Origin of the sequence: Vibrio sp. 2096 (assembly GCF_033339595.1) — a bacterium.
GTDB lineage: Bacteria > Pseudomonadota > Gammaproteobacteria > Enterobacterales > Vibrionaceae > Vibrio > Vibrio alginolyticus.
This window is the reverse complement of record NZ_JAWOUX010000004.1, coordinates 57,672-115,342: the sequence shown is the minus strand read 5'-3', so window position 1 is coordinate 115,342 and position 57,671 is coordinate 57,672. Positions and strand designations below refer to the sequence as shown.

The window sequence follows — 57,671 nt, the reverse complement described above, 5'->3', positions numbered from 1 at the left end:
GCTCCGCACTTTGACTCATTGGTTGTAATAAACCCCAATAAATAATACCGATAACGGCAATAGCGCCACATCCCATGACCAAACGCTGCTCACGCTGCGAGATGCTGCTCCACCAAACCTGAGCTTGAGAAATTAAATTTTTCATCATCACCTCACAAACGCTTCAAAACAAAGCTGCCAACCACAACGTTATCGCTACGGTTCAACTGACCTTGCTCAACATTAAACTTCTCTGCCAATTTCACACGAGCCTGCTCAAAAGGTTGGAAGTCTGAACTACGAGCCTGAATACGTACTTCGCCACGTTGTCCGTCGTATTTAAAGCTAGTGATCTCCAAGTCGCTGACCTGACCAAGCGTCGCGGGTAATGCCGCCAACCATGACAACATTGCCTGCTGACCACCTCCACCAGATAAGCGGCGCTCTTCATCATCCATTTGTCGTTTGAGGTAACTAACGGTAGGAATGCGTCTTTTATTTGGGAACACTTGGCGGAAAATACGCTCACTCTCCTCACGATACGCTTGAGCTTGTGCTTCGTACTTGTGGACCACGAGCAACTGCTGCGCAACCATGACAACGATAAGCACCCCCGCAGCAATGGTGGCTTTTTGCCAGAGCTTCCAGTATTTACCCCAAGAAGATTTCGGCTTGAAGATCCCAGTCAGCAAATTGACTTTGCTTTCTGTCACCCCCTTCGCCAGTAAAGCCATCGTCATTTCTTCTGGTTGCGGCTCCCATATTTCAGGTAACGCAGATTCCGGGACCGAGCTATAGCAATCGAGCTTCCAACCTTCATGATTTTGTAGATAAGAAGAGAGGTAAAGGTCTAACCAAGAAGCGTCGACAACCGCGCCCTCTGTCGCAGAGTGACGAATTAGCCATTGCTCGCCAATCATTGCAGCACTGCTGTGATCTCCACGAACCGGTAACGCAAGCACATCGGGTAAAATGCGTTTAATGGCGATACCTTGGCTTGAGAAACGTTGCAGTACAGTCTGAATCCAAGCACGTTCAACTGCGCAAATCTGCGCTTTATCCGCTTGTTTACCCAACACGCTAAAGTGCAGGCCATCAACGTCCTGAGCAACTTCGTCTTCCACTAAGTACGGTAACATCGCCTCGAATTGGCGTGTTGCACCAGGTGGTATATCCACTTGCGTCAGGACCACATCATTACTCGCCAACAGCGCCACAACTTGGCGCTGACCAGCATATGAGACCAATTCATCTAAGTGTTCCCACCCGGCGATTTCACCGCTAGCAATCACTTCCTGTTGATCTGTCGACCACACCACCCAAGGAATGGTACTTTGTTGTTCGCTACTCAGCCGAACGGTCAGAAACTCGCTCACTGATCCCTCCAAAACGACGGCGAACTACGGTCACCGTTTCTCTATTTGTACTTTGCAAAAGGCTTCGGATACGTACACGTGATTCATCCACCAACACTTGTGCATCCAATTCAAAAAAGGCGCTATCCACACCCAAATAGCCTTTGGCGTTTTTCTTTACATCTTCACTTAAGCCAGCCATTTCTGACTCTGCTAAAAATTCATCAATGCTATCCCACCCATCAAATGGGCGTTTTTCAATTAGCTGAATCGCATCACTACTGCTTAAGTTTGGTGAGAACATTGCCACCAAAATCGGAGTTTGCTCAACATCAATCGTATTCACGTTTAAACGCCAGTCATCACTTGGCAATGCACAGACCAACGGCTCCAATTTTTGGAAAATTTCACCACTCACCTGATAGACAGCCCGTAACTCGGAAGCATCTGCCATCCAACCATTTGATGCCAAATAGGAAGGTTTCATCGCTTCATATGTGCTGTCTTCAACCCCAGTAGTCGAACGGACAGAGTCATCAGCATCAATGTATTCCCAAGTAGAGTCTGCAATGATTTCTGCTTGATATGGCTCGACATCCAACTCTTCTAACAGGCGCTGCAATACATTCACTAAATATGGTCTTGTAATTTGCTGACCCGTTGGTTGCACACGACTCAATACATTTAGATTAAAGCACGCTTGCTTGTCTCTAATTCGTCCCGCCGCTTGACCATAATCTAACGGATAGACTTGCTCTTTTATCGCCCACGGTTGACTCATATTAATCGTGTCGGTGTCTTTATAACTTTGTTCGATACCCACTTTTGCTAGCGCCTCGACGCCAAGGCTGTACCAGTACGCTTGCTGGTAATTGATTTGATTAGCGCCTCGCTGAAACTGCAAGAACAAACGTTCCGACATGCTGGCGGCAACCGTCGCCATAATCGCCAGCAACATCAACACTATAATCAAAGCAACACCGCGCTGACGGTTAACCATTATTGCTGTCTCCTGAACTTTCCTCTTTCTGACTCAATGTGCCATCAGGAGTGAGATAAGTGCGGGCAATTTCTCCATAGTCTTTGAGAGTGAGAACAACAGAAACCGCTTTCGGCAGCGCTTTTTCTTCAGCCCACTCTTTTTTCCATTGCTTACCATCATAGAAACGCATATCAAATGACTCGACCTGCGTTAGCAATGGAGTAACAGTACCTTGTTGCCCAACCGGCGTATCAGGATAGCGCCACCATACTCGCTGCAGTGTTTCTTCTTTTAAGCGATAGCCAACCTTGGTTACTTCTCCACGAGGGAACTGCTGCTGAGGGTTGTGCCAACCTAAACGGGCAAACATCAGCCCTTTAGTATCGGAGTCCAACAGGTAATCGGACCAAAAAATTAGCCGGCTAGCAGGCTCTTCACCATTAGTACGTGTTTGACGCATCGCCATTTGACGAAAATCGTTATCCATCATCACCATGGCACGCTGAATTTCGTTTAAGCGTTGGGTTCGTTCTTGTGATAGCGCATTGCTACGCTGTACTTGCGATACCACTTGGTACGCAGCGACACTTAAACTGGCAAAGATGGCAATCGATACCAACACTTCAATAAGTGTAAAACCTTTTACCCTTTGGCGCGTGTTTGCGCGGGGATGATTATTGCGCCACATAGCTTCGTACCGTTACTACAGGGCTCGCGCTTTTCTCTACCGAGACGCTCACATCAAATGCTTTCAGCAATGGCTGCGTCGTGGCGACTGGCGTGACTTTCCAGAACCAAGTGCGTCCTGCCAGCTCTTCTGTGCCGTTTTTCGCTTTGAGTTCTCCGGTATTCAACATCACATTTGCCATCTGATTATCCACAACCATGGCTGCAAACATTTTTTCTTCTAAATAACTGATTGTATTAATATGCTGGCTCACGGAGCGAATGACACTGATGGCAGCGGTGGCGAAAATTGCCAGTGCGACCAATACTTCCAGTAAGGTCATGCCTCTCGTCCGGCGATGACTCAAATTTGGGCGAGCTTGCTTAAAATTGCGCATTCTCATCCTCTTTCACTTCTTCGCCCGGAGCTAATAACAAAATTTGTCCACTTTCTTTGCCAATGACTCGCCAACCGTCATTAAAGGCATCACCATTTTGCGGAAAAAAAGACAGGGTAAATGGCGTGACTTCGGCGCTGGAAAATATAAACACTTGCGGTGGCTCAATTTTCTTTTCGTCCTCTTCTTCTGCGAACATGTCTTCATCAAAAAGAGAACCTGGTTTGAATAAGCGCTCATCATTATCCCAAGCACCACCTCCGAGCTCGAGTTGTAGCGTAATATCTTCTTCTAGCTTGGTTTTGCTCGGAATCTGCTTTAATTTCAGAGGCTGCCAACCTTCTGAGGTTAAACTCAGTAGAGCGTAGGTCGATTTGGCATCATCCACTCGAACGCCAAAATCTTTACCGCTCAGCACCGCTTCTTCATTGAGCAGCTGTAAACGCTGAAAAAAGCTTTGAGCATACTGTTTGGAAAGATCTTTTTGGCTAGTCGGTAACGTCGAGATCACGGCCACAGCCGTAAGAGATAGCAAAACCAGCACCAATAGAATTTCTATCAATGTAAAACCGTTATGTTTTCGCATTTGTTTCATTAGTGCTGGCTTAGGCTCAATTATTGGAAGTCTTGCATGTTCCAGTTGCCAATATCTGCAGCTGGACCTTCTCCACCCTCTTGGCCATCTGCGCCTAGAGTGAAGATATCGATTGTACCGTTATCACCTGGGCTTAAGTATTGGTACTGGTTGCCCCAAGGGTCATTAGGAAGACGTTTGATGTAACCACCATCACGGTAGTTGCGTGGCTCTGGGTTAGATGGCTTGCTAACCAATGCTTCTAGACCTTGGTCCGTTGTTGGGTAAACGCTATTGTCCAACTTGTACATATCTAAGGCATTTTCCAACGCGACAATGTCCGTAATCGCTTTTTGTTGGTCTGCCTTCTCTTTGTTACCCAATAGGTTTGGAACAACAAAACTTGCCAAAATACCCAGGATAACGACAACAACCATCACTTCTAAAAGTGTAAAACCCTGTTGTTTACTACGCTTAAACTTCATTTTTTTCTCCGAAAGTTAGATTAAAGCCATGCCGTTAGTAGACACGTCTTAATTCGAAATTATCCGCTCATCAAGTTATTCATTTCTAGCATTGGCATCAAGGTCGCCATCACAATGAACAACACTAATCCAGCCATTAATGCAATCAGCGCAGGAGTAAACACACCCAGAGCAATATTGACTGTTGATTCAAAGTTTTGATCTTGGTTATCGGCTGCCCGCGTCAACATGCTCTCTAATTCACCACTTTGCTCACCACTGGCGATCATGTGTAGCATCATTGGTGGAAACAAGCGAGTTTGGTCCAACGCCTTACGCAAACTAGCGCCCTCTCGGACGTTATCCGCTGCAAGCAAGACTTGCTGCTTCACATAACGGTTAGACATAACATCTACCGCAACGCGCATACCCTCGAGAATTGGAATAGCACTGGAAGTACAGATCGAAAGTGTTCGTGCGAATCGTGCGGTATTCAAACCTCGAGAGATCTTACCTATTAGCGGTAAGCTCAAGATTTTTCTGTCCCAAGCTAAGCGAAAGTCTGGCTTTTGCAACGCCAGTTTGAGGCCATAGAAAAGCGCCACCAGCACAACGAAAATAATCAGCCCCCAATCTTGCACAAACTCACTGGCTGCCAGTAAAAATTGCGTCGATTGAGGTAACTCTTGGCCCATCTGAATGATGGGTTCAATGATTTTAGGAACCACTGTCGCCAATAAGAACGAAACGATGACAACCGCGAATACCACCAAAACTACAGGATAAATCATGGCTTGAAGCAATTTAGATCGCATCTTTTGGCGGTTTTCGACATAGTCTGCCAAACGCTCTAATACGGTATCGAGGTGACCTGATTTTTCGCCCGCCGCAACCATAGAGCGGTACAGTTCATCAAACACGTGTGGGTAATCAGCAAAACTGTCGGCGAGCGGATAACCCTCGGTTACTTTCGAGCGAACCGCAGCCAGCATAGAACGAATTCTCGGCTTTTCAGCCTGCTCAGAGACCGCGCGCAAACATTCTTCCAGAGGCATGCCTGATTGGACTAACGTGGACAATTGACGTGTGATGAGTGCCAGCTCAGATGTTGAGATGCCGCGCTTAAAGCTGACTGAGCCTGAAGACTTAGCCGATTTAGCTTTCGTCTCAACCACTTCAATCGGGATCATCCCTTGCTCTTTGAGTCGCTGGCGCACTTGTCGGGCGTTGTCCCCTTCTATCGTGCCTTTTTTATGCTTGCCTTTTGCATCTAGCGCTTTGTACTCAAATGCCGCCATTAGGTTTCCTTCGTCACTCGCATCACTTCTTCAAGTGACGTAATACCACGACGTACTTTGCTTAGACCATCACTGCGAATACTTGGCGTATGGGCGCGAACGGCTCTCTCAATTTCTTGCTCACCAGACTCTCGGTGAATCAATTCTTGCACTTGCTCATCGACCATAATGAGCTCGTGGATACCTGTTCGACCTCGGTAACCTTTTTGGTTACACGCTTCGCAGCCTTTAGCACGGTGTAGCTCTAGTGGTTCATGCGCTTCCATACCAAACAGTTTCTTCTGTTCAGCATCGGCTTCATACGGCTCTTTACAGCTTGGACAAAGCGTTCGAACTAAGCGCTGCGCTAGCACCCCTAATAACGAAGAAGAAATAAGGAATGGCTCAATACCCATATCACGTAGACGCGTAATCGCACCCACTGCGGTGTTGGTGTGGAGAGTAGACATTACCAAGTGACCCGTTAAGGACGCTTGCACTGCAATTTGTGCGGTTTCTAAGTCACGGATCTCACCGACCATCACCACATCCGGGTCCTGACGCAGAATGGCACGCAAACCACGCGCAAAAGTCATGTCGACCTTTGGGTTCACCTGAGTTTGACCGATGCCATCAATATCAAATTCGATCGGGTCTTCAACCGTTAGAATGTTGCGCTCGTTGCTATTGATCTCTTGCAAGCCAGCATACAAGGTGGTGGATTTACCAGAACCTGTCGGGCCCGTCACCAAGATGATACCGTGAGGGCGGCCAATCAAGTGACGGAAGTTGTCATGCACTGAAGGTGTCATGCCCAAACTATGTAAATCAAGACGAGTCGCGTTTTTATCCAACAAACGCATTACCACGCGCTCACCATGTGAGGACGGCATCGTAGATACACGCACGTCCACCGCACGACCACCGATACGCAACGAAATACGGCCATCTTGAGGCACACGCTTTTCTGCGATATCTAGTTTAGCCATAACCTTCACACGAGAAACTAGCAAAGGCGCTAGCTTACGGCTTGGAGTCAGGACTTCACGCAATACGCCATCGACACGGAAACGAATCGAAAGGGTTTTCTCGAACGTCTCAATATGAATATCCGAAGCACCTTCTTTGATCGCTTCGCCCAACATGGCGTTGATCAATTTGATGATTGGCGCATCGTCTTCCGATTCTAATAAGTCTTCATCGTGCGGCAGTTCTTCAGCCAAAGAGAAGAAATCATCGCTATCAGCACCAATATCTTCCATCAACTGACGCGCTTCAGACGAGTCACGTTGATATGCTTCGGTCAGCTTTTTATCAAAGGCTTCTTTATCGATAGGTTGTGGTACGAAGCTTTTCTTTAATACACGACGGACTTCAACCAGAGCCGCAGGGTTAAGCGGCTCGACATAGTAAAGAATAGGTGGACGCTCAGGATGCTCTGTCTCCAGCACCAGTTTAAAGCGGTTGGCAAAACTGAATGGCAGACGACGCATACTTGGCGCTGTGTCTAACATATCAACCATTAGTTGTTTTCCATTTGATCAATAAACGCTTGAATCTCTGTTGGGTGCTGACGCTCCTGGCCAAAGGCAGGCATAACCGGGATCTTCTCGTCAGCCATCAACTTCAACCCTTGATCCGCTTTGTAAAGCTGTTCTGCGCGAATAAAGTTGTATTTACGCTGCGTAATACCGTCGGCCGTCACACCATCGCGAATAATCGTCGGCTTGATGAACACCATCAAGTTACGTTTTTCTGTTTGCGTGCTAGTTGACTTGAACAGATGGCCAAGTACCGGAATGTCACCCAATAGCGGCACTTTGGACTCACTTTCAAGTGCGCGTTCATCGACCAAACCACCAAGAACCAACATCTGACCATCTTGGATCATGACAGAGGTGTTTAACTGTCGTTTAGCAAAGCGAACGTCAACCGCACCGTTTGCGCCTAATACGTTGGAAACTTCTTGTTCAATGTTTAACTGTACAGAGTCACCTTCGTTAATTTGTGGCACTACTTTGAGTTTGATACCGACTTCTTTACGGTCAACCGTTTGGAATGGATTGTCGTTGTTTGAGCCAGCCGTAGAGCCCGTAATAACCGGAACCTCTTCACCCACAATAAATGATGCTTCGCCATTATCCATTACGGTAATACTCGGCGAAGATAGAATGTTTGAGTTGGAGTCAGAAGCAACAGCACTAATTAGCGCTGTCCAGTCACCCATGACAATACTCATTGCCGCACCATTTACTCCGCTAAGTGCTGACGCTAGCGTAGAGTAGTCACCTGATTCAGTAACATCATATGGCGTTCGTTCGCCATTAGAGTTGGTATAGTATTCAGTTCGGGTTTGATCTTTTGCTTCTTCTAGACCAACCATCACCTGACCAATCGGGGCTCCTGAGTTACCGTACTGAATTACAGCACCCGTTTCTAATGAACCCCACTGAACACCTAGGTTAATACCATCACCTTCAGACATTTCGACAATTAACGCTTCAATAAGAACCTGAGCACGACGAATATCGAGTTGAGAAATGACGTCTTGTAATGCCATCATAATATCTGGTGGCGCTGTTAAAACTAACGAGTTAGTTGCAGCGTGAGCAGCAATGACGACCTCACCACGCGATGCACCTGATGTTTTCTGACCGGCTTGCTTTTCAGCTTGCAGGTTATCGGAAACACCTTTCAATACATCCACCAAGTCTTCAGCTTTCGCATTTTTCAGGTACACGACTCGGTTGTTACCTTTTGTCGCCATTTCAACATCAAGTTGACGAATTAAACGTTTCAAGCGGGCTCTTACTTTTGGATCACCAGAAATTAAAATCGCGTTAGTACGTTCATCGGCCACAATTTTAGGTTCAAGGAACTCTGGCGTGCTTTTCTGATTCGCACTTTTATTCAGTGCTTCGACAATGCGTACCATTTCAGCAGCAGATGCATTACGCAGCTCCACCAATTCAATTTCTTTATCACCGGCTTGGTCAACACGCTTGATGATCTCTGCTAAGCGATTCACTACTGCCGCACGACCAGTGATCAAGATAATATTCGCTGGATCATAATGAACCACGTTACCGGCACCGGCGTTATCAATCAGCTGACGAAGTAGAGGAGACAACTCTCGAACCGACACATTACGCACCGCGACAACTCGAGTGATAACACTATCGCCTTGCGCGCTGCCATCACCTAACACAGGGATTGCTGAGGTTTTTGAGTCTTTTGCTTTGATAACCTTAAGTACCCCATTGTCCATTTCTACGACTGCGTAACCGTATACTTCAAGGACATTAAGGAAAAAGCTGTAGTATTGCTCTTCGTTAAGAACGTCATAGCTGCGGACATCGATTTTACCGCGTACTGAAGGATCAACAATGATGGTCTTTTCGAGGTTACGACCCACTATGTTGATGAATTCTTGAATATCAGTGCCTTTAAAGCTCGCACTAAATTCGTTTGCCATTGCACCTGGTACGCAGAGTAAACTTCCTGCTAGTAGCCAAGCACTTTTGCTGAACCAATGTTTCACGTATGTCTCCCTGAACTTACGCCGGTTGCCTAAGTCTTACAATTGGATATAGATATCGTACTGTTGGCCGTCTCGCTCAACAGTTAAATTTAATTCTTGCGGATCGCTCATCACTTGCATCAGTTGTACTGAAGAAGACGGGTCACTTAAATCGATCCCGTTCAGTTGAACCGCAATATCGCCAGGTTGTAGCCCTACATCATTAAATAATGCGGCATCACGACCAGGTGATACTCGATAACCAACAATGTCTCCGTCTTTTTTGACGGGTGAAATGGTGATGTATTTAAAAACGCTTTGTGGATCTTTCGCAATTTCCTCGCGGATTTGCTCTAATTTCTCTCCAACGTCAGACGTCGCTGCTTCTGCTCGCTGAGCTTGCGCCCTAGCTACCTGCGGCGATTCAGATAGCTTCTTATATTCTATACCTTCCATCATTAAGGTCTCGTCTCGACCTTGGTTATCAATGATGACGCGATCCACCAATACCGCTTTTAGTGTCGCACGTGTCCCTTCGATTTCTTCACCCAAACCGTACGTAGCTTGCTTACCTCGGTTAGCAATAACAGCAAGGCTGGTGTTGGCATCACTACTTGCAACCGCACCGACCAGCGTAAGGTTAAGGCGCGTCTTAGGGGCGTCTTTAACAATAGGCTGTTCTACAACCGCCGCTTTTTGCTCAGTGTATTTACCGAATAGGTTGGCATTCTGAAGGGCATTAAAATCTATCGCGTCGCCTTTATTGCTCGCAGCAACGCTACTCGCCGATGGACGCCATTGCGGCACTTCCGACGATTGAGGTATGGCTAACCACACAATTTTGCCAAGTATCCATCCGGTTATCGCAATAAACAGACAGGTAAGCAACAAGCTAAGTTTGGCTTGAATGGTATAATGATTGGACTTGATCTGAGCCAGTAGCGGTCTGCTTGATAATCCTGCACTTAGCTCTAAACGTTTCACTGAATGGATTCCTTTATTCTAACGTCCGTCATTTAAGCTATAACGATAGCTATCGACTTTAAATTGCTAAATTTGCAATAAAATTATTACTCAACAAAGAGCAGTGAACTATATCACAAGTTGTCTTTCATACCTTTTTCTTATGCAGTTTTTGCCAACTCCCTTGAAAAAAATACGCCTTGACTCCATCTGTAGGTGAATAATCCATCACTCATTGCCGTATTCGGGCAGTGATTAGATAGCGTAGTGTTCTATGAGTTCCCTAAATGAAGCCGTTAGGCTAGATAAATGGCTATGGGCCGCAAGATTTTACAAAACCCGCTCCATCGCGCGTAACATGGTCGATGGCGGTAAAGTCCACTATAATGGCCAACGAAGCAAGCCGAGTAAAATCGTTGAAGTGGGCGCTGAAGTCAGACTTCGTCAAGGCAACGAAGAAAAAATCGTGATAATCGAACAAATCTCAGATCAACGCCGAGGCGCTCCCATCGCACAAACCTTATATCGCGAAACCAATGAGAGTATCGCGAAACGTGAGGAACACGCGACTCAACGTAAGCTTAATGCCCACAACCCAAGTCCGGAACGCCGCCCAGATAAAAAGCAGCGCAGAGACATCATTAAGTTCAAACACCAATAAAAGCCGGAATTACCAACGAGGAAAGCACTCCATGGCAAATAATGTTTTAAACCGCTACCTATTCGAAGATCTTTCAGTACGTGGCGAGTTGGTACAATTGGATGAAGCGTACCAACGTGTTATCTCCAGCAAGGAATATCCGGCAGCAATAGAGAAACTGCTGGGTGAGCTACTCGTTTCAACTACTCTTTTAACTGCCACTCTTAAGTTCGAAGGTTCGATCACCATCCAGCTACAAGGCGACGGTCCTGTGTCTCTTGCCGTTATCAACGGTGACCATAACCAACGTGTTCGTGGCGTAGCTCGCTGGGAAGGCGATATTGCCGATGACGCAAACATTCACGATCTAATGGGTAAGGGCTACCTTGTGATCACCATCGAACCGAAAAACGGCGAGCGTTACCAAGGCGTCGTTGGATTAGAAGGTGACACTTTAGCAGAAGTGCTAGAAGGCTACTTTGCAAACTCAGAGCAGTTAAAAACGCGCCTATGGATCCGCACTGGTGAGCATGAAGGCAAAGCACACGCAGCAGGTATGTTGATTCAAGTGATCCCTGACGGCACTGGCTCTCCAGATGATTTCGAACATCTAGAGCAGCTCACTGACACAGTAAAAGATGAAGAATTGTTTGGTTTAGAAGCGAACGAGTTATTGTATCGACTATATAACCAAGACAAAGTACGTCTGTACGAGCCGCAACCTGTCGAGTTCCATTGTGGCTGTTCTCGTGAGCGTAGCGGTGCAGCAATCATCACCGTTGAGAAAGCTGAAATTTATGACATTTTGGCAGAAGTTGGATCAGTTTCTTTACATTGTGATTACTGTGGCACAACTTATACGTTCGACGAATCTGAAGTCACTGAACTGTATGCACAAGCTTCTACAGACAAGAAAACCCTGCATTAATTTACATAGCTTATCAAGCACGTAATTTACCCTACAAAAGGCCAGCTTAATGCTGGCCTTTTTGTGATCAACCCCTCGTAATAACTAGCCTCAAGCGTAATAAAACAACTGCTTAATTTTAAACAATTAATAATGATTTTGCCCTAGCGCAAAGGATTGCGTGCACGATAGACTATTCCCACCAATATGTGACGGGTTACCTAAAACCTTATTGAAATCATGGGTAAATTTTGAGCTATCTCCCTGTTTTCTCCCCGCCCCGTTGCTAGCATGGTGAGCAGATTAAAATTAAAACATTCTTACAAAATCCCTACAAAATCCTTATAAGGAGCACCTATGACCGTTATGGAACATACTAAGGCTGCAACACTTGATCTAACCAAGCACGGACTGCATAACGTAAAAGAGGTTATTCGCAACCCAAGCTACGAAATGTTGTTTGAGGAAGAAACGCGTGAAGACCTAACCGGTTATGAGCGCGGCGTGGTTACTGAACTAGGTGCGGTTGCCGTTGACACTGGCATCTTTACTGGTCGCTCACCAAAAGATAAATATATCGTCAAAGACGCTACGACAGAAGAACATATGTGGTGGACGTCTGATCAAGTGAAAAATGATAACAAACCAATCACTCCTGAAGTGTGGGACGAGCTAAAAGAACTGGTCACAAACCAGCTTTCTAACAAACGCTTGTTTGTTGTTGACGGTTACTGTGGTGCAAACCCAGATACACGTTTGAGCATTCGTGTTATCACAGAAGTCGCATGGCAAGCGCACTTCGTTAAAAACATGTTTATTCGCCCGACGGAAGAAGAGTTAGCGATATTTGAACCAGACTTCGTAGTAATGAATGGCGCAAAATGCACTAATCCAAAATGGGAAGAGCAAGGCCTGAACTCAGAAAACTTCACCGTATTTAACCTAACCGAGCGCATGCAACTTATCGGTGGTACTTGGTACGGCGGTGAAATGAAGAAAGGTATGTTCGCCATGATGAACTACTTCCTTCCACTAAAAGACATCGCATCAATGCACTGTAGCGCTAACATGGGCAAAGATGGCGATGTAGCGGTATTCTTCGGTCTATCTGGTACGGGTAAAACGACCCTGTCGACTGATCCTAAACGCGCGCTAATTGGTGATGATGAGCACGGCTGGGATGATGACGGTGTCTTCAACTTCGAAGGTGGTTGTTACGCAAAAACCATCAAACTTTCGAAAGAAGCAGAGCCGGACATCTACAATGCAATTCGTCGTGATGCACTGCTAGAAAACGTAACAGTACGTGGCGATGGTTCTATCGACTTTGATGATGGTTCGAAAACAGAAAACACACGTGTTTCTTACCCTATCTACCATATCGATAATATCGTTAAGCCAGTATCAAAAGGCGGTCACGCGAATAAAGTGATCTTCCTATCAGCCGATGCATTTGGCGTACTGCCTCCAGTATCTAAATTGACACCCGAGCAAACTAAGTACCACTTCCTGTCTGGCTTTACCGCCAAACTAGCGGGAACAGAGCGCGGTATTACTGAGCCAACACCAACTTTCTCTGCTTGTTTCGGCGCGGCGTTCCTAACGCTTCACCCAACTAAATACGCAGAAGTACTGGTTAAACGCATGGAAGCAGCAGGCGCTGAGGCTTACCTAGTGAATACTGGTTGGAACGGCACTGGCAAACGTATCTCTATTCAAGATACACGCGGAATTATTGATGCCATTCTTGATGGTTCGATTGAAGAAGCACCAACTAAGCACATTCCAATCTTCAACCTTGAAGTACCAACGTCACTACCAGGTGTGGATCCTAGCATTCTAGACCCTCGCGACACGTACGTTGACCCACTTCAGTGGGAAAGCAAAGCGAAAGATTTAGCAGCGCGCTTTATCAATAACTTTGATAAGTACACAGACAACGCTGAAGGTAAATCCCTGGTTGCGGCTGGTCCTCAGATTGATTAAATCGAGTAACAGCGACGTCGCGTAAACGCAGTGAAAAGTTGGCATTAACTTATCACCTTTACGTAGGCCAAGTTACAAAAATTGCTTCAAGCCCCTCTTTTGAGGGGCTTTTTATTGAATACCACAGAATATTGATACAAGCTAAAGCCTATCTAGTTTTATTTCATAACACACGTAGGTTCTAGCAAAGATGAAAACAGCGCGTCGAGTTCTACTTCTGTTACTGGTTATCTTAGTTGCCATTCCAGCCGCTACGATTGCGCTGCTAACAACATCTTACGCGGACGCAACCTGGCGCTTGCTGTCAAACACCTTTTCTCTTCCCTTCCGGGCCGGAAGCGTGCGTTATGGCTTTCCCTATCACCTAACTTTACAACGCGTGAACACCAGCGGAGACGATGCGTCTTACATCGAGCAAGTCGATTTATGGATGAATCCCGATGTTTATCGCGATGGTAAATGGATCGTTGATAGTTTATTGATTGATGGTATGAGCTTGCAGTATGGCGCACCAAAGCTCCCACCTTTAGACAACGTTTTATTCCATCAAATCGCGCTCAAAAATATTGATTACGCCGACGAGCAGTTCTCTGCCAATGGCATTGACCTTCAAATTCAATCACCACAATGGAATGGTCATTTAATACCATATGGCGAAGTTCAACTTGCAGCTGACCAACTCTATTGGAATGGCGAAGCCTTTAATCAAGTCTTAGTCGATATAGACTACAAACCGCAAGACAGTACGCTTTATGGCACCTCTTTTAACTGGCGTAACAGTCAAATATCTGGGCAAGGGGAGCAGTATCCTCAAGGCTGGTCTTTAGTAAATGTGACCATCAACAAGCTGAAACTGAGTAATACGCAGCGCCAATCACTGCTTGCAAAACCTTGGCACGATCTACCATTTAGCATTAATCATATTAATAGCTTAGATTTGCTTAACGCCGATATTGAATGGGGCGACTGGCACTGGCAGAACTTGGATCTTTCTGTGGAAAACGCCACGCTGCCACTGTCTCTCTGGAAGACAAAAGCTCAAGTGTCATTGCAGGCGGATAGCGTTCGATTCCAGCAGCAAACCGCAATAGAGCCACGTTTGAGTGCCGCTATCGAGCCAGGAGTAATCCAGCTCAACGAGCTCAGCTTAGATTGGCAGCAAGGTCGAGTGCAAGTTTCTGGATTGTTCACGCCAACACAATGGAAGCTCAAAGAAGCCTCTATTCAAGGCCTCAAGTGGGCAACACAGCCAGAAGACAACCTAAATTGGTGGCACGCCGCCACCAGCGAGTTAGAGCATGTTGCAATCGAACGACTCGACATTGAGCGCAGCCAAATTATCCAGCTATCTCACGAACCTTATTGGCAACTTTCCGGTTTAAATATCGAAGGGCAACAGCTTGATATTAAACAGTCTGCTCAACGTTGGGGCCTTTGGCAAGGCGAATTGGAAGTCAGCGTTGTCAACGCCAGCTATGACCAAATACTCACGTCTCACGCAGCACTTGCCATGCAAAGCAAAGATGGCTTTTGGCAATTGACTCGCCTTTTTGCGCCACTCGAGCAAGGCTACGTAGAAGGCATCGGACAAATAGATTTGAGTACCCCGAGCCAACCTTGGGCGCTCAACGTCAATGCTGATGGTATTCCCTTATCGCTCTTCCACGATTATTTTTTACCCGACACACTGGCTATTGATGGTTTTTCCGATCTCAGCCTCGATCTACAAGGGTTATCAGGTGATCGCAACATGCTGGCCTACAGCTTATCGGGTGAAGTGGAAGCCAATCTCCGAGATACCCGCTTGAAGTCCCAAGCGGATCATTCGCTCAAAGCCATTACCTTAAGTCCACTGCGTTTAAGCGCGCAACGAGGGGAAGTTGCCATAACGCCGGTCACCATCTCAGGAAAAGCCATAAGTGGTAAGGTTTGGGGAACATTTGATATGGCCAACAACCCGCTAAGTGGCATTACTTATCAATTGGAAGAGTCGTGCGGAAACATTGAAGGCGATCTACTAAGTGGCGAAACCCACTGTAATGAGTGCGTGAACGCATCAAAACTGGCCGAGCCTACTGATATTGAGACTCCACAGAAAAATGAACCTTCCATCGAGCAGCCAATCGTAATTGATAACATCAATTTGGAGACTCAAGAGGAAGAGCTTTACGAAGAAGTTATCGAAGAAGATGAAGTACCCGACACGAATTCCGCAGCAGAACAAACCCTCTCACCGACAGAGCAAGAAGGTGAAACAGATAAGCGCCCAGCAGATCAGTCGGCGCTTACCCCATCAGCAACTGAGTAACTGCGAGTAGTTCGGTATCAGCATATAGGTACCGACAAAATCAACAGCTGGCGTGTCACCACTATAAATCACTACGTGAATAACGATGCGTGCTTTGCGTCCCGACTCCAATCGGTCTAGGTCACCACTGATCCCATCCAACGAAGTACTCGCCACGGGGTTTTGTTCGACTGGTTGACGATAGCGAATCGAGCTGTCGGCCAACACAATATCACCGTGCAGCCCACGCTCTTTAAGCAGCAGCCACGTCATCCCCCACCCTGTCAGGGTTGCTAAGGTAAAAGCTGACCCAGCGAACATGGTGTTATGCGGATTAAGGTTAGGATTAAGCTGCGCACAGCATTCAAACTGGTAACCCGTGTACTGGTTAATCTTGATCCCCATTTTGTCGCTAATTGGGATTTGTTGCTCCCAGCGCTGTTGAAGCTCAGTACACCATTCAGGGCGACGTAACACATTGGCCATCGGATCCAGTTGCTTCACCATTTGCTGATGGCGCACAGGGCCACGCTCATCGGTCAGCTCACCTCGACGCTCAAAGCCATTTTTTTCATAAAAGGCGATGGCATCTTCACGGGCATTACACACCAAGCGTTTCGCTCCTTCCTGGCGTGCTAACGACTCTAGTGCAACCAAAACCAGCGAACCCATCCCTTTGCTACGGCGATTATTTTTAACCGCCATATAGCGGATCTGGCCATCATTGTCCGGCGTAATGTATAAACGGCCAATCGCCATAGGACGACCTCGACCATCAACAATCATGCGGTGATGGCTCATTTCGTCGTATTCATCGCGTTCAGAGCCGATCGGCATACGCCATGGCTCACGAAGCAGTTGCCAGCGAAACTGATAATACTTGTTTATCTGATTATCGGTTTTGGGAGTAATGAGTTTGAACATATCAATCCTTTGAAAGCACAACACTAATCAGTGTCGGAAAAATTACTCCAAGCCAATTCCATGAGCTTGGAGTTAAAGCTTAGACTATGGCGCCTGTGTTACCAGATTAGACCTGCAACCAAAACGTCACTGGACCGTCATTCACCAAGGACACTTTCATATCGGCAGCGAAGCGGCCACGCTGTGTGGGTAAGACTTCTTCACACAAGTCAGAAAAGTAATCATACAAGCGCTCTGCATCAACAGGATGCGCACCGCGAGAAAAGCCAGCTCGCGTGCCTTTTTTTGTATCCGCAGGCAGCGTAAATTGAGAAACCACCAGCACTTTACCTTCCACCTGTTTAACGTTCAGGTTCATCTTGCCTTCGTCATCTTCGAACACACGGTAGGTTGTAACACGCTCCATTAAACGCTTTGCTTTAGCTTCATCGTCGTCCTTCTCTACGCCCAATAAGACCAGCAGACCACGATCAATTTCTCCTACGACTTCACCATCCACGCGGACGGCTGCTTCACTGACTCGTTGAATTAGCGCTATCACTACTCTCGCTTCCTTCATCTGTTAACTGAGATTCAGCGGTCGAGTGTATCATGTCTAAATCTTCACTCCAGTGCTCTCGCTCACCAAGCGCAGCCGTAACTTCCGCCCCCAATAACACGATCATCCAGCATAAATACACCCAAACAAATAAGATAGGAATCGCCGCTAACGCGCCGTAGATGAGCTGATAAGACGGAAACTGAGTGATGTAAAGCGCAAAGCCTTTTTTACTCAACTCGAACAGTATCGCGGCGACTGCTGCCCCCATGGCACCATGAGCGAGGTGTACTTTTTTATTCGGCACTAGAATATACAAGCCAAGAAAAGCAAAAAAGGACAGCAACAACGGTAGCCAACGCAGAAATAAATTAAACGCACCAGATAATGTCTCGTTCTCTAAAATTTGCAGCGAAGTCACGTACGACGTCGCCGCAATACTCGCACCGACCATGATCGGCCCTAACGTGAGTACCATCCAATACATAGAGAATGAAAAGACTAAACGGCGCTTGTCTTTAACTCGCCAAATGTAGTTTAAGTTCTTATCAATGTTGGAAATCAGCATGACCGCTGCGATGAATAAAAACCCACCGCCAACCGCGCTCATTTTGCCCGTATTCGCCACAAATTCCTGTAATGCCGTATGTACAGCTTCTCCAGAAGCTGGCACAAAATTCTCAATAATGTAGCCTTGCAGCACCTCACCAACGTTCGCAAAGACGGGAAATTTCGACAATATTGATAACAATACCGTCAGCATTGGCACGATGGATAACAAGGTAATGTAGGCAAGATAGCCCGCGTTCACATTCACACGGTCATGCGTTAATCGCTTAAGAAGATACTTAAAAAACGCGACGCAACTTGGCAGTAGATTGATTAATCTCGCCTTGTAACTCTCTGATAACTGGTTCATAGTTCATCCCATAATTAGCGCCGAGGACATAAGAATGCCTTATTTATTAGCAATTGTACTATCAATTTTCACTTTAACAGGGTGTCAATCTGCTTATTACTCAGCAATGGAGCAGGTTGGGTATCATAAACGAGATATTATGGTCGACCGCGTCGAAGATGCCAAAGAATCTCAACAAGATGCACAAGAAGAATTCACCAGTGCACTTGAAGCCTTGTCTGCGATCACCAACTTTGATGGTGGTGAGCTAGAAAATGTCTACAACAACATCAATGACAAATACGAAGATAGCGAAAAAGCGGCTCAAGACGTACGTGACCGTATTGCTGCGATTGAAGACGTATCCGGCGCACTGTTTGATGAGTGGCAAGATGAGCTAGAGCTGTACTCGAGTGCGAAACTGCGTCGTTCAAGCGAGCAAAAACTACGTGAAACCAAAGCCTCGTACAAAACCATGCTTAGCGCTATGAAGCGTGCAGAGAAAAAGATGACACCGGTACTGGATACGCTACGTGACAACACGTTGTACTTAAAACACAACCTTAACGCCAGTGCGATTGGTTCTTTGCAAGGTGAGTTCTCTAGCTTAGAGAAAGACATTCAGTTTGCGATCAAACAAATGAACGAAGCGATTGCAGAGTCCGATAAATTCCTACAAAAGCTCAATCAAAAGTAAATGATTTAGACCTCCTCCAAGTGAGGAGGTTTTAGTCGGCGACCTCACCGAGTAAACCGATGACTCTTCGAACAAAGCCTACCCTCTCTGGTACAGTTCCCCATGGCACTTCTACCACTTCATAACCCAACTCAGTATAGACACTCACTAACGACTGATGAATCTCCAATGCTTCTTCAAAGCTGTGCGGACGCACTTCATCTTGTACGTAAATGGATGCTTCAGGTCGACAAGTAAACACCTGACTATGATACCCAACACTTTCGGTTAAGAAAGCTTGATCAACCTTACAGCCGCCCACTTGCAGGTATGCAATGATGTCGGGGATGGCGCGATCAACAAACGCAACATCATGACAACGCGCATCATTCTTTTGCTTGTCCATCAACCCAAGGCATAACTTGGCAAACTCAGGTAAATTCGTCCACGGCAAAACACCATTTTCTAACTGGCTTTGCTGCTCAATCAAGTCGCGAGACTCTTCAGGAAACGTGGCGTAACCATACGCGTCTAGCGCATTCAGCAGTGTTGTTTTTCCCGCACCAGGCCCACCGGTGATAATAATCGGGTTCATATTCAACTCCAGAAAACAAAAAGCCCCGAGCATAACTCGAGGCTTCTTCTTAATTGAATCGCTTAACGAAAATTATTTCGCGCCACGAGAAGCACGCTTACGGTCGCTTTCCGTTAGGAACTTCTTACGGATACGGATGCTTTCAGGCGTTACTTCTACTAGCTCGTCGTCATCGATGAATTCTAGTGCTTGCTCAAGAGTCATCTTGATAGGCGGAGTAAGAACCTGTGCGTCATCTGTACCAGATGCACGAACGTTGGTTAGCTGCTTACCTTTCAGTGCGTTTACCGTTAGGTCGTTGTCACGGCTGTGAATACCGATAACCATACCTTCGTAAACTTCAACACCGTGACCGATAAATAGACGACCACGCTCTTGAAGGTTGAACAGTGCGTTAGTTAGCGCTTTACCCATCGCGTTCGCGATTAGTACACCGTTTACACGTTGACCGATGTTACCGCCTTTGTGAGGGCCGTAGTGATCAAACGTATGGTAAAGAAGACCTGAACCTGAAGTCAGTGTCATGAATTCCGTTTGGAAACCGATCAGACCACGTGATGGCATAACGAAGTCCATACGCACACGACCTTTACCGTCTGGAGACATGTCTTTCAGCTCACCTTTACGTAGGCCGATGTTCTCCATGATGCCGCCTTGGTGCTCTTCCATTACGTCGATAGTTACCGTTTCGAACGGTTCCATCAACTGACCATCTTCTTCTTTGATGATTACTTCTGGACGAGATACTGCTAGCTCGAAGCCTTCACGACGCATGTTTTCGATCAGGATAGAAAGGTGAAGTTCACCACGACCTGATACGCGGAATTTATCTGGATCGTCTGTTTGCTCAACGCGTAGTGCAACGTTGTGTACCAATTCCTTCTCAAGACGCTCAAGGATGTTACGTGACGTTACGAACTTACCTTCTTTACCCGCGAATGGAGACGTGTTTACTTGGAACGTCATTGTTACTGTTGGTTCATCAACAGACAATGGTGGTAATGCTTCTACTGCGTTTTGTGCACAGATAGTGTCAGAAATTTTCAGCTCGCCAAGACCAGTGATTGCGATGATATCACCCGCGTTAGCTTGTTCCACTTCGTGACGCTCTAGGCCAAGGTAGCCCATTACTGTACCCACTTTACCGTTGCGAGTTTTACCGTCAGCACCAATAATGGTTACCTGCTGGTTTGGTTTAACGCTACCACGAGTTACGCGAGCCACGCCGATAACACCAACGTAAGAGCTGTAGTCTAGCTGAGAAACTTGCATCTGTAGTGGACCATCAAGGTCAACATTTGGCGCGTCAACAACATCAACGATAGTTTGGAATAGTGGTTCCATGTTCTCGCCAGTTTCGCCTTCTTCTAGAGAAGCCCAACCGTTAAGTGCAGATGCGTAAACTACTTTAAAGTCTAGCTGGTCATCAGTTGCACCTAGGTTGTCAAATAGATCGAACACTTGGTCCATAACCCAATCAGGACGTGCACCAGGGCGGTCAATCTTGTTGATTACAACGATTGGTTTTAAACCGTGAGCAAATGCTTTTTGTGTTACGAAACGCGTTTGAGGCATTGGACCATCAACTGCGTCAACGATAAGTAGTACAGAGTCTACCATCGACATGATACGCTCAACTTCACCACCGAAGTCCGCGTGTCCCGGAGTATCTACGATGTTGATACGGTAATCGTTCCAGTCGATTGCTGTGTTTTTAGCAAGAATGGTAATACCGCGCTCTTTCTCGATGTCGTTCGAGTCCATGACTCGCTCTTCAGCTTCACCGCGAGACTCAAGCGTGCCTGATTGTTGTAGCAGCTTGTCAACCAACGTGGTTTTACCGTGGTCAACGTGCGCGATGATCGCGATATTTCTTAATTTATCAATCTGTGGAGTAGCCATGGATATTGATTCACTTAGATAGATGAAATGCCCCCACGCTGAGAACGGGTGCTCTCTGGCGACATTTGCTGATTAAAAAAACGGCCATAATGTACCAGATTTTAGCAAAAAGCCTAGAAATATGTGATCTACTCCCGAGCATTTCTGCGATTTTTACGCTTAATGCCCATTTTCTTCCTCAGAACGAATTGATTAAACGCAACTTTATTCTAATCGATGCATAATTCAAATTGACTCTTGCTCAAAAACTGGGCTGAATACGCAATGTACCTGTCACATTATGGTGCAACAATGATTTTTGGCACCATAATAGTGCAAACAAAGATCATTTTGGTGCAAGCAAGTGCACCAAACTAGCATTCAAAAACACAATTGCTTGAAATTAATGGAATATTTTTTTTGGCACGGTTTTGGCTTTAGTTAAAACAGCATCGATTAATGAAAAGTCAAATTGATTAATCAATGCCAGGTTTCATGAATAATTCATAAATCGAGCTTTTACCGCTTATTAACACTGGAGGTTATCCAAGATGTCAGTAGAAAACGTTCTATCGCTGATCCAAGAAAACGAAGTTAAGTTTGTTGACCTACGCTTCACTGATACAAAAGGTAAAGAGCAGCACATTTCGATCCCTGCTCACCAAATCGACGCAGACTTCTTCGAAGAAGGTAAAATGTTCGATGGTTCATCAGTTGCTGGCTGGAAAGGTATCAACGAATCAGACATGGTAATGATGCCTGACGCATCTTCTGCTGTGCTTGACCCATTCACGGAAGACGCAACACTAAATATCCGTTGTGACATCTTAGAGCCTGCAACAATGCAAGGCTACGACCGTGACCCACGCTCTATCGCAAAACGCGCTGAAGACTTCATGCGTTCTACAGGTGTTGCAGATACTGTACTTATCGGTCCTGAGCCAGAATTCTTCCTATTTGATGACGTGAAGTTCTCGACAGACATGTCAGGCTCTTTCTTCAAAATCGACGACGTAGAAGCGGCATGGAACACAGGTTCTGACTACGAAGAAGGTAACAAAGGTCACCGTCCAGGCGTTAAAGGTGGTTACTTCCCAGTAGCTCCAGTAGATTCATCTCAAGACATCCGTTCTGCTATGTGTCTAGTGATGGAAGAAATGGGTCTTGTTGTTGAAGCGCACCACCACGAAGTGGCAACGGCGGGTCAAAACGAAATCGCAACTCGTTTCAACACGCTAACAACCAAAGCTGACGAAATCCAAATCTACAAGTACGTTGTACACAACGTTGCTCACGCGTTTGGTAAAACAGCGACGTTTATGCCTAAACCACTTGTTGGCGACAACGGCAGCGGTATGCACGTTCACCAGTCTCTAGCAAAAGATGGCGTAAACCTATTTGCTGGTGACAAGTACGGCGGTCTATCTGAAATGGCGCTTTACTACATCGGTGGTATCATCAAACACGCTCGTGCAATCAACGCATTCGCTAACCCATCAACAAACTCGTACAAACGTCTTGTACCAGGCTTCGAAGCACCAGTAATGCTAGCTTACTCAGCGCGTAATCGCTCTGCTTCAATCCGTATCCCAGTGGTACCAAGCCCGAAAGCACGTCGTATCGAAGTTCGTTTCGGTGACCCAGCGGCGAACCCATACCTATGTTTCGCAGCAATGCTTATGGCTGGTCTTGACGGTATCAAGAATAAGATCCACCCGGGCGAAGCGATGGATAAAGACCTTTACGATCTTCCAGCTGAAGAAGCAGCAGAAATCCCAACTGTTGCATACTCACTAAAAGACGCGCTAGCAGAGCTAGATGCTGATCGTGAGTTCTTAACAGCGGGCGGCGTATTCTCTGACGACTTCATCGATTCATACATCGACCTTAAGTCTCAGGACGTAGAGCGTGTGAACATGACAACTCACCCTGTTGAGTTCGAACTTTACTACTCTGTGTAAAATGTAAACACAGCAATAAAATATTAGGCTCGCCTCGCAGGCGGGCCTTTTTTGTATTCGCCAGTCAAGCTTCGCCGTTTAACATGAGGGGATAATAAAAACACGCTTAGAATTTTTCCTTACATGTCAAAGAGCTAAGCCATTGAAACGTGAAATCATCGAACAAGAGAAGGTGAGCAATGAAAGTTCAGCTTATTCCATCACTGTGTGCACTCAGCGGATTGTTAATCGCCTCTACCGCCTTTGCGCAGGTCGCGTATACATGGGTAGATGAAAATGGCGTGGTTCACTTTAGTGATACGCCAAACAAAGGAGCAAAAGCGATCGCACTGCCAAACCTTGAAGCCAGCGCACCAGCTCCTGAGGTAGAAAGTACTGAATCGCTCGCACCTCAGACTACGCCATCTACTGCATCACAAAACAAGCCAGAGAAAACAACCGAGAAGCCTCTTCCATTAAAACTTTCAATGCAGACCCCCAAGCACAACGAGACCATCCGCAGCAATCGAGGCATCATCAATATTCAATTAGAAACCAATCGCAAGCTTGGTATCGGTGAGCAATTGCAATTGTTACTCGATGGAAAACCTTATGGTGCACCACAAAACCATATAGTGTGGCAGTTAAACAATATTGACCGAGGCACTCACACACTTGCTGTGCACGCGAAAAGAAGCGGCAAGCTTATTGCATCTACTAGCCCTATAACGGTGCATTTACATAGAGCAAGTGTTAAGCCGACCGTAAAAGGGGCAAAATAGAATATCTGGTGAAAAAAATCACATCACAGCGATGCTTTTCACTTTTTCTTCTAAGATTTATTCGCCATACTTAACGTTCAATTGCACCATTATTGTGCATCGCACAATCTTAAAGCAAAACAAGGACGTAATGTGGATACCAGTCTTCCTAGTGCCATTCTCAACAATATGGTGACAGCAACGCTGATTCTTGATGATGGATTGGCCATCCGTTATGCCAATCCGGCTGCCGAATTGCTGTTTTCTCAAAGCGCCAAACGAATTATTGAACAATCACTTTCTCAATTGATTCAGCATGCGTCGCTGGATCTCGCGCTGCTCACTCAACCGTTGCAAAGTGGCCAAAGCATCACCGACAGTGACGTCACTTTCGTTGTTGATGGCCGCCCTTTAATGCTAGAGGTGACGGTTAGCCCTATCACTTGGCAAAAGCAGTTGATGCTTCTGGTCGAGATGCGCAAAATTGATCAGCAGCGCCGACTCTCTCAAGAACTGAACCAACACGCCCAACAACAAGCAGCGAAGCTGTTAGTCCGAGGGCTTGCACATGAGATTAAAAATCCGCTTGGCGGCTTACGCGGTGCGGCGCAATTGCTAGAAAAAATGCTGCCAGAGCCCTCTCTCACCGAATATACACACATCATCATTGAGCAAGCAGACCGTTTAAGGGCGCTCGTGGATCGATTACTAGGACCGCAAAAGCCAGGTAAGAAGACACAAGAGAATCTGCACCAAATTCTTGAAAAGGTTCGCCAACTGGTTGAATTAGAGTCACAACGCTCAATCATCATTGAACGAGATTATGACCCAAGCTTGCCAGAGATTTTGATGGATACAGACCAAATCGAGCAGGCAATGCTTAATATCGTCAGCAACGCCGCACAAATTCTTAGCCATCAAGAGCACGGGAAAATAACCATTCGCACCAGAACGGTGCATCAAGCCAATATTCACGGCAAACGCTGTAAACTCGCTGCTCGTGTCGAAATCACAGACAACGGCCCAGGTATTCCACCGGAACTACAAGACACGCTGTTCTATCCCATGGTCAGTGGCCGCGAGGGAGGAACTGGATTAGGGCTATCTATTTCGCAAAATTTGATCGACCAGCACAATGGAAAAATAGACGTAGAAAGCTGGCCTGGTCACACAACATTTACTATTTATCTGCCGATCTGAGTGCGCTAATGGACTTCAAGTCGCGTCAGTTTTTCGGTTTGCTGCAAGGATTACTACATGAGTAAAGGATATGTTTGGGTCGTTGATGACGACAGTTCAATTCGCTGGGTAATGGAGAAAACGCTCTCCTCTGCCAACATCAAATGTGAAACCTATGCCGATGGGGAAAGCGTGTTAATGGCGCTCGAACGCGAAGTGCCGGATGTTCTAGTATCAGACATTCGCATGCCAGGTATTGATGGGTTGGAGCTACTAAAGCAAGTACAGCGCGATTACCCAGACCTTCCCGTGATTATCATGACCGCGCATTCAGATTTAGATGCGGCAGTGAATGCGTACCAAAAAGGTGCTTTTGAATATTTACCAAAACCTTTTGATATTGATGAAACTTTAACTCTGGTTGAACGAGCCATTGCACACAGCCACGAAAACAAACGCGAGCAGCTCTCTCCAGAAGACATTCCAGCAGAAACGCCTGAAATTATCGGTGAAGCACCAGCGATGCAAGAGGTGTTTCGCGCCATTGGTCGTCTTTCTCGCTCCTCTATTTCAGTCTTGATTAACGGTGAATCGGGCACGGGTAAAGAACTCGTTGCTCATGCACTGCACCGTCACAGTCCACGTGCTAACAAACCTTTCATTGCGCTCAATATGGCGGCAATTCCCAAAGACTTGATTGAATCAGAACTGTTTGGCCACGAAAAAGGCGCGTTTACGGGGGCAAACAATGTTCGTCAAGGACGATTCGAACAAGCCAATGGCGGCACTCTATTTTTAGACGAAATCGGCGACATGCCATTGGACATTCAAACTCGTTTGCTACGCGTTCTAGCTGACGGGCAGTTTTATCGAGTGGGCGGTCACTCTCCGATCAGTGTCGATGTACGAATTGTCGCGGCAACACACCAGAACTTAGAAAAGCTGGTGCAAGAAGGTGACTTCCGTGAGGACCTCTTTCATCGCTTAAACGTGATTCGCGTGCAGATCCCGGCACTGCGTGAGCGTAAGCAAGACATTGAAAAGCTTACACAGCATTTTCTTATCCGTGCGGCTGATGAGCTTGGTGTGGAAACAAAAACTCTCCACCCGTCGACTGTAGAGATTCTTAACCGCCTTGATTGGCCTGGCAACGTTCGTCAATTAGAGAATATTTGCCGTTGGTTAACCGTTATGGCCAGTGGTAGCGAAGTGTTACCAAATGACTTGCCAAGCGAACTACTCGAAGAGAAAAAATCCATTTCAGACTCTGCACATGGTAGTTGGCAAGAACAATTGGCGGATTGGGCACGGCATTCACTCGCAGCAGGAGATAAAGAACTACTTTCTTACGCTTTACCAGAATTTGAACGCATTTTATTAGAAGCAGCCTTAGAGCACACTAAAGGTCATAAGCAAGATGCCGCTAAAGTATTAGGCTGGGGGCGAAATACACTCACCAGAAAATTAAAAGAATTGTACTGACAATCACTTACGTGGTGCGTTAACAACGAGCGTCGTTTGTCACTCGATATTAATAAAAACATCAGTACAATTGTGGCGCACCACCATCTATGTGATTAGGCGATGTCTACTGCTACGACTCAAATTACACTGCGTACTGCTGTTCTGATTCCATTTGTCATGATCTTCTTACTGGCGATCGGTGTCATTGTCTACGTCCAAAAACAAAGTTACGAAGAAGTGGTCACGGATATCAGTGACAAGCAACTTTCCGTGTTAACCGAAAGTGTCCACGACCACCTCAATAGCTATCTACGTAAGCCTTTTACTGCAGTTATGGCTCTCGCGCACAACGTCAGCTATCACAACCTTTATCGCCCTCACGATACCTCAGACATTCAAAACTACCTGCTGAGTGCATTCAAAAATCTTTACCAATCGATACCGCAGTTGGATGTAATCGCATTTGGTTCAGAAAACGGCGACTTTGCAGGCTTTCGCCGCGAGCTTTCCGACGATTACACCTTAATGGTGCAAGATCGCTACACCGATGGTGATCTGGTTATTTATGGAACCAACCATGTGAGTAACAACATTCGAACGGTTATCTCCCAATACGATCCTCGCACTCGCCCATGGTATAAGCCCGTTGCAGAGAGCCAAAACGCCACTTGGTCTGAAATTTATACCAATGCTGATGAACGCCAGGATATTACGCTATCAGCCATGACGCCGGTGTACAAACACGACCAATTTGCTGGTGTTTTGGTGACAGACATTCGTATCAATACATTCAACGAATTCCTGCGCGAGTTAAAATACAACACTAAAGCGTCGGTCTACATCATGGACCCAGATCATCGTTTAATCGCTCACTCAGGCCCGGGAAGCGTCATCTCATGGGGCACAAAATTTTCGGATAAAGGGCAGCGTTTGCTTGCCGCTGAAAACGCAGACCCGATCATCAAAATCAGTGCGAGCCGCGTCCGGTCTTTCGATCTCAACAACACCAAGCAACCTTATACTTTTTCATTTGAACATGATGGCCAACGTATTTTCAGTCGGCTAACCCCGTATCGAGACCAAGACGGCTTAACATGGTTTATCGGCACCTCCATTTCGGAGTCTGAACTTCTCGGCCTGTTACCGAAAAGCCAGCAAGAGAGTTGGCTCGTTGGCATTATTGTAAGCCTATTTGGGATCGCCATCAGTTGGATCATTTTCAACCGAGTTACCAGACCAATTAACGCGACGGCCGCCGCCGCTCAGCACCTGGCAAATGGGGATTGGGATAGCGGCATGCCAAAGCCTGGTTATGTGTATGAGACAACCGTACTGGTTCATGCTTTTAATGAAATGGCGAACAATCTAAGAGCTTCATTCAAAGCATTGCGTGAACAGTTAGTTTATGACTCTCTAACACGCTTATATAGCCGTCAGGGTTTGGTCGAAATCTGTGAAAATCAGTCTCATCTTTGTCACGGCAGTTTATTTTTACTTGGTATCAACAAATTTAGAGATATCAACGACAGTGTGGGTCATCACAACGGCGACCAGTTGTTGGTCAGCATCGCTGAAAGGCTAAAACAGCAGTTTCGTGACAACGCATTATTGGCTCGGATTGGTGGTGATGAGTTCGCGGTGTTTCTCTCAAATGTCGACACTGAAACCAAAATTAAACAAACCGAGCGTCGATTACAGCATCTCTTTTCCACCCCATTTATGGTGGAAGGCGAGAATGTAGTGATGAAGATTTCACTTGGTATTGTACAAACCCAGCCAAACGAAACCATGCCTTTATGGTTACGCAACGCCAGCATCGCATTAAGTTACGCTAAACAAGACTCACTGACTGGTGTATGTCACTACAGCCCAGAACTAGCGAGCGCTTCAAAGTTTCGTACGCAAATGCTGACCAAGATCCAAACTGGCATTGAAAACCGAGAGTTTATTCCTCATTACCAACCGATTGTGGATCTCGTCAGTGGCACAGTGTGTGGCGCCGAAGCACTTGCGCGCTGGCATAGCGACTCAGGTATGGTGTCACCATTAGATTTTATCCCAATCGCGGAAGAAAGCGGCATGATCAAAGCCATCGGCCAACAGATTCTGTTACAAGCTTGTCGCGACACTTACCAAGCGATCGAAAGCAAACAGTGGCCGTCGGACTTCCAACTGCATGTGAATATCTCCGTTAATCAACTATCTTGCCCAAGTTTTGTTGATACGGTGATAAGCGTATTGGATATCACGAAATTACCAGCAAGTAACCTCACACTAGAGATCACAGAATCACGTATCATTGATAGCGCACCGACCACACTAGAAAATATGACTAAACTGCGTGAAATGGGTATTGGTATCGCGATAGATGACTTTGGCACCGGCTACTCATCACTGGGTTACCTCCACTCTCTGCCGTTTACCTGCTTGAAGATTGATCGCACCTTCATCAATCAACTCACACAAGAAAACTTAAACAGTTCAATCGTCGCTGCCGTCATCAATATCACAGCAGGTCTCAAAACTAATGTCGTCGCGGAAGGTGTCGAGGATAGCAATCAAGCACAATTACTGCGCTCTTTAGGCTGTAATCAGGTGCAAGGCTTCTACTACAGCCGCCCTATGCCACTAGAAGAATGGCCAACACATTTGGTGAACATGAAGTAGAAAAGAGCGAGAATCGTTGATTTCCTAGTCATCCTCTACTGACAATCTACCCAACTGTTATTTATACTTAACTGCAAATCTTACCCATGTATTGTCACAGATGATGTTTGGGCCCTGTTCCAGTTCATAACTATCCGGATCGACAAAATGATAACGAAGAACCTTCCTCTTACTGATTTGCACCGTCACCTCGACGGTAACATTCGTACTAAAACGATTCTTGAGCTAGGCCAAAAGTTTGGCATTGCCCTACCAGCGTACGATATTGAGTCTCTCACTCCTCACGTTCAAATTGTCGAAGCGGAACCCTCTCTTGTTGCTTTCCTTTCTAAGCTCGACTGGGGTGTTGCGGTACTGGGCGACCTAGATGCGTGTCGTCGTGTCGCGTACGAAAACGTAGAAGACGCGCTAAATGCACAAATCGATTACGCTGAGCTGCGTTTCTCTCCTTACTACATGGCGATGAAACACAAACTGCCAGTAGCGGGGGTTGTTGAAGCCGTCGTGGACGGTGTGCAAGCGGGTATGCGCGATTTTGGCGTGAAAGCCAACCTGATCGGCATCATGAGTCGCACATTTGGTACTGACGCATGTCAACAAGAACTGGACGGCATTCTGAGCCAGAAAGATCACATCGTTGCCGTCGACCTTGCGGGTGACGAGCTAGGCCAACCGGGTGATCGCTTTGTGTCTCACTTCAAGCAAGTACGCGATGCTGGCCTTGGGGTAACGGTCCATGCTGGTGAAGCAGCAGGTGCAGAGAGCATGTGGCAAGCAATTAATGAGCTGGGCGCAACTCGTATCGGTCACGGCGTAAAAGCGATTCACGATCCAAAACTGATGGATTACCTAGCAGAAAACCGCATTGGTATTGAATCTTGCCTGACGTCAAACTACCAAACAAGTACGGTAGAAACGCTAGAAAACCACCCTCTCAAGCAGTTCCTAGAGCATGGCGTTCTTGCGTGTTTGAACACTGACGATCCAGCGGTTGAAGGTATCGAACTGCCATACGAATACGAAGTAGCGGCACCAGCCGCTGGCCTGAGCCAAGACCAGATTCGCCAAGCGCAAATCAATGGCCTTGAGATTGCGTTCCTTTCAGAAGCAGAAAAATCGGAACTGAGAGAAAAAGTAAAAGATCGCGCTTAAATCCAGCGAAAACATAAAAAAATGCCAGCATCTGCTGGCATTTTTTATATCTTGAATCTGTATCTCTGATTAAATAACACGAGAGAACTGTTGCTGACGTGCCTTTGCTCGTAGGTATTTATCGAAGCTCATACAAATATTACGGATCAACAAACGACCTCGCAGCGTCACACGAATTTCATTATCATCCACTTCCACCAGCTCATCGTTAATAAAGGTCTGAAGTAGCTGCAAATCTTCTTTAAAGTACTGTTCAAACCTCACTTTAAACTCAGACTCAATGGCTTTCTTGTCTAACTTGAAGTTACAAATCAGCTGCTTAATCACTTCACGACGGAGCAAATCATCGGAGTCCAGAGAGACCCCTTTCCATAGAGCGTGACGAAGTTCGTTGACTTGAGCGTAGTATTTCTTCAGCTCTTTCTGGTTTTGCGCGTACGCATCGCCGATCATCGAGATTGCAGAAACACCAAAGCCAACCAAGTCACATTCACCTTGTGTGGTGTAGCCTTGGAAATTGCGATGCAAAATACCTTCGCGCTGGGCAACAGCAAGTTCATCGTCCGGCAAAGCAAAGTGGTCCATACCGATAAATTGGTAGCCAGCATCAGTCAGTGTCGCGATGGTATCTTGCAGAATCGCCATCTTCTCTTCTGCCTTTGGCAGGTCTTCGTCTTTAATCTTACGCTGCGCTGCAAATAGCTGTGGCATGTGCGCGTAGTTAAACACGGATAGACGGCCCGGCTGCATCTCTAGCACTTGTTCTAGAGTCTTGGCAAAAGATTCTTTGGTCTGCTTCGGTAAACCGTAAATTAAATCTAGGTTCGTCGAACGAAAGCCTAACTCTTTTGCGCGCGCAACCATCGCAACGATGAACTCTTCATCTTGCTCACGATTCACCAGCTTTTGCACTTCTTTGTTGAAGTCCTGAACACCGATGCTCAAGCGATTGAAGCCTTCACTACGCAGATGATCCAGCATGGTCAGCTCGATTTCACGCGGGTCAACCTCGATACTGATTTCAGCATCGCTACTAAAAGTAAACTCTTGGCGTAGCAGGCTCATCACACGCGTGATTTGCTTTTCAGAGAGAAACGTCGGTGTACCACCACCAAAATGCAATTGCGTCACGGTGCGACCAACAAGTAATGCAGCACGTTGACGAATTTCGTGTTCAAGCACGTCGAGGTATTCATCCGCTTTGTGCGAGTGGCGTGTAATGACTTTATTACATCCACAGTAGTAACAAAGCTTGTGACAGAACGGAATGTGTACGTACAGCGATAATGGGCGTTCTGGGTATTGAGTGCATGCCATATCATAATCAGAAATGGTGAACGCTTCATGAAACTCCAGCGCCGTTGGGTACGACGTATAACGAGGCCCGGAATAGTTGTACTTATCCAATACCGCTTGATCCCAGACGATTTGCTGTTTCGATTCAGTGTGTTGATTCGACATGGTGGTACTTTCCGTTAAATGCTAGGGCAACGAAAGCCGTCACCCGATATTCAGAGCCGCTATTTTGCCATACGACGATGACAAGCGTGGCAACGCCGACTGGCTTTTTAAGTATAAAACTAAAGAAGTGCTAGCGTGATCACGATACCCCCATTAGTCATAAGGAGACTATTGGGGGTCGCGCTTAAATCATCTGAATATTGATTTGATTATTCAGTGGCTGGACGTTTTTCTGCAACACTTTGAGCTCCTCAATAATCGCATCAGTGAGGCGGCTTTCCGCTTTATGACGCGTCAAGTTCTGTTGCATACGCTCTTTCTTGGCAAGTTGTTGGCGTTCTTCGCCACGCGCCATATCTTTCACGATGTGGTAAAGCTCAGAAATCGCAGGGTACGTTTTATCGAAATCAACGCGGTCTTCACCTTGTACATAATCCATGATGTTATACACACGGATACTGATTTCAGATAAATCGCACTGGCCTTGAATGCCCGCCTGACACAAGGTATGCACATTCTCAAAAATGTTGGCGTTACGTTTGTCTATCGCCAATTTTTGATGCTTCAGCTGCAATTCCTTTTGCTTTTTCAATTGAAGCAGAAGGTAACCTGCATAAGAAGCGAGTGCGATGATAATCACAACACCAGCAATAGCTAATAAGGTTACATTCATAGCTTAATTATCCTTTATAGTCGTCGAAATTAATGTCGTCGAAATCTGCCAGCAAGTCATCATCGTTGCGCGTGCTTTTCTCAGCAGGTGCAGTGAAGTCTTCCTCTTCTTCAGGTTCCAACAAACCTAGTTGGTCCATTAGCTTCTCAATGCGATCGAGTTTCTCATCGACGAATTTCTGTAGACCTGTGCCCAGGTTTTCACCCGCTTCAATACGGTCTAGCAACACGTTCAATTGCGCGTCATTTTCTAGCATCTCTAGTTCTTGCTCTGCCGACAAACGACGCTCTTGCTTCGTCATTTTCTTCGCAGGTTCAACAATCAGAGGTATTTTCTTTTTGCTGCCTAAGCGCGGGTCGCGATTTTGTGCAGCAGCTTGCTTTTTCTGCTCGTTAACTTCTGAGTTACGGTTACCCGTTTTCAGACCTTTACGCTTTTTAGCACGCTTGCGTAAGCGGCCTTCCACATCAGATTCTGTACGGTTACGAGTTACAACAAACTCAGGTGCACCAGCGGCACCTGGTTTTCTAGATTTTTTACTACGGCTCATTACTGGGGTTTCCTCAGTAAAATTACATCATTACCAATAAATTCGAGTTCGAGCTTATCCCGCTCTGCTAGGAACTGGAACGTGTCACGACTAAAGAACACTACGTGAGTGAGATCGTTCTTATAATGCCATGATTTGAAAGCCTCCACGTCGATGACCATTTTCGTCATCAGGCCTATCCAGCCCCCTGGCTTAACTAAATTCAACCATTGCTTCCACACCAAATCTGGGTGGTAGAGGTGCTCTATCACCTCTGTTGCTGTCATGAAGTCGTACGTTTTTTCTAAAACCGACGTATCAGGGTGGTAGTAGAGATCGTACAACGCCATGTTGTGCCCCGCCTCTTCCAGCATCAAGGAGAGCGTTGGGCCAGGACCACAACCAAAGTCGATACCATTTGATTGTGGAGAAATTCGCTCTGTGATCGGGTCAGCAATACGCGACAAAAAGCGTCGGTAACCCAAATCATCGGGGTTGTTCTCATGCAAATCATAGTGAGCTTTTTCGCTTTCCGCATCCAAACGTTGGTCTGGATTTACGAATACCAAGCTGCACTGCTCACATTGAAGATATTCACGACGCTTATCTTCAAAATAATGGTGAGTGCGCTGATTTTGGCATAAAGGACAGGTATGCATGCTGACTTCCTCAAACAGGGATGCGAAACATACCAGAAAGTGAACTCGGATTGGAGTGTTGTTGAGTATTTTTTCAGCAATTTTTATTAAAAAACTTTGTTTACAACCTATAAAGCTAAATAAGTGCAGTAATCTCAATTCAAGTTACGACTGAGCAAGTCAACGGATATAAAAAAAGCGACAGTCAGACTGTCGCTTTCTAAGTGCCATCAATTGGCGAAACTGTGTTGCACACATTTGGTGCACCAATGATCCCTTTGTTTTTAGAGCTTTCCCTGCCAAAAAGAGTTGTTTTTCATCTTCCTGATGAGTTTTGGCTATCCGTTTACTTCCTGTCTACTGAGCAACTTCCTGTGCCTGATCCGTTTCACTGTCTTAACCGTCAGACGAGATGACCATCCTTATCTGATAGGCTCCCTACCTATCTAAATCCCTTTCTAAATCACCAAGCATCCGAGCTACATCCTTGGAGACCTAAACCGTGGTCTTAAATCCTTACATTCACTCCCTGTGAACGACTTCTACTTTACGCCATCCCGTTATGCTCACAAGTAATGGGTTGAAAAAATAATCCGCCTATTTTTCTAAAAAATCAAAATTATCATTTAATCAAAAGCTTAAAAACACTAACAAGAAAAAGCCAACATCAAGTATGGCAAATGTCTCACAAACTGCCGAGCCAACTATCGCTTTCGCATCCAAACTCGACTGTGATATCTGTCACGAACAAAAATGCCCTAGTGGATTCACTAGGGCATTTTTGTACAAGTTGCTCGAACGATGTAGGGACATCTACCCAACCAGCTCAAGATGCAGGATCTTGAGCGATTTAGGTATATTAGTGCAGACCGCCAACGTATTTAGACAGCACTTCGATATCTTCGTCTGTCATTTTCTTCGCGATGTCGCGCATCATGGCATTCATATCATTGCCACGGTCGCCATCACGGAATTTTTCTAGCTGAGCTTTGATGTAGTCAGCATGCTGACCAGAAATTTTCGGGAAACCTGAAAGCTCAGTACCATTGCCACGAGGACCATGACATGCAATACATGCGGTTAGGCCACGCTCGGCATCACCAGCGGTATAAAGCGTTTTGCCTTTTGCTACTACATCTTCAGGTGTTGAGTTTTCTGAAACTGGTAGCGAAGCGTAGTAAGCAGATAGGTCTGCGATATCTTCATCGCTCAGTGGCATTGCCATACCACTCATTACAGGATCGTAACGACCTTGTTTACCACCACTTGTCATGCCTAGCTTAAGTTCTTTTAACTGCTTCTCAAGATACTTAGCGTGTTGGCCTGCGAGTTTCGGGTACGTTGTTATTGCACTGTTGCCATCTGCTCCGTGACAGGCGACACAGGTTTGTGATTTTGCTTTACCAGCCTCAATATTACCTTGGGCCCATACTGAGCAACTGGCTAAAAGACTCAAAATTAGCGCTAATTTCTTCATGACATTCCATTATAATTATCAAGCTTCCAGTACCACGGAATGTGAACATACCGCGTACACTCATGGTACAATAGGCGACCTTATGCCGAGCACGGTTATTTTACACATTTTCACAAAAAAGTAATCAATCGACTACACAAAGTCGAGATGGAGTTAACAGTGAGCGTAAAAATTCATTACCAAAATACGCATTTCATCACCAGCGCACCCGATATTCGTCACCTGCCGGAAGACGAAGGTGTCGAAATTGCGTTTGCAGGACGCTCAAACGCTGGTAAATCGAGTGCACTTAACCGTCTAACTAATCAAAAAAGCTTAGCCAAGACATCAAAGACACCTGGTCGTACGCAATTAATCAACCTTTTCAAAGTAGAAGAAGGTTGTCACATTGTCGATCTACCTGGATACGGTTTTGCTCAAGTACCGGTAGAGATGAAAAACAAATGGCAGAAATCTTTGGGTGAATACCTACAGAAACGCGAGTGCCTAAAAGGCTTAGTGGTTCTAATGGACATTCGTCATCCAATGAAAGATCTCGACCAACAAATGATTTTCTGGGCCATCGATAGCCACATTCCTGTGCAAGTTTTGCTAACCAAAGCAGATAAACTAAAAAGTGGTGCACGCAAACAAACTCTACTGAAAGTTCGTAAGCAAGTAGAAACTTTCGGTGGTGACGTTTCTGTTGATGTGTTCTCTTCACTGAAAGGATTAGGTGTCGATCAGCTACGTGCAAAACTGGATACCTGGTTTGCACCAGCACTAGCACACCTGATAGAAGAAGACGAACAAGAGATACCAGCGAGCGATGAAGAATAATTAACAATATTTGTTAAATTTCTTCGACACGGCCCTGCCATTTGGTGGGGCTTTTGTTTATCTGAACTAAATAACAGGCAATAAAAATCCCCGCCTTCCTGGCAGGGATAACGGGAGAGAAAAATTGGTAATTATTGTTATGTGACGAAGCATTGCTGAACTGAGATTCGATTTCAATAGGTTAAAAAGCGCTCTTGTTTCCTGTGTATCACCAAACATTCACTCCAAAAACACCCAATAGCGTTACAATTCAGACAGTTAAGCCAAGCAAATCTTCAAAAAGATGTAACTTAGTTTCTTTCAAGAAAAAATAATAGTGTGACTGGCGTAAATTTACAGGATGAATAACGCAATAAATTTGAAGGAAAAATCGAGATTTTGCAGTGACTTAGAAAGGTCAAAAAAGAAGGTTTTTGAAGGCTAACTTTAAGCTGCTGATCCAAAAGAATAATTTTCTTTCGCCCAATAAAAAACGCCCCAGTCAAAAACTGACTGGGGCGGCTGAATCAGCCTAATCCAATAACGTGAAACAAAAGGTCTGAAAGATAGAACATCTTACCTCTGTACCCTACGAGTATTAATGTACAACAATTGGTCAGAATTGCAAAGAATTTTTGTAGTTTTTTTTCATGAAATTTTTATTAAGCAACATCAAAGTTAACTTTGCGCTAGCTTTTTTAATCTCAAAAAAAAGCCAGCGTTTGTGCGCTGGCTCATAATTAATTGGTTATTTTGGTCTAAAAGTGACTAATGAGCTTGATCCCAGTTATCACCGTGACCTGCTTCTGCAACCAACGGTACTTTTAGCTCTGCTGCAGATTCCATCAATTCCTGTACTTTACTTTCAATTTCGGACAATGATGACTCTTCAACTTCAAAGACCAATTCATCGTGTACTTGCATTAATAACTTCACACGACCATTGCCTTCTTCCTGAATCCACTGATCAACCAACAGCATCGCTTTCTTAATGATGTCCGCAGCCGTACCTTGCATTGGTGCGTTGATTGCCGCACGTTCAGCAGCTTTACGACGCATCCCGTTGCGTGATTTGATTTCTGGTAAATGCAAACGTCGACCAAAAATCGTTTCAACATACCCTTTATCTGCTGCCGTGCTGCGTGTGTCTTCCATGTACTGCATCACGCCTGGGTAACGTTCAAAGTATGTATCCATGTACGCTTGAGCCTCACCACGAGGAATGCCTAATTGCTTCGCCAAACCAAACGCACTCATGCCGTAAATAAGACCGAAATTAACCGCTTTCGCACGACGACGTTGCTCACTTGAAACGTCTTCAATAGAAACACCCATGATTTCTGCTGCGGTTGCCGCGTGGATATCTTTGCCATCACGGAATGCATCCAATAACGCTTGGTCACCAGAAAGGTGCGCCATGATGCGAAGTTCGATTTGCGAGTAGTCGACCGCTAAGATTTTATGCCCTGATGGCGCGACAAACGCTTGACGAATACGACGGCCAGCTTCGTTACGAATTGGAATGTTCTGTAAGTTCGGATCAGTAGAAGATAGACGACCCGTTGCAGTCACTGCTTGGTGGTAAGAAGTATGCACGCGCCCCGTTGATGGGTTGATCATCTTCGGCAGTTTGTCGGTGTAAGTTGATTTTAGCTTCGCCAAACCACGGTATTCCAAAATCAGTTTTGGTAGTGGGTAGTCTAGCGCGAGTTCTTGCAGAACTTCTTCATTCGTCGATGGTGTGCCTGATGGCGTTTTCTTCACAACCGGTAAACCCATTTTTTCAAATAGGATGGCTTGTAATTGCTTTGGCGAGTTCATGTTAAACTCTTGCTCTGCAATTTCGTACGCTTTCTTTTCAAGCTCATCAAGGCGAGCGGTAATCTCGACCGACTGCGCACTCAGCTTCATTTCATCGATAAAGACCCCAGTGCGTTCAATGCGCGAAAGAACTGGCACCAACGGCATTTCAATCTCTTCGTAAACTGTCTTCAGGCTTTCATCCTGCTCGATATTAGCAAACAAGCGATTGTGCAGACGAAGGGTCACATCCGCATCTTCTGCCGCGTATGGCGATGCTTGTTCCAGTTCGATTTGGTTAAACGTAAGCTGATTTTTGCCTTTACCTGCAATTTGCTCAAAAGAAATGCAGCTGTGCTGTAGGAAGCGAAGCGCCAAGCTGTCCATATCGTGTTTACCGCCGACACTGTTGTAGATATACGATTCCAACATCGTGTCGTGCTTGATACCTTTTAGCTCAATGTCGTAACGAGCGAGTACAGACGCATCATACTTTAAGTTTTGACCGACTTTTGCTTTCGCTGCATCTTCAAGAATTGGCTTCAGCTGTTCTAGTACCCAATCACGATCAAGCTGTTCAGGCGCATCTAAATAGTCATGTGCAACTGGCACATAAGCCGCAATACCTTCATCGACAGCGAATGACAAACCAACTAGATTCGCTAGCATGTAATCTAGGTTATCGGTCTCCGTATCAAATGCAAACAGCTCAGCCGTTTGAAGTTTATCTAGCCAAGCATTGAAGGTTTCTTTATCCAGAATTGTTTCATATTGGCTGCGATCGATTGTTACCGCAAAAGTTTCCATCTCGGCTTGAGAAGAAGAAGCTTGTGAAGATCCTGCAAGCTCTACGGCCTCCACAGATCCAGAACCGCCTTCAAGTAGTTCATTCAACCAAGATTTAAACGTCAGTTGGCCATACAGCTTCACTAATTCGTCTTTATTTGGTTCCGCTTTCAGCAATGATTCTGGCGTTTCCTCAAGCTCAACATCCAATTTGATGGTCGCGAGCTCATACGAAAGCATGGCATTTTCTTTGTTGTCGATGAGCTTTTTCGCCATGGTTTTAGAACCACGGAAACCAAGCCCTGCAATATCATCGAGGTTTTCATACAACTTCGTCAGACCACCAATACCTTGCAGTAGTGCGGTCGCTGTTTTATCACCGACACCCGGTACACCAGGAATGTTATCTACTTTATCGCCCATCAGTGCTAAGTAGTCGATGATCAACTCAGGTGGAATGCCAAACTTTTCAACCACACCTTCACGATCCATTACGACGTTCGTCATGGTGTTGATCAAGGTAATGTTATCATCCACTAGCTGCGCCATGTCTTTATCACCAGTACTGATCAATACAGGCATGCCCTTTTGTGATGCTTGGTATGCTAACGTACCGATGACGTCGTCCGCCTCGACGCCAGGAACACAGATCAGCGGCAAACCCATTGCACGAATAACATTGTGTAATGGTTCAATTTGACAACGCAGGTCATCCGGCATTGGCGGACGATTCGCTTTGTATTCTGCATACATATCATCACGAAAGGTTTTTCCCTTTGCATCGAAAACCACCGCGATGCGCTCAGACGCAAACTGACGCATCATGCTGCGTAACATGTTCACGACGCCGTAAACGGCATTAGTTGGAATTTCACCATTGCTCATGGTGCCCGGGTAGGCGTGAAAAGCGCGATATAGGTAAGAAGAGCCGTCGATAAGGATCAACGGATTTTCAGGAATACTTGCCATAATTGTCTGTATCCAATTCAGTACTTGAGAGATCTGCCTAGGATGCCATGACTGCTGATCTGAATCTATCTTGTTCGCTCGATCTAGGTCGCGTAAATTTTTCCGACTTTATTCACGAAAACACCACCTCCTGTGGATAACTCTGTTTATAGAAATTATCCACTGGTTATCCAATAACAAAAAACACAAGAAAACACCAACCCAAACCATTGATTAATAACAACAAATTCGCATAACGGCGAGAAGATCAACGATCCTAAAATGATCATCGCATGTGGAAAAGATATTAATAGTGACGTCAAATAGAAATCGTAGAAAAGAAAAAAGCGACCCGAATGGGGTCGCCTAGCAGAAGTGGTAAAGCAAATTCTGTAAATAGAGCAGCTTAACCAAGAAGCTATAAATTACACTGGAAGCAATGTGAGCAATGTCGTGTCAAAAAGAATTCGTGCAAGTTCTCGGAAAAATGTTTCATCACTTCTCAACTTTCAGTTAATTAACTTCTGTTAATAAGTCACTCAACGTCCTTGTGAACTTTCCTCATTCCCTAAGACAGGTTTAATAATAATGATTCTCATTTCGTAGTCAACAGTTAAATGAGAAAAAATCTCATTTATTTTCACATTGCTTTAATGAAATGCACTCTAGATTCTCGAAGATTTACTTTTTCTTCAAACTTTTCAATAATATAGCCATTTCTCAATAACAAGCGAAGCATAGCCGGAAACTGGTTTCGAGATTTCACTTTTAATGTGTTGTAGCCTTGTTCTGCCACCCAATCCTCTTGAGCTTCCAAAAGCAGTTGTGCCACGCCTTCATTTCGAGCTTCAGGGACAACACCACCTAACCAGCTATAGAAAACACCATCCTCTAATTCGTAACCTATTTTGAAGCCGACAATCGTGCCATTTTTTTCTGCAACGAGGATTAAACTGTTTTTCTCTTCTAAACGTTGAGTCATGGAGTCTACCGTTTCTCCTTTCGAAAACTCGGTAACACGCGCCACAACTTGAAGTGCTTCTTCCAATGTGCCTTCACGAATCAGCATTGTCATTGTTCTCTTCTCCAAAATAAAAATACCCAAGCACCTTGGATTGTTACTGTTGTAATCCGCCTGAGGTTACTTGGGTATATACAGACGAACAACTCTTGTTGGTCTGGTATTTCTCACTGAGCGATAATTACTCTTCTGTCGCTTCCGGAGTACGATTTAGGTGTTGAGCAGTTTGTGCATTCTCTTCTGCCAACCACTCAGCAACGTCTTTCGCAAAGTACGTTAAGATGCCATCTGCACCTGCACGTTTGAAGCACAATAGTGATTCCATCACAATTTCACGCTCTTTGAGCCAGCCATTCATGATCGCCGCTTTATGCATCGCGTACTCGCCAGAGACTTGATAAGCAAATGTCGGTACTTGAAGTTCAGTTTTTACTCGGCGAACTACATCTAAGTATGGCATACCAGGTTTAACCATCACCATGTCCGCACCTTCATTGATGTCTAGCGCCACTTCGTGAATCGCTTCATCAATGTTTGCTGGGTCCATTTGGTAGTTTTTCTTGTTGCCGCCTTTTAGATTTGAAGAAGAGCCAACCGCATCACGGAATGGTCCGTAGTAGTTCGATGCGTACTTAGCCGAGTAAGCCATGATTTGAGTATGAATGTAGCCCGCGTTTTCTAATGCTTCGCGGATCTTACCAATTCGGCCATCCATCATGTCTGAAGGCGCGACTACGTCAGCACCCGCTTCTGCATGAGACAAAGCCTGCTTAACCAATACTTCTGTGGTTTCATCATTCATTACGTAGCCATCTTCATCGATGATGCCGTCTTGGCCATGTGTCGTGAATGGGTCAAGTGCCACGTCTGTGATTACACCAATTTGAGGAATGTGTTCTTTAAGCGCTCGTACTGCTCGCTGAACCAAACCTTCTGGGTTGTAGGCTTCAGTAGCACATAAGCTTTTAGCGTCTTGGTTTACGACAGGGAAAAGCGCGATTGCTGGAACGCCTAGATTTGCAAGGTATTGTGCTTCTTCTAGCATTAAATCAATCGACAAACGCTCTACACCCGGCATGGACTCCACGCTCTCACGACGATCTTTACCCATAAGAATGAACATTGGGTAAATCAGATCATTAACAGAAAGTTGGTTCTCAGCCATCAAACGACGACTAAAATCGTGCTTACGTAAACGACGCATACGGCGTGCAGGGAATGGACCTTGAATTGATACAGACACCATTTTCTCCTTGTCTGGACGGTTATGATGATCAAATCATCTGGTGAACAAAATCATATCACTCTTGATGCATGTTGCGAGTGACAATCTGGAAAAAGGTAATGAAAAAAACTGAAAATGACCCAGCACTCACACTCAAGTATACTTCGAATACGAAACCAACCATGAAGCACAGAGAGTAACGATGATCGATACCCACGCGCACATCTATGCTAGCGAATTTGATAACGACCGCGATGAAGTAGTACAACGCGCCTTAACGCAAGGCATTAATAAAATCCTGTTGCCAAACATCGATCTGGACTCAATTGAGCCCATGCTAAAAACCGAAGCGGCATATCCTGACGTATGCCACTCAATGATGGGGCTGCACCCTTGTTATGTGGACAGCAATGTTGAACAAACGTTGGAGATCATCCGCGGTTGGTTTGAGAAACACAAGTTTATTGCGGTGGGCGAAATTGGTATCGACCTATATTGGGATAAAACCTATCGTGCTGAGCAAGAAATGGCGTTCGTAGCTCAACTTAACTGGGCAAAAGAGATGGATTTACCGGTCGTTATCCACACTCGTGATTCGATTGAAGAAACACTCACTTTGCTACGACAAGAGCAAGATGGTCGTCTGCGTGGTGTATTCCACTGTTTTGGAGGCAGCTTAGAAGAAGCACAAGCAATCAATGAGCTAGGCTTCCACTTAGGCTTGGGTGGCGTATCAACCTTTAAGAATGGCGGGATGGATAAAGTCATTCCACATTTGGATATGCAGTGGGTCATTTTAGAAACCGACTGTCCATATTTAGCGCCGGTGCCACACCGTGGTAAACGTAATGAACCAGCCTACACTTCTCTCGTTGCACAACGTGTTGCCGACTTGCGTGATGTCGACATCGCAACCATCGATGCCATAACGACTGAGAATGCCAAAAAGCTGTTTAATATTTAATTCACGAGAATTGAAAAAAGCGACGAAATCAACGTCGCTTTTTTATCACCTAAACTATTGAATGAACGATTCAACCCGTTGAAATAGTAGAACAATCCATACAAAATTATTGATAAACATAATAATTAACTAGCAACTCTACTTACTTCTCATATCGTCACTTTACTTCGTCCGCTTTGCAAAACTGTCGACAACTCGACACATTATTTTTCTATACTGATTTACGCCCATTAATTAGCACAAATGTAAAACAGCATGAATATGGAAGTTGAAGTGTGTACACATGGTGCTTACTTACAACGCGTACCGCGCAGTTTTTTTCAAAAGCTGCTGGGCATCAAGGAAGTATACGTATGCACAAAATGTGGTTACGTCATGAAAGTTAAGTAATTAGCCCAAGAAAAAACCAACCGCAAAAAAAAGCGGCTCAATTGAGCCGCTTTTCACATCTAGATTAGCCTTATTCTTCGGTTTCCGCTTCTACTTCTTCGCTTCGACGAGTATAAAAACGCGCGAAGAACAAACCGACTTCAAACAGTAAACACATCGGAATAGCGAGTAAGGTTTGCGAGATCATGTCTGGTGGCGTTAACACCATACCTACGACAAACGCAGCCACTATAATATAAGGACGTTTCTGTCTTAAATCTTCTGGTGTAGTGGCCCCAGTCCAACACAACAAAATAATCGCAACAGGCACCTCAAATGCGATACCAAACGCCATAAATAGCGCCAGCACAAAGTCGAGATAACTCGAGATATCAGTTGCAAACTCTACTCCACCAAGAGAGATGGCGGTAAAGAAGCCAAACACCAATGGAAATACCACGAAGTAGGCAAATGCCACTCCACAGTAGAACAATAGCGAACTAGAGAACAGCAGTGGCATGATTAATCGACGTTCATGCTTGTACAAACCTGGCGCTACAAAGGCCCAAACTTGATACAAAATAAACGGCACCGCAATAAATACCGAAGCAATTAACGTCAGCTTAAGTGGCGTAAAAAAAGGTGACGCTACATCCGTAGCAATCATGGTCGCGCCTTCAGGTAGACGTTCTACTAAAGGTGCGGAAACAAACTCGTAAATGTGGTTAGAGAAATAAATTAGTCCGACAAACACGACCAACACTGCGAGGATTGAGCGCAGTAGTCGGTTGCGAAGCTCCAACAAATGACTAATTAAAGGTTGTGTCTGCTCGACGGTAGACATGGCAAACCTCTTATTAAAAACCAGATCAAAAAGGAGCTACCAATCACTAGTAGCTCCTCCTAATGAGACTATTCGGCTTTCTTATCTGCCGCTGTAACCTTGCTCTCTTCCGCTTTCTCTACCTTTTCTGCTGCTGGCTCTGTTTTTACAGGCTCAGCCTCTGAATCGGTGTTCTTTGCGTAAGGACGATTTACAGATTGCGCTGCCTTCTTCAACTCTTCAACTGAAGATTTCAACTCAGGGGATAAATCATCCATCCCCATTTGTTCTGCTTTGCGCAAGTTTTCTTGCAGCTCTTGGACTTTCAGCTCGTGTGACAATTCGTCTTTGACGCTATTTGCCATACTCTTAGCGGCACCGATAAAGCGAGACACGCTGCGAATAGCATGAGGCAAACGCTCCGGCCCAAGAACGACCAGACCAACAACAGATATTAATACCAGTTCCCAAAAACCGATATCAAACACGTTTTACGCCTGCTCTTTGTCTTTTTTCGTTTCAGGAGCAGCTTCTTTTTTCTGCTGCTCTTCTAGACTTTTTGGTTCGAAGTCTGCGTCTTTGTCATTTTTCGCAGGTTCATCTTCGCTCATCGCTTTTTTGAAGCCCTTAACGGCACCACCCAGATCGCCACCGATACCGCGTAGTTTCTTTGTTCCGAATAGCAATACAACAATTACAGCAATGATTAGAAGTTGCCAAACACTGATACCACCCATTCTCTTTACCTCGGGTCTTTAAACAAACAAAAATATTTCAAGAGTTTAACGTCTATTGACGATAAGCTCGCCAACTAAGCAGCCAAAATGTGACACCTGCGATACCGCAGGCCAACGAAAGCTGCTCAAAAGCATCGTTCACCAATATTGCCGAGCATACGACTAAAGTCGCGCCAACGCCAAACAAAAACTTTCCTGTCGCCTGCTGGCGCTTGCTCTGACGATACCCTTGGTAAAGCTGATCCATACGTTGGTTCATCGCTTTACCTTGTTTCAGGCTATCGTAAAGTAGCTCTGGCAGTTCAGGTAATTTCTCTGCCCAAAATGGTGCGCGGTCTTTAATCGCATTCACTAGAGCTTGCGGCCCAACTTGATTCATCATCCATTCTTCCAGGAATGGTTTTGCGGTCTCCCACAAATCAAGTTGAGGATATAGCTGCCTACCAAGCCCTTCCACGTACAACAGCGTTTTTTGCAACAGTACAAGTTGTGGCTGAACCTCCATATTGAATCGACGTGCCGTGTTGAACAAATTCAACAACACATGACCAAAGGAGATTTCGCACAATGGCTTAGCAAAAATAGGCTCACACACAATGCGAATCGCGAACTCAAACTCATCGACATTGGTATCCGCAGGCACCCACCCTGAATCCACATGTAACTCCGCCACTCGGCGGTAGTCACGATTGAAAAACGCCAGGAAGTTTTCCGCCAGATAACGCTTGTCTTCGCTATTAAGTGTACCAACGATTCCGCAATCTAGCCCTATCCACATTGGGTTCTCTGGATGTTCGGGTTTGACGAACACATTACCCGGATGCATATCGGCATGGAAAAAGCTGTCTCGGAACACCTGAGTGAAGAACACACTCACACCGCGTTCCGCGAGCAATTTCATATTGGTGCCATTTGCTTTCAAGCCTTCAATATCAGAGACTTGAATGCCATATATTCGCTCAGAAACCATGACAGTTTCATTACTGAAGTCGGGAAAAACTTCAGGAACATATAATTCTTCGCTGCCTTCAAAGTTGCGGCGCAACTGAATGGCATTCGCCGCCTCACGTCGCAAGTCGAGTTCATCAAGCAGGGTTTTCTCGTATTCACGCACGACTTCAACTGGTTTTAAACGACGTGCTTCAGGCATCGCTCCGGCGACTATACGCGCCATTCGGTGCATCAGTTTTAGATCTGAATCAATGACTGGGCGAATATCTGGGCGGATAACCTTTAATACCACTTCTTGGTTAGTGTCTTTTATGCGCGCAGTATGTACCTGAGCAATCGACGCAGACGCCAGTGGTTTGATATCAAACTCGGTAAACCATTTTTCTAACGGACCACCTAATGCTTGCTCCATCTGCTTTTTTGCCAACTCGCCATCAAAAGGCGCGACTTGGTCTTGAAGTAAAGCTAGGGGATCAGCGATATGCGGAGGAAATAAGTCACGGCGCGTCGACATCATCTGACCGAACTTAATCCAAACCGGCCCCAGCTCTTGCAGTGCTAAACGCAGACGTTCACCGAGTGGTTTTTCTGGGTGCTTGTTCTTAATCCAAAACAAGCTTTTGCGCAGTAAAAGCGGCGCTTTGGTCAGTTGGTGATCGGGAAGCAGCTCATCTAAGCCGTATTCCAGTTGTACTTTGGCGATGTGGTATAAGCGCTTTAGTTCTGCTGGCGTCATGGTTTCTCCAATGCAGGCTTATCTGCATCCAGCTTATTCAGCAAAGCCGTTAAACGAGCTTCAATGCGAGAAGCCTGGCTGCGAACCTCATCAACTTGGTCGCAGAAATAGGCCACTTCTAACGGAGCGGGAGCCAGTTTCCATTCTTCAGTCACTACTTGCGCAAGATGACGCTGGTGTTTTTCTGCTTGAGACGCAAGAAAGTTGCCGATGTTTTTTGAACCTTGCACAAAGGTATGTGCGGCGACATCGCCAGTCACGCGAGACAACCACTCTTCAACATCTGGTTTGCAATCCACCATCAACTGAGAGAATTTCTGCGCCAATTGAATATCGCCTTCGAGTTCAAGTTTATCTTGCTTAATAAGACGAGTGATGTTGGCCTGATCGCGCAGCTCTGGTAACACACTCAAGTTGAGCGATAGATAGCAGTTAGGCTGCCCTTCGTAATGACCGAGCACATCAATTTGCTGACTAAAAACGAATGTCAGTGTTTTATTGATCTCTTTCAGGTGAACTTGAATAACTTGACCTTTTAGACGCGCTAAACGACGGCCCAATGCAGGGTCGTCTTTGATCAGTGTATTCAGTGACGTTTCAATCACAGCGGTGATAAGTGGTTCAAATGGCATGCCGTTAACCCTTAGAATTTATAACCGCGATGCAAAGCCACAATACCACCAGTTAAGTTGTAGTATTTGGTGTTTTCAAAACCTGCGTCTTGCATCATGCCTTCCAGCGTTTCTTGGTCTGGATGCATACGGATTGACTCCGCTAGGTAGCGGTAACTCTCTGAGTCATTCGCAACTAGCTCACCGATTCTCGGCAACAAGTGGAATGAATATGCATCGTATACTTTAGATAACGGCTCTAGCACTGGTTTTGAAAATTCCAACACCAATAGGCGGCCGCCTGGCTTCAGTACGCGGAACATTGAACGAAGCGCTTTGTCTTTGTCTGTCACATTACGCAAACAAAAACTGATGGTGATAACATCAAAATAATCATCAGGGAACGGCAGTTCTTCTGCGTTGGCTTGAACGTAATGCACGTTACCCACAATACCGTTGTCACGCAGTTTATCGCGACCAACGTTAAGCATTGAGTTATTGATATCGGCAAGGATGACATGGCCTTCATCGCCAACAATGCGCGAGAATTTCGCCGTCAAATCCCCCGTACCACCACCTAGGTCAAGAATACGCTGGCCAGGGCGAGCGCCACTACAATCGATAGTGAAGCGCTTCCAAAGGCGGTGAATACCACCTGACATCAGGTCATTCATGATGTCGTATTTTGTTGCCACGGAGTGGAATACTTCGGCAACCTTAGTCACTTTTTCGTCTTTTGCCACTGTAGAGAAACCAAAGTGAGTGGTTTCATTCTCTAACGCTGTATTGGATTGCAAACTTGTGTCCGTCATTCTAATTCCTCTTAGGCAGCGCTTTCCTCTACGGGGCGTTTGTTGACAAATAAAATCGCCCACTGCACTGCGGGCGATTAGTTTACTTTATCCTCAGCCGGATGTCTTTCTACTAACGGGTCATTTTCTGAAAATGCATCACTCTGCGCTAACTGCGCGAGGTCGGAAGAAATCGGTCGTTTAATTTCAACTCCCAAGTGTTTAAAGCTTTCGGCTTGGCGAATCACATTTCCGCGCCCTGTGGCAAGCTTGTTCATCGCACCTTGATAGCTTTGATTCGCCTTATCCAGCGCACCACCGAGCCCCTCCATGTCGTCTACAAACAATCGTAATTTGTCGTAGAGTTTTGTCGCACGCTGCGCAATCATTTTGGCGTTTTCATTTTGGCGTTCATTGCGCCATAGATTATCAATGGTGCGCAATGCCACCAGCAACGTTGTTGGGCTCACCAAAATGATGTTTTGCTCCATCGCGTCTTTAATCAAGCTCGGATCGGCTTGAATCGCGACTTGGAACGCCGGCTCAACCGGAATAAACATAAGTACATAGTCCAAACTCTGAATACCTTTGAGTTTGTGGTAGTCCTTCATGCTTAACCCTTTGATATGTGCACGTAGAGCAGCTAAGTGCGCATTCAAAGCCTGATCGCGCTCAGCATCAGTTTCGGCGTTGAAGTAGCGCTCATAGGCAACCAGCGCCATTTTAGAATCCACAACCACTTGTTTGTTTTGTGGGAGATGAACAATGACATCAGGTTGGTAACGCTTGCCTGCTTCATTTTGTAAGTTCACCTGAGTCTGATATTCGTGCCCTTCACGCAAGCCAGATTCGGCAAGTACCCTAGCGAGCACCACTTCGCCCCAGTTACCTTGTTGTTTGTTGTCCCCTTTCAACGCTTGGGTCAAATTAACCGCTTCGCGCGTCATTTGCTCGTTCAAACGTTGCAGGTTTTTCAGCTCATGCACTAGGGTATGGCGCTCTTTAGCTTCTTGGCTAAAGCTGTCATTAACGTGCTTTTTGAACCCTTCTAACTGTTCTCTAAGCGGTGACAACAAGCCTTCTAAACTCTGACGGTTTTGCAAATCGACCTTCGCGGTTTTTTCTTCAAACAGTTGATTTGCCAAGTGCTCAAATTGTTGTTTCAAGCGTGCTTCCGCTTGTTCTAAAATTTGCAGTTTTTCTGCATTGGCTTGGTTAATTTGCTCATGGCGAGCTTGCTGTTCACGCAGTTGCGTTTCTAGACGTGATTTGTGTTCACGCATTTGACCAAGCTCATCAAAGTATTGCTGGCGCTCTTGCTTTACGGCCTCGAAGTAACGCAGTTTTTCCATAGCTGCCATCAGCTTTCCATGTGTTTGGCGTACTTCAAACGCGGCTTTATCGCGCTCATCATCTAATTCATCCAACTCTTGCTGGGCATCGGCAAGGCTTTGCTTGACCTGTTCAAGTTGCTGTTGATGAAGCTGTTTTTCTGAAACAAGTTGTTGCTCGAGAAGCTGAGTTTGGGTGATAAAACGCTGTTTCACCCACCAACCGGCAGCGACACCACTAAGCGTGGCAGCACAAAGAGAAGAGAGAATGAGAGATTGGTACTCAAGAATCCATTGCATAATAGCGAGTTAGCCTGTGTTTTGTATCTATAACAATGGTATTTAGACACTGGATAAATGTCCAGTTTGTTGGATGAAAAATCCTCGCATACACTAGGCCTTCCTATAATATTCTTTCTTCCGCTCAAATTATCCAAACCGAGCGGTACATCATCACGCAGAGGCATCATGAACGAGCGTCGCGCCCTAGGATTTGGGCTCTCAGCAGTATTACTTTGGTCTACCGTTGCAACCGCATTTAAACTCACGCTGGCAGAATTTACGCCAATTCAAATGCTATGCATTGCCAGCATCGTCTCTGCGATTGCGCTAACAGTAATCTGTGGTGTGCAAGGTAAATTGGGCCAGTTAAGCGCTACATTTTTCTCAAACCCTTGGTATTACCTACTGCTTGGGTTGATTAACCCTTTGGCGTATTACGTTATTCTGTTCAAAGCATATGACTTGCTGCCCGCATCTCAGGCTCAAGCGATCAACTACAGCTGGGCCATCACCTTAACGTTAATGGCCGCTGTTTTCTTAGGACAAAAGATCCGTGGTAAGGACTGGCTGGCTTGCGGTTTTAGTTATGTCGGCGTGATAGTGATTGCCACACAAGGCAATCTTTTAGGCATGGAATTTGAAAGCCCGTTGGGTGTTGGTCTTGCTCTGCTATCAACGCTGCTGTGGGCCGGTTACTGGATTTTAAATACCAAAAATAAGGCCGACCCTGTGGTTGGCGTTCTGCTCGGCTTTTTGGTCGCTATTCCATTCGCCATTGGTTTAAGTCTTTATGAAGGTGCGAGCTGGCAGGCAATCTCAATTAAAGGCTGGGCAGCGGTGACGTATGTCGGACTGTTTGAAATGGGGATCACTTTCGTTTTGTGGCTGAGCGCACTCAAATCAACGCAAAACACCGCGCGTATCAGTAATCTGATCTTTGCTTCTCCATTTATCTCACTCATGTTGTTAGCTACCATCATCGGCGAAGAAATTCATCCTTCAACCTTGATTGGCCTGGTATTGATCATCAGTGGCTTAGTCATTCAGCAAGTCTCATGGGGCAAGAAAACCAAAGCGGTAAACGCTTCTTAATCACCTATCAAAAGCCCTAAAAAACGATGCAATAAGTTGGATAAAAAAGAGATATAGATAACATTTTAATGATAGAAAGCACTTTACGCTGCTAGGATTTAGCTACGCGTTGGATACGATACTCACAAAGCCCAATAGCTTACGCTAGATTCTAATATAATTACCTTTGGGCGATTTAGGACTCGTTATTAATTATGTTTCGCTTCGCTATTCCTTCGCCTTTGATGGCAGACTGGCAACACGTTCTGCGACAATGCTGTGATGTAACTCAAGCTCAGGGACAGCTTTATACTCTGAGCGATACTCAGCAGTGGCTATCGACTGAGGTGTCCACCTCAACCCAAAATCATCGTGCTATCATCGATGTGATAACGCAAGTTGTCGATCACTTTACGCCGACAGATTTTACAGCTAGCCATACCCCCTTTGAAGAGCAAACCTTGAGCATTGGACCGATTTGGCTACCTAATGGCGAATTGCTTGCCGTACTGACACTGACTCACCCTAATGATCAATCAACGGTTATTTCGGCATGGCTAAGCGCAATCGCGGGACGGATCAGCTTTGATATCAACTTGCACTGTCAGCAAGAACAAACGCGACATCAAAGCGCGGAAATAAAGCCAACACCAACACTACAAGAGTTTATCGACTGCCTTGAAGACCACGTATGGATAAAAGGCATGGATGGTCTTTATTCGATGACCAACCGAAGCGTAGAAAATGCGTGGCAAAAAACCAACAGTGAAATCATTGGCAAAGACGATTTTGCCCTGTTTAGCCATGAACGTGCGGAAAAATTCATTGATGCCGATAAATTGGTGGTAGCCACGGGCACGCAAAATATTGTTGAAGAATGCCGTCAAATTGATGAAAACAATAACCCCACTTGGCTAGAAACCATTAAGTCTCCTGTCCGTGATCATGCGGGAAACTTAATCGGCATTCTGGGGATGACACGTAACATCACCCGCCGAAAAATGGTAGAAACGCAGCTCTCCTTAGCGTCCCAAATTTTCAACAATTCGCAAGAAGGCATGGTCATTACAGACCGCAATGCCAACATCATTGATGTAAACACGGCTTTTACCCAAATTACAGGTTACCGCTCTGAAGAGGTGATAGGAAAAGACCCACGAATTCTGCGCTCAGGTCATCATGATCAAGGTTTCTATCAACAGTTGTGGCATCAACTCGAAAACAAAGGCCAATGGAAAGGCGAATTCATCAACAGAAAGAAAGATGGCAGCATTTATCCGCAATTAGCGACCATTAGCGCCGTAATGGACGATAAAAACCACCTTATTAACTACATTTGTGTGTTTGAAGATATCTCTGTACGTAAGGCACACGAAGAAAAGCTGCAGCGCATGGCTTTTTACGATCCATTAACCAATCTACCTAATCGCACCCATTTACTCAGCTTACTCGAACAACACATCGAAACCGGACACAAAAACCAGCAGACGTTTGCCACCCTATTCTTAGATATCGACCATTTCAAACACATCAACGATAGCATGGGCCACTTCTGTGGTGACCAATTGCTGTCTAAGTTAGCGATTCGTCTGCAAGATGTGCTTCACCTCAATGCGCATGTGGCTCGTATTGGCGGCGATGAATTTGTGATTATTTTGCCAGACATCCATAGTGATGTTGCCTTACTGGAAACCGTCGGCGATATTCTAAGCGTATTCCAGCAACCATTCGACTTGGCAAACCACGACTCACTTCGTGTCTCAACCAGTATTGGTATTGCCTTGTACCCAAGAGATGGTCAAGACAGTGAAACCTTACTGAAAAACGCAGACACCGCGATGTACTTAGCGAAGAAAAATGGACGCAACGGCTACGCGTTTTACTCACCGGATTTGACCGATAAATCCGTATCCCATGTACGCATTCAATCCGCTTTGCATCAAGCAATAGAAAAACAACAACTCCGGTTAGAATTCCAACCGCAATACAACTTGGAACAAAATTCGATTGTCGGCGTGGAAGCTTTATTACGCTGGCAGCATCCAGAGTTTGGCCTTGTACCACCAGCAGACTTTATTCCAATTGCAGAAAAAACAGGGCTGATTCAAAGCATTGGTGAGTGGGTGTTACAACAAGCTTGTTTGCAAGGTAATGCTTGGCTGGACCAAGGCATCGAGTTTGGCAAAATCGCCGTCAATGTTTCTGCGTTGCAGCTTCAGCAGTCAAATTTCATTCAGCGATTAAGTACTATCCTCGATAACACCGGATACCCTGCCCAACGGTTAGATTTGGAGATCACAGAGAGCTTTTTACTAATCGACCCTCAACAAGCCATTGCATCGTTAAATCAATTACGAGAACTGGGTATTGAGATTTCTCTGGATGACTTTGGAACTGGCTATTCGTCTTTGTCTTACTTGAAAGGTTTGCCAATCAACAAACTGAAAATTGACCGCTCATTTGTCAGTGATGTCCCAAGTAATAGCGACAGCAACGCGATTGTGAATGCCATTATTGCCATGGGAAAAACGCTGTCGTTGAAAGTCGTCGCGGAAGGGATAGAAACTCGGGAACAAGCCGATTATTTATTCGAAAAAGGCTGTATTTATGGTCAGGGATATTTGTTTAGTCAGCCAGTGAGCGCTGAAAAACTGTTTCGTTGAACCAGCTTGATCCTCAAGTCACTCTCGCGGTGCCACGTCCGCGGAGGTGATTTGCTTTGCTTGATTTTGGGTTGATTGGCATAGCTCTAGGCGATCAACCAAAATATTGATACAAACCAGTAACGGCACACCGATCAATAGTCCCATTCCGCCCCAAAGCCAGCCCCAAAAAACAAGCCAAACAAAAATCACTAACGGGTTTAAGTTAAACCTTTTCCCCAATAGTGTTGGTGTAACAAACTGACTTTCAATCAAATTGAGCAGTAAATAGATAGACACCACCGTCAGCATAAAACTGACCGACTCCAACTGAAGATAAGCAACAAAGCCAAAGCTCACCATGGATATGACAGGGCCGAGGTACGGCGCAAAATTCATCACGCCTGCAAATGCGCCCCATAGAAATGGATCTTCAAGGCCTAGAACAAAAAACACGGCCCCAACACTCAACCCCAGCCCCGCATTCACTAAAGTGATGGTGCCAATGTATCGAGATAGGTCTTTCTGTAGCGCTTTGACCAACTCAATCGCTTGGCGCTGTTTGGCGAACCCATGTAAGTAAGACACTGACTTTCGAAATAAGCTTCGTCCATGATTGAGCATAAAGTAAACCATAAACAGCACGATCATCGCTTGTGTCAAAATCGTCGGCGTAGTGGTCGCGAGCGTTTTTACCAAAGAAAATACGGTGTTGTTCCCGACCTCATCCATACTCATATCGTTGGCGATATTCAATGGAGTATTAAGGTGATCAGCCGAAGCTTTAGTAACTTCGCTTACTTCTTGCGACACATTTTTCACGATACTGGGCAGCTCAGACCACCATTGCTTGGCGGGCTCCGACATGGCGGCAAGACCAATAATTGAAGCGCCAACGAGGAATGACAGCGTCAACACGACGGTAATAGCACGTGGTAAGCCTTTGTCTTCAAGATAATTAATGAAAGGACTGCACAGCAGAGAAATAAAGGTGCTAAGCACAATAGGTAACAATATTGGCTTGGCAAAATACAGCCCTGGGACGAGTAACAGGACGAGAAGCGTTGCACCAATCGCAGTGTTGGCAGGAATGTTCAATTTCGCTGTCATAATAAGCTCAGAATCGGTAAGAAAATTTTGCGGTGAAATCCGCTATTAGAGTGGTTCGCCCTCTGTCGTCGCAGCGTTGCTTACTTGTGTTGCTGCATTTCCATTTTGCTCCGCATCTGACTCATCCAGAGAAGCTGCCGCGACCGGCTTTGTGAGCGAATCGGTAATATCAGACACGCTGCTAACCAATAGCCCCATTGACGAAATAGAAGAAGTCAGTCGAGACAATCGACCTGCTTTTGCTGCGGTAACGGCAACGACAGCACTAATGCCTAATGTCGTCCAAGGGTTTTCTCTCACAAACTTCTTGGTGGTAAACGTGAACATTTCCATCGACAAACAACATTGCTCTAGAGATGCTTTACCTTCCATCCGCTTGATCCGCATGGCTCGATTGAGCTTTTGTAGCGAGCGCATCCCACCCCTCCTGTAATTGTTCTGTCGTATTTTTGAATCCAAGAAATCCAACTAAACGCTTCTGCCACCAGGCTAAAGCAAATAATGCCAAGCCTAATGATGTGATAAATACACCCACGGCAACATATACGTTGGCAGTTAACTGATAAGCCACCACCCCAGAGGCAAGGCACAAACTGAATACGAACAATACCGACAATAGGGTAAAAACAACGGTACACAGCAAAATCTGACGCACTGCGGACACGTTAACTTTCATCTCCAAGAGGAACAAATCCAACGTTGAACCTGACCATGCTTTTAGCGATTTCGTCAGTTGGTCCAATTGCGCAAGAATGCTGCTCAAACCATTAATGGTTTGTTGGATATCCTTTTCTTCTGCCCCATCAGGGGCTCGGCCGCTGTCTGAAGCCGCCGAGCCTGATTGCTGATTGGTAACTTGCCCTGAGTTATTCATGTGAAGCCTCGCCTTTCTGTTGTGTGGCTTAATCCTTAGTTACCACTATTATTTGATCAGCTTCGAAACCGCCCAACCAGCAAGGAAGGCACAGCCTATGCTCAGCAATGGGCGCTCCTTGATTATATTTTCTGCCGACTTAGTCGCCTGCTGAACTTGCTGTGCACCGACATCCAGCTTCTCTTTGGCTTGGTCTTTCATCGCGCCAACGGCTTCCGTCGTGGCTTGTTCCGCTAAGTGATATGCTTCTTCTAACTGCTCTTGAGGTTTTACTGTGCTTTCTTTTGTAGTAGCCATAACTAGCCTCCATTAATGAGTTGAATAGTGAATCAAGTGAAACAATGTTTGACCTCACTTACTCCCTACAAAGCCATATCCATGCCAGAATTTTAAGTTATTGTTTTTTATTGATTTTATTTTTATTTCGATAAAAAGCCGTATCTGTACGTGTAATTCTTTCCAGGCTTTCCCCGCCATTCTTGTAATTTTTTCTTAGCGCCTTACCGACTGTTAGCAAGTTATTGCAAAACAAGATATTAAGTCACTGATTAATAAGACTTAAAGTTCATTGGCATACAACCTGCAACTGAAGACGAAACATCGTGTTTGTATTCCATACGCTCAAACACCCCTATCACCAGTAAATAAGGAGTGGCATATGAAAAATGAAAACATCGCCTCAATCATTGAGCTTATCGAAAGCGGAAATGAAATTTACAACAAGGCCATCGAGAACATCGACAACACTTCTTTGAATAATGTGTTGGTAGAACTGCTCAGAGTACGTGAGCGTGCAGTCATTGAGCTCACTCCCTACTCTCTAGCAAGTAACAATGATGAATCTGCCGACGACACTCCGGTTTCCTACACCATCAAGGCGCGTGAGGTCTACAGCGACGTGATGAAGGAAGTGTCCTCTGACAAAGAGTCTATGTATTTAGAACAGCTTGAAGGTGTCGAAAGCAAGGTACTCAAAGAGATTGAGAATTTGATTACTTCCCACCCAGAGCATGCGGATAACTCGGTTCTGCTGAAAGTCCGTAGCGATATAAAAAGCTGCAAAGAAAAACTCAGCAGCATCAGCCTTATTAGCTAAAACCTGGTGGTCGCCTTTGCAATAAAGCTCGGTATTGAGCAAAGAAATGGCCAACTTGCTTTGGCCATTTCTGACAAGCCCACAGGCGCATTAACATAACCATCACGAGAAATGTCCCACGACAATAGTCATAAATAAAGAGGTCACTATGACATTGGATAACAATCGAGTAAGGGAGCTACTCGTAAAAATGACACACCATCGCCAAACGTGTTTGCCTCTCGTTAACCCGCAATCACATATGACACTCGCAAGAGCGGCATATCGATTCGTGAAAATAGAAAAAGTGATGATCAAAAAGATGGCGAAGCTGTTCTTCGATCAAGACGGTGAACAATTCATTGCAGAAAATGCCACCGAATACGGCGTTGCCGAGCTAGGTAATTACAAAGAAATGCATTTTATGAATAAATTACTGTTAGATGATTTAAAAGCCCTGCTTAGAGCCATTGACGACACCAACTTAACCGCACTTGTTTCTTATTGGTTAGCTGCTTTACAAGTTGAAAACGATGAAATTGAAAAGCACTTACCTCAGGGTGAGTAATTATACTCGCCCCTCTTTCTTCACTTTGTTTAACCCTCATCCCCAATCAACCTAATAAAAAGGTGTAGATAGACAAAAGCCGCTGCATCTACGCAGCGACCTTAATAGCCTTTTTACGACGCGCACCAAATCATCAAACAACACAGAAAAAGCGCCATGTAGAATACGAAGAAAATGGCGCGTTATCCGCGGATTATCTGTGTTAAAGCGAAGCTGATTTACGTCTCTGGCTTGGAACAAATACGTTCAATGACTTTGGACGCAGCTTGATTGCCAGTTGCTCATCAGAATACAGTTCACCATCAATCACATACTCAATCGGCTTATTCGCAGAAATAGTGACACTCTGAGCCGTCGCGTATTGAAAATGTGTCGATTCTTCCTGTGCGCCTACGCTCGTTAATGTCAGATCCGACAATGCGATAAGACGTCCGCCTAAAGACTCGGTGTTATCTAAATATGTGATATGCAGCTTGCCATCATCAGGCTGCGGCGCATCACCACCTTGGGCAAGCAACGTACTAAATGGGGCGATATTCGCAACGACAAAACTATGGACTTCAAGCGTTTGTGTATTATTGTCGTATTTTCCATCTTCAGTGGGAGCGTCTAACGAAACGGTTAAAGCTTGCGTTTCTTCCGCCACTACAGCATTAAAAAAGCCGGTGAGGTAAGCGAGTTGTCCAAAAACATTTTTCTCTTCTCGC

The 57,671-nt window shown here is 45.5% G+C and carries 53 protein-coding genes (2 of these 53 cut by a window edge); 17 read left to right on the top strand and 36 right to left on the bottom strand.

Annotated elements, in window-relative coordinates; translation table 11 throughout:
• The 11 genes in view from R7Q41_RS09275 to gspC are tightly spaced (at most 59 nt apart) and all read right to left on the bottom strand, a layout consistent with a single transcriptional unit that may run on beyond the window.
• Positions 1–145 carry the 5' portion of a type II secretion system protein M gene (locus R7Q41_RS09275; protein WP_047103746.1) on the bottom strand. The gene continues 347 nt to the left of window position 1, outside the view, so the window shows 145 of its 492 coding nt (coding positions 1–145); its start codon is at positions 143–145; its stop codon lies off the left edge, out of view.
• A gap of 7 nt (positions 146–152) precedes the next feature.
• Complete coding sequence (gspL, locus tag R7Q41_RS09270; RefSeq protein ID WP_047103744.1) at positions 153–1,355, bottom strand: type II secretion system protein GspL; 1,203 nt, start codon at positions 1,353–1,355, stop codon at positions 153–155.
• Positions 1,324–2,334, bottom strand: a complete 1,011-nt coding sequence (gene gspK, locus R7Q41_RS09265; protein ID WP_005382999.1) for a type II secretion system minor pseudopilin GspK — start codon at positions 2,332–2,334, stop codon at positions 1,324–1,326. Before gspK ends, gspL begins: the two co-directional genes overlap by 32 nt.
• Entirely contained in the window at positions 2,327–3,004 is a 678-nt protein-coding gene (gspJ, locus tag R7Q41_RS09260; protein ID WP_053307279.1) for a type II secretion system minor pseudopilin GspJ, read from the bottom strand. The genes gspK and gspJ overlap by 8 nt, the downstream gene beginning before the upstream one ends.
• Positions 2,991–3,380, bottom strand: coding sequence for a type II secretion system minor pseudopilin GspI (gene gspI, locus R7Q41_RS09255; RefSeq protein ID WP_017635009.1), 390 nt, complete (start codon positions 3,378–3,380; stop codon positions 2,991–2,993). Before gspI ends, gspJ begins: the two co-directional genes overlap by 14 nt.
• A complete protein-coding gene (locus R7Q41_RS09250; RefSeq protein WP_017635010.1) occupies positions 3,367–3,966 on the bottom strand; it encodes a prepilin-type N-terminal cleavage/methylation domain-containing protein in 600 nt (199 codons plus the stop codon). The genes gspI and R7Q41_RS09250 overlap by 14 nt, the downstream gene beginning before the upstream one ends.
• A gap of 29 nt (positions 3,967–3,995) precedes the next feature.
• On the bottom strand, positions 3,996–4,439 hold the full coding sequence (gene gspG / locus R7Q41_RS09245; protein ID WP_005379298.1) for a type II secretion system major pseudopilin GspG: 444 nt from the start codon (positions 4,437–4,439) through the stop codon (positions 3,996–3,998).
• 59 nt (positions 4,440–4,498) lie between these two features.
• On the bottom strand, positions 4,499–5,716 hold the full coding sequence (gspF, locus tag R7Q41_RS09240) for a type II secretion system inner membrane protein GspF (RefSeq protein ID WP_005382993.1): 1,218 nt from the start codon (positions 5,714–5,716) through the stop codon (positions 4,499–4,501).
• A complete protein-coding gene (gene gspE / locus R7Q41_RS09235; protein ID WP_005379296.1) occupies positions 5,716–7,218 on the bottom strand; it encodes a type II secretion system ATPase GspE in 1,503 nt (500 codons plus the stop codon). The genes gspF and gspE overlap by 1 nt, the downstream gene beginning before the upstream one ends.
• Positions 7,218–9,236 carry a type II secretion system secretin GspD gene (gene gspD, locus R7Q41_RS09230; RefSeq protein WP_005379295.1) on the bottom strand — a complete coding sequence of 673 codons (2,019 nt, stop codon included), beginning with the start codon at positions 9,234–9,236 and terminating at the stop codon, positions 7,218–7,220. The genes gspE and gspD overlap by 1 nt, the downstream gene beginning before the upstream one ends.
• A 36-nt stretch (positions 9,237–9,272) precedes the next feature.
• A complete protein-coding gene (gene gspC / locus R7Q41_RS09225) occupies positions 9,273–10,199 on the bottom strand; it encodes a type II secretion system protein GspC (RefSeq protein ID WP_005379294.1) in 927 nt (308 codons plus the stop codon).
• A 253-nt stretch (positions 10,200–10,452) separates the two neighbouring features.
• Here gspC and hslR point away from each other — a divergent pair, with 253 nt between their 5' ends.
• The 4 genes from hslR to R7Q41_RS09205 all read left to right on the top strand — a co-directional run bounded on the left by hslR (position 10,453) and on the right by R7Q41_RS09205 (position 16,019).
• Positions 10,453–10,839, top strand: a complete 387-nt coding sequence (gene hslR / locus R7Q41_RS09220) for a ribosome-associated heat shock protein Hsp15 (RefSeq protein WP_005379292.1) — start codon at positions 10,453–10,455, stop codon at positions 10,837–10,839.
• A 31-nt stretch (positions 10,840–10,870) separates the two neighbouring features.
• Positions 10,871–11,746: an Hsp33 family molecular chaperone HslO gene (gene hslO / locus R7Q41_RS09215; RefSeq protein WP_031780788.1), complete on the top strand. Its 876-nt coding sequence runs from the start codon at positions 10,871–10,873 to the stop codon at positions 11,744–11,746.
• Positions 11,747–12,082: 336 nt separating this feature from the next.
• Complete coding sequence (gene pckA, locus R7Q41_RS09210; protein ID WP_053307278.1) at positions 12,083–13,711, top strand: phosphoenolpyruvate carboxykinase (ATP); 1,629 nt, start codon at positions 12,083–12,085, stop codon at positions 13,709–13,711.
• A 190-nt stretch (positions 13,712–13,901) separates the two neighbouring features.
• The gene (locus R7Q41_RS09205; RefSeq protein ID WP_318144478.1) at positions 13,902–16,019 is read left to right on the top strand and encodes an AsmA family protein; all 2,118 of its coding nucleotides are present in this window, start codon (positions 13,902–13,904) and stop codon (positions 16,017–16,019) included.
• Here the strand turns inward: R7Q41_RS09205 and R7Q41_RS09200 are convergent.
• The 3 genes from R7Q41_RS09200 to R7Q41_RS09190 all read right to left on the bottom strand — a co-directional run bounded on the left by R7Q41_RS09200 (position 16,005) and on the right by R7Q41_RS09190 (position 18,379).
• Positions 16,005–16,922 (bottom strand): bifunctional GNAT family N-acetyltransferase/hotdog fold thioesterase, encoded by a 918-nt coding sequence (locus R7Q41_RS09200; protein ID WP_005379283.1) that lies wholly within the window; start codon positions 16,920–16,922, stop codon positions 16,005–16,007. The two genes, R7Q41_RS09205 and R7Q41_RS09200, sit on opposite strands and share 15 nt — an antisense overlap.
• Before the next feature lie 106 nt (positions 16,923–17,028).
• On the bottom strand, positions 17,029–17,463 hold the full coding sequence (gene dtd, locus R7Q41_RS09195; protein ID WP_005379282.1) for a D-aminoacyl-tRNA deacylase: 435 nt from the start codon (positions 17,461–17,463) through the stop codon (positions 17,029–17,031).
• Entirely contained in the window at positions 17,435–18,379 is a 945-nt protein-coding gene (locus R7Q41_RS09190; protein WP_005379281.1) for a virulence factor BrkB family protein, read from the bottom strand. Before R7Q41_RS09190 ends, dtd begins: the two co-directional genes overlap by 29 nt.
• Positions 18,380–18,413: 34 nt before the next feature.
• Between R7Q41_RS09190 and R7Q41_RS09185 the strand changes: the two genes are divergently transcribed.
• Entirely contained in the window at positions 18,414–19,055 is a 642-nt protein-coding gene (locus tag R7Q41_RS09185; protein WP_005382972.1) for a DUF2959 domain-containing protein, read from the top strand.
• A gap of 31 nt (positions 19,056–19,086) precedes the next feature.
• On the opposite strand, the gene R7Q41_RS09180 is transcribed toward R7Q41_RS09185, so the two are convergent.
• Complete coding sequence (locus R7Q41_RS09180) at positions 19,087–19,629, bottom strand: AAA family ATPase (protein WP_318144477.1); 543 nt, start codon at positions 19,627–19,629, stop codon at positions 19,087–19,089.
• Between the two features lie 72 nt (positions 19,630–19,701).
• A complete protein-coding gene (gene typA, locus R7Q41_RS09175) occupies positions 19,702–21,531 on the bottom strand; it encodes a translational GTPase TypA (protein WP_005379276.1) in 1,830 nt (609 codons plus the stop codon).
• 530 nt (positions 21,532–22,061) lie between these two features.
• Here typA and glnA point away from each other — a divergent pair.
• The 6 genes from glnA (at position 22,062) to add (ending at position 30,673) form a co-directional block, all read left to right on the top strand.
• On the top strand, positions 22,062–23,471 hold the full coding sequence (glnA, locus tag R7Q41_RS09170) for a glutamate--ammonia ligase (RefSeq protein ID WP_005379275.1): 1,410 nt from the start codon (positions 22,062–22,064) through the stop codon (positions 23,469–23,471).
• Between the two features lie 179 nt (positions 23,472–23,650).
• Positions 23,651–24,232, top strand: coding sequence for a DUF4124 domain-containing protein (locus tag R7Q41_RS09165; RefSeq protein ID WP_025768298.1), 582 nt, complete (start codon positions 23,651–23,653; stop codon positions 24,230–24,232).
• A 132-nt stretch (positions 24,233–24,364) separates the two neighbouring features.
• Entirely contained in the window at positions 24,365–25,411 is a 1,047-nt protein-coding gene (glnL, locus tag R7Q41_RS09160) for a nitrogen regulation protein NR(II) (RefSeq protein WP_017821940.1), read from the top strand.
• 57 nt (positions 25,412–25,468) lie between these two features.
• On the top strand, positions 25,469–26,872 hold the full coding sequence (gene glnG, locus R7Q41_RS09155) for a nitrogen regulation protein NR(I) (RefSeq protein ID WP_017821941.1): 1,404 nt from the start codon (positions 25,469–25,471) through the stop codon (positions 26,870–26,872).
• A 102-nt stretch (positions 26,873–26,974) separates the two neighbouring features.
• Positions 26,975–29,521, top strand: coding sequence for an EAL domain-containing protein (locus R7Q41_RS09150; RefSeq protein WP_318144476.1), 2,547 nt, complete (start codon positions 26,975–26,977; stop codon positions 29,519–29,521).
• A gap of 147 nt (positions 29,522–29,668) precedes the next feature.
• Positions 29,669–30,673, top strand: a complete 1,005-nt coding sequence (gene add / locus R7Q41_RS09145) for an adenosine deaminase (protein WP_005382965.1) — start codon at positions 29,669–29,671, stop codon at positions 30,671–30,673.
• Between the two features lie 69 nt (positions 30,674–30,742).
• Here add and hemN read toward each other — a convergent pair whose 3' ends face one another.
• From hemN to R7Q41_RS09120, 5 genes are all read right to left on the bottom strand, one after another.
• Entirely contained in the window at positions 30,743–32,134 is a 1,392-nt protein-coding gene (hemN, locus tag R7Q41_RS09140) for an oxygen-independent coproporphyrinogen III oxidase (RefSeq protein WP_017821952.1), read from the bottom strand.
• 184 nt (positions 32,135–32,318) lie between these two features.
• Positions 32,319–32,807, bottom strand: a complete 489-nt coding sequence (locus R7Q41_RS09135; protein WP_005379254.1) for a DUF2489 domain-containing protein — start codon at positions 32,805–32,807, stop codon at positions 32,319–32,321.
• A gap of 7 nt (positions 32,808–32,814) precedes the next feature.
• Positions 32,815–33,357 (bottom strand): Der GTPase-activating protein YihI, encoded by a 543-nt coding sequence (yihI, locus tag R7Q41_RS09130; RefSeq protein ID WP_005379252.1) that lies wholly within the window; start codon positions 33,355–33,357, stop codon positions 32,815–32,817.
• Positions 33,357–33,995 carry a class I SAM-dependent methyltransferase gene (locus tag R7Q41_RS09125; protein ID WP_005379250.1) on the bottom strand — a complete coding sequence of 213 codons (639 nt, stop codon included), beginning with the start codon at positions 33,993–33,995 and terminating at the stop codon, positions 33,357–33,359. Before R7Q41_RS09125 ends, yihI begins: the two co-directional genes overlap by 1 nt.
• Before the next feature lie 838 nt (positions 33,996–34,833).
• Positions 34,834–35,451 (bottom strand): c-type cytochrome, encoded by a 618-nt coding sequence (locus R7Q41_RS09120; RefSeq protein ID WP_005379248.1) that lies wholly within the window; start codon positions 35,449–35,451, stop codon positions 34,834–34,836.
• 159 nt (positions 35,452–35,610) lie between these two features.
• Here R7Q41_RS09120 and yihA point away from each other — a divergent pair, with 159 nt between their 5' ends.
• Positions 35,611–36,270: a ribosome biogenesis GTP-binding protein YihA/YsxC gene (gene yihA / locus R7Q41_RS09115; RefSeq protein WP_017635019.1), complete on the top strand. Its 660-nt coding sequence runs from the start codon at positions 35,611–35,613 to the stop codon at positions 36,268–36,270.
• Between the two features lie 747 nt (positions 36,271–37,017).
• Here the strand turns inward: yihA and polA are convergent.
• The 3 genes from polA to hemB all read right to left on the bottom strand — a co-directional run bounded on the left by polA (position 37,018) and on the right by hemB (position 42,047).
• Positions 37,018–39,804: a DNA polymerase I gene (gene polA / locus R7Q41_RS09110; protein WP_318144475.1), complete on the bottom strand. Its 2,787-nt coding sequence runs from the start codon at positions 39,802–39,804 to the stop codon at positions 37,018–37,020.
• Positions 39,805–40,423: 619 nt separating this feature from the next.
• Positions 40,424–40,858 (bottom strand): GNAT family N-acetyltransferase, encoded by a 435-nt coding sequence (locus R7Q41_RS09105; protein ID WP_005379245.1) that lies wholly within the window; start codon positions 40,856–40,858, stop codon positions 40,424–40,426.
• Between the two features lie 127 nt (positions 40,859–40,985).
• The gene (hemB, locus tag R7Q41_RS09100; RefSeq protein WP_031777176.1) at positions 40,986–42,047 is read right to left on the bottom strand and encodes a porphobilinogen synthase; all 1,062 of its coding nucleotides are present in this window, start codon (positions 42,045–42,047) and stop codon (positions 40,986–40,988) included.
• 184 nt (positions 42,048–42,231) lie between these two features.
• Here hemB and R7Q41_RS09095 point away from each other — a divergent pair, with 184 nt between their 5' ends.
• On the top strand, positions 42,232–42,993 hold the full coding sequence (locus tag R7Q41_RS09095; protein ID WP_115385649.1) for a TatD family hydrolase: 762 nt from the start codon (positions 42,232–42,234) through the stop codon (positions 42,991–42,993).
• Between the two features lie 460 nt (positions 42,994–43,453).
• On the opposite strand, the gene tatC is transcribed toward R7Q41_RS09095, so the two are convergent.
• The 7 genes from tatC to rmuC form a co-directional block, all read right to left on the bottom strand.
• Complete coding sequence (gene tatC / locus R7Q41_RS09090; RefSeq protein WP_005379234.1) at positions 43,454–44,206, bottom strand: twin-arginine translocase subunit TatC; 753 nt, start codon at positions 44,204–44,206, stop codon at positions 43,454–43,456.
• Between the two features lie 68 nt (positions 44,207–44,274).
• Positions 44,275–44,673 (bottom strand): Sec-independent protein translocase protein TatB, encoded by a 399-nt coding sequence (gene tatB, locus R7Q41_RS09085; protein ID WP_005382959.1) that lies wholly within the window; start codon positions 44,671–44,673, stop codon positions 44,275–44,277.
• Between the two features lie 3 nt (positions 44,674–44,676).
• Complete coding sequence (gene tatA, locus R7Q41_RS09080) at positions 44,677–44,922, bottom strand: Sec-independent protein translocase subunit TatA (protein ID WP_005382958.1); 246 nt, start codon at positions 44,920–44,922, stop codon at positions 44,677–44,679.
• A gap of 52 nt (positions 44,923–44,974) precedes the next feature.
• Positions 44,975–46,609, bottom strand: a complete 1,635-nt coding sequence (gene ubiB / locus R7Q41_RS09075) for a ubiquinone biosynthesis regulatory protein kinase UbiB (RefSeq protein WP_005379226.1) — start codon at positions 46,607–46,609, stop codon at positions 44,975–44,977.
• Positions 46,606–47,241: an SCP2 domain-containing protein gene (locus tag R7Q41_RS09070; RefSeq protein WP_005379213.1), complete on the bottom strand. Its 636-nt coding sequence runs from the start codon at positions 47,239–47,241 to the stop codon at positions 46,606–46,608. The genes ubiB and R7Q41_RS09070 overlap by 4 nt, the downstream gene beginning before the upstream one ends.
• An 11-nt stretch (positions 47,242–47,252) precedes the next feature.
• On the bottom strand, positions 47,253–48,032 hold the full coding sequence (gene ubiE / locus R7Q41_RS09065; RefSeq protein WP_005379210.1) for a bifunctional demethylmenaquinone methyltransferase/2-methoxy-6-polyprenyl-1,4-benzoquinol methylase UbiE: 780 nt from the start codon (positions 48,030–48,032) through the stop codon (positions 47,253–47,255).
• Between the two features lie 77 nt (positions 48,033–48,109).
• Positions 48,110–49,642, bottom strand: coding sequence for a DNA recombination protein RmuC (rmuC, locus tag R7Q41_RS09060; RefSeq protein WP_005379209.1), 1,533 nt, complete (start codon positions 49,640–49,642; stop codon positions 48,110–48,112).
• Positions 49,643–49,810: 168 nt separating this feature from the next.
• Between rmuC and R7Q41_RS09055 the strand changes: the two genes are divergently transcribed.
• Both R7Q41_RS09055 and R7Q41_RS09050 read left to right on the top strand, forming a co-directional pair.
• Positions 49,811–50,716: a DMT family transporter gene (locus R7Q41_RS09055; protein ID WP_025768291.1), complete on the top strand. Its 906-nt coding sequence runs from the start codon at positions 49,811–49,813 to the stop codon at positions 50,714–50,716.
• A gap of 194 nt (positions 50,717–50,910) precedes the next feature.
• Complete coding sequence (locus R7Q41_RS09050) at positions 50,911–53,358, top strand: EAL domain-containing protein (RefSeq protein WP_262664830.1); 2,448 nt, start codon at positions 50,911–50,913, stop codon at positions 53,356–53,358.
• Positions 53,359–53,376: 18 nt separating this feature from the next.
• Here the strand turns inward: R7Q41_RS09050 and R7Q41_RS09045 are convergent, their stop codons facing one another.
• From R7Q41_RS09045 to R7Q41_RS09030, 4 genes are read right to left on the bottom strand one after another with little or no spacing between them, the layout of a single operon-like run.
• Complete coding sequence (locus R7Q41_RS09045; RefSeq protein ID WP_005379202.1) at positions 53,377–54,447, bottom strand: AI-2E family transporter; 1,071 nt, start codon at positions 54,445–54,447, stop codon at positions 53,377–53,379.
• A gap of 45 nt (positions 54,448–54,492) precedes the next feature.
• Positions 54,493–54,819, bottom strand: coding sequence for a hypothetical protein (locus R7Q41_RS09040; protein ID WP_005379200.1), 327 nt, complete (start codon positions 54,817–54,819; stop codon positions 54,493–54,495).
• Entirely contained in the window at positions 54,809–55,321 is a 513-nt protein-coding gene (locus R7Q41_RS09035) for a phage holin family protein (RefSeq protein WP_318108442.1), read from the bottom strand. Before R7Q41_RS09035 ends, R7Q41_RS09040 begins: the two co-directional genes overlap by 11 nt.
• Positions 55,322–55,369: 48 nt before the next feature.
• Positions 55,370–55,618 carry a hypothetical protein gene (locus R7Q41_RS09030; protein WP_276464557.1) on the bottom strand — a complete coding sequence of 83 codons (249 nt, stop codon included), beginning with the start codon at positions 55,616–55,618 and terminating at the stop codon, positions 55,370–55,372.
• Positions 55,619–55,979: 361 nt separating this feature from the next.
• On the opposite strand from R7Q41_RS09030, the gene R7Q41_RS09025 reads away from it, so the two are divergent.
• Positions 55,980–56,417 (top strand): DUF2383 domain-containing protein, encoded by a 438-nt coding sequence (locus R7Q41_RS09025; protein WP_318108448.1) that lies wholly within the window; start codon positions 55,980–55,982, stop codon positions 56,415–56,417.
• 148 nt (positions 56,418–56,565) lie between these two features.
• Positions 56,566–56,964: a hypothetical protein gene (locus R7Q41_RS09020; RefSeq protein ID WP_005379193.1), complete on the top strand. Its 399-nt coding sequence runs from the start codon at positions 56,566–56,568 to the stop codon at positions 56,962–56,964.
• A 202-nt stretch (positions 56,965–57,166) separates the two neighbouring features.
• Here the strand turns inward: R7Q41_RS09020 and R7Q41_RS09015 are convergent, their stop codons facing one another.
• Positions 57,167–57,671: the final stretch of a diacylglycerol kinase family protein gene (locus tag R7Q41_RS09015; RefSeq protein ID WP_318144474.1), read on the bottom strand. Its footprint extends 1,160 nt past the window's final position; 505 of the gene's 1,665 nt are visible here — the last part of the coding sequence; its start codon lies beyond the right edge, outside the window; its stop codon occupies positions 57,167–57,169.

Coding starts and splice junctions, on each gene's coding strand:
- rmuC (WP_005379209.1), bottom strand. CDS start 49,642: ATGCAATGGATTCTTGAGTACCAATCTCTCATTCTCTCTTCTCTTTGT.
- tatC (WP_005379234.1), bottom strand. CDS start 44,206: ATGTCTACCGTCGAGCAGACACAACCTTTAATTAGTCATTTGTTGGAG.
- R7Q41_RS09045 (WP_005379202.1), bottom strand. CDS start 54,447: ATGACAGCGAAATTGAACATTCCTGCCAACACTGCGATTGGTGCAACG.
- hslR (WP_005379292.1), top strand. CDS start 10,453: ATGAGTTCCCTAAATGAAGCCGTTAGGCTAGATAAATGGCTATGGGCC.
- gspK (WP_005382999.1), bottom strand. CDS start 2,334: ATGGTTAACCGTCAGCGCGGTGTTGCTTTGATTATAGTGTTGATGTTG.
- R7Q41_RS09250 (WP_017635010.1), bottom strand. CDS start 3,966: ATGCGAAAACATAACGGTTTTACATTGATAGAAATTCTATTGGTGCTG.
- R7Q41_RS09150 (WP_318144476.1), top strand. CDS start 26,975: ATGTCTACTGCTACGACTCAAATTACACTGCGTACTGCTGTTCTGATT.
- ubiB (WP_005379226.1), bottom strand. CDS start 46,609: ATGACGCCAGCAGAACTAAAGCGCTTATACCACATCGCCAAAGTACAA.
- gspG (WP_005379298.1), bottom strand. CDS start 4,439: ATGAAGTTTAAGCGTAGTAAACAACAGGGTTTTACACTTTTAGAAGTG.
- ubiE (WP_005379210.1), bottom strand. CDS start 48,032: ATGACGGACACAAGTTTGCAATCCAATACAGCGTTAGAGAATGAAACC.
- polA (WP_318144475.1), bottom strand. CDS start 39,804: ATGGCAAGTATTCCTGAAAATCCGTTGATCCTTATCGACGGCTCTTCT.
- R7Q41_RS09205 (WP_318144478.1), top strand. CDS start 13,902: ATGAAAACAGCGCGTCGAGTTCTACTTCTGTTACTGGTTATCTTAGTT.
- R7Q41_RS09035 (WP_318108442.1), bottom strand. CDS start 55,321: ATGAATAACTCAGGGCAAGTTACCAATCAGCAATCAGGCTCGGCGGCT.
- R7Q41_RS09040 (WP_005379200.1), bottom strand. CDS start 54,819: ATGGAAGGTAAAGCATCTCTAGAGCAATGTTGTTTGTCGATGGAAATG.
- R7Q41_RS09180 (WP_318144477.1), bottom strand. CDS start 19,629: ATGAACCCGATTATTATCACCGGTGGGCCTGGTGCGGGAAAAACAACA.
- R7Q41_RS09135 (WP_005379254.1), bottom strand. CDS start 32,807: ATGAATGTAACCTTATTAGCTATTGCTGGTGTTGTGATTATCATCGCA.
- R7Q41_RS09020 (WP_005379193.1), top strand. CDS start 56,566: ATGACATTGGATAACAATCGAGTAAGGGAGCTACTCGTAAAAATGACA.
- glnG (WP_017821941.1), top strand. CDS start 25,469: ATGAGTAAAGGATATGTTTGGGTCGTTGATGACGACAGTTCAATTCGC.
- glnA (WP_005379275.1), top strand. CDS start 22,062: ATGTCAGTAGAAAACGTTCTATCGCTGATCCAAGAAAACGAAGTTAAG.
- yihI (WP_005379252.1), bottom strand. CDS start 33,357: ATGAGCCGTAGTAAAAAATCTAGAAAACCAGGTGCCGCTGGTGCACCT.
- tatA (WP_005382958.1), bottom strand. CDS start 44,922: ATGGGTGGTATCAGTGTTTGGCAACTTCTAATCATTGCTGTAATTGTT.
- R7Q41_RS09125 (WP_005379250.1), bottom strand. CDS start 33,995: ATGCATACCTGTCCTTTATGCCAAAATCAGCGCACTCACCATTATTTT.
- R7Q41_RS09105 (WP_005379245.1), bottom strand. CDS start 40,858: ATGACAATGCTGATTCGTGAAGGCACATTGGAAGAAGCACTTCAAGTT.
- R7Q41_RS09030 (WP_276464557.1), bottom strand. CDS start 55,618: ATGGCTACTACAAAAGAAAGCACAGTAAAACCTCAAGAGCAGTTAGAA.
- pckA (WP_053307278.1), top strand. CDS start 12,083: ATGACCGTTATGGAACATACTAAGGCTGCAACACTTGATCTAACCAAG.
- R7Q41_RS09050 (WP_262664830.1), top strand. CDS start 50,911: ATGTTTCGCTTCGCTATTCCTTCGCCTTTGATGGCAGACTGGCAACAC.
- R7Q41_RS09025 (WP_318108448.1), top strand. CDS start 55,980: ATGAAAAATGAAAACATCGCCTCAATCATTGAGCTTATCGAAAGCGGA.
- R7Q41_RS09190 (WP_005379281.1), bottom strand. CDS start 18,379: ATGAACCAGTTATCAGAGAGTTACAAGGCGAGATTAATCAATCTACTG.
- add (WP_005382965.1), top strand. CDS start 29,669: ATGATAACGAAGAACCTTCCTCTTACTGATTTGCACCGTCACCTCGAC.
- gspF (WP_005382993.1), bottom strand. CDS start 5,716: ATGGCGGCATTTGAGTACAAAGCGCTAGATGCAAAAGGCAAGCATAAA.
- gspI (WP_017635009.1), bottom strand. CDS start 3,380: ATGCGCAATTTTAAGCAAGCTCGCCCAAATTTGAGTCATCGCCGGACG.
- hslO (WP_031780788.1), top strand. CDS start 10,871: ATGGCAAATAATGTTTTAAACCGCTACCTATTCGAAGATCTTTCAGTA.
- R7Q41_RS09095 (WP_115385649.1), top strand. CDS start 42,232: ATGATCGATACCCACGCGCACATCTATGCTAGCGAATTTGATAACGAC.
- R7Q41_RS09120 (WP_005379248.1), bottom strand. CDS start 35,451: ATGAAGAAATTAGCGCTAATTTTGAGTCTTTTAGCCAGTTGCTCAGTA.
- R7Q41_RS09185 (WP_005382972.1), top strand. CDS start 18,414: ATGCCTTATTTATTAGCAATTGTACTATCAATTTTCACTTTAACAGGG.
- R7Q41_RS09070 (WP_005379213.1), bottom strand. CDS start 47,241: ATGCCATTTGAACCACTTATCACCGCTGTGATTGAAACGTCACTGAAT.
- R7Q41_RS09200 (WP_005379283.1), bottom strand. CDS start 16,922: ATGTTCAAACTCATTACTCCCAAAACCGATAATCAGATAAACAAGTAT.
- R7Q41_RS09055 (WP_025768291.1), top strand. CDS start 49,811: ATGAACGAGCGTCGCGCCCTAGGATTTGGGCTCTCAGCAGTATTACTT.
- gspE (WP_005379296.1), bottom strand. CDS start 7,218: ATGGTTGATATGTTAGACACAGCGCCAAGTATGCGTCGTCTGCCATTC.
- R7Q41_RS09165 (WP_025768298.1), top strand. CDS start 23,651: ATGAAAGTTCAGCTTATTCCATCACTGTGTGCACTCAGCGGATTGTTA.
- typA (WP_005379276.1), bottom strand. CDS start 21,531: ATGGCTACTCCACAGATTGATAAATTAAGAAATATCGCGATCATCGCG.
- hemN (WP_017821952.1), bottom strand. CDS start 32,134: ATGTCGAATCAACACACTGAATCGAAACAGCAAATCGTCTGGGATCAA.
- gspJ (WP_053307279.1), bottom strand. CDS start 3,004: ATGTGGCGCAATAATCATCCCCGCGCAAACACGCGCCAAAGGGTAAAA.